The organism is Maritalea mobilis, from assembly GCF_019800885.1.
Lineage (GTDB): Bacteria > Pseudomonadota > Alphaproteobacteria > Rhodobacterales > Rhodobacteraceae > Roseibacterium > Roseibacterium beibuensis.
Genome location: NZ_JAHVKE010000007.1, coordinates 1 through 46,246 on the forward strand (window position 1 = coordinate 1; position 46,246 = coordinate 46,246).

At 59.8% G+C, this 46,246-nt stretch carries 47 protein-coding genes and 1 pseudogene; 27 read left to right on the plus strand and 21 right to left on the minus strand.

Annotated elements, in window-relative coordinates; translation table 11 throughout:
- Positions 1–156 precede the first annotated feature (156 nt).
- The 7 genes from KUV65_RS17575 to KUV65_RS17600 all read left to right on the plus strand — a co-directional run bounded on the left by KUV65_RS17575 (position 157) and on the right by KUV65_RS17600 (position 4,143).
- Positions 157–1,323 (plus strand): AAA family ATPase, encoded by a 1,167-nt coding sequence (locus KUV65_RS17575; protein WP_222192041.1) that lies wholly within the window; start codon positions 157–159, stop codon positions 1,321–1,323.
- Between the two features lie 11 nt (positions 1,324–1,334).
- Entirely contained in the window at positions 1,335–1,469 is a 135-nt protein-coding gene (locus KUV65_RS18150) for a hypothetical protein (RefSeq protein WP_261331877.1), read from the plus strand.
- Between the two features lie 14 nt (positions 1,470–1,483).
- Entirely contained in the window at positions 1,484–1,837 is a 354-nt protein-coding gene (locus KUV65_RS17580) for a DUF6634 family protein (RefSeq protein ID WP_222192042.1), read from the plus strand.
- The gene (locus KUV65_RS17585; protein WP_222192043.1) at positions 1,837–2,394 is read left to right on the plus strand and encodes a metallophosphoesterase; all 558 of its coding nucleotides are present in this window, start codon (positions 1,837–1,839) and stop codon (positions 2,392–2,394) included. The genes KUV65_RS17580 and KUV65_RS17585 overlap by 1 nt, the downstream gene beginning before the upstream one ends.
- Positions 2,391–3,242 carry a metallophosphoesterase gene (locus tag KUV65_RS17590; RefSeq protein WP_222192044.1) on the plus strand — a complete coding sequence of 284 codons (852 nt, stop codon included), beginning with the start codon at positions 2,391–2,393 and terminating at the stop codon, positions 3,240–3,242. The genes KUV65_RS17585 and KUV65_RS17590 overlap by 4 nt, the downstream gene beginning before the upstream one ends.
- A 118-nt stretch (positions 3,243–3,360) precedes the next feature.
- Entirely contained in the window at positions 3,361–3,750 is a 390-nt protein-coding gene (locus KUV65_RS17595) for a hypothetical protein (protein ID WP_222192045.1), read from the plus strand.
- A gap of 201 nt (positions 3,751–3,951) precedes the next feature.
- Positions 3,952–4,143 (plus strand): hypothetical protein, encoded by a 192-nt coding sequence (locus KUV65_RS17600; RefSeq protein ID WP_222192046.1) that lies wholly within the window; start codon positions 3,952–3,954, stop codon positions 4,141–4,143.
- 83 nt (positions 4,144–4,226) lie between these two features.
- Here the strand turns inward: KUV65_RS17600 and KUV65_RS17605 are convergent, their stop codons facing one another.
- From KUV65_RS17605 to KUV65_RS17620, 4 genes are all read right to left on the minus strand, one after another.
- Positions 4,227–4,976, minus strand: a complete 750-nt coding sequence (locus KUV65_RS17605; RefSeq protein ID WP_222192047.1) for a heparan-alpha-glucosaminide N-acetyltransferase — start codon at positions 4,974–4,976, stop codon at positions 4,227–4,229.
- A gap of 105 nt (positions 4,977–5,081) precedes the next feature.
- Positions 5,082–6,053 (minus strand): cation diffusion facilitator family transporter, encoded by a 972-nt coding sequence (locus tag KUV65_RS17610; protein WP_308124730.1) that lies wholly within the window; start codon positions 6,051–6,053, stop codon positions 5,082–5,084.
- Entirely contained in the window at positions 6,043–6,804 is a 762-nt protein-coding gene (locus KUV65_RS17615) for a transglutaminase-like domain-containing protein (protein WP_222192049.1), read from the minus strand. The genes KUV65_RS17610 and KUV65_RS17615 overlap by 11 nt, the downstream gene beginning before the upstream one ends.
- 91 nt (positions 6,805–6,895) lie before the next feature.
- Positions 6,896–7,324 (minus strand): MerR family transcriptional regulator, encoded by a 429-nt coding sequence (locus KUV65_RS17620; protein ID WP_222192050.1) that lies wholly within the window; start codon positions 7,322–7,324, stop codon positions 6,896–6,898.
- 212 nt (positions 7,325–7,536) lie between these two features.
- Here KUV65_RS17620 and KUV65_RS17625 point away from each other — a divergent pair, with 212 nt between their 5' ends.
- From KUV65_RS17625 to KUV65_RS17655, 7 genes are all read left to right on the plus strand, one after another.
- Positions 7,537–8,109: an SCO family protein gene (locus KUV65_RS17625; RefSeq protein ID WP_308124734.1), complete on the plus strand. Its 573-nt coding sequence runs from the start codon at positions 7,537–7,539 to the stop codon at positions 8,107–8,109.
- The gene (locus KUV65_RS17630) at positions 8,106–8,528 is read left to right on the plus strand and encodes a disulfide bond formation protein B (RefSeq protein WP_222192052.1); all 423 of its coding nucleotides are present in this window, start codon (positions 8,106–8,108) and stop codon (positions 8,526–8,528) included. Before KUV65_RS17625 ends, KUV65_RS17630 begins: the two co-directional genes overlap by 4 nt.
- The gene (locus tag KUV65_RS17635; protein WP_222192053.1) at positions 8,525–9,184 is read left to right on the plus strand and encodes a DsbA family protein; all 660 of its coding nucleotides are present in this window, start codon (positions 8,525–8,527) and stop codon (positions 9,182–9,184) included. The genes KUV65_RS17630 and KUV65_RS17635 overlap by 4 nt, the downstream gene beginning before the upstream one ends.
- A 24-nt stretch (positions 9,185–9,208) precedes the next feature.
- Positions 9,209–9,676 carry a copper chaperone PCu(A)C gene (locus KUV65_RS17640; RefSeq protein ID WP_222192054.1) on the plus strand — a complete coding sequence of 156 codons (468 nt, stop codon included), beginning with the start codon at positions 9,209–9,211 and terminating at the stop codon, positions 9,674–9,676.
- Complete coding sequence (locus KUV65_RS17645; protein WP_222192055.1) at positions 9,676–10,302, plus strand: SCO family protein; 627 nt, start codon at positions 9,676–9,678, stop codon at positions 10,300–10,302. The genes KUV65_RS17640 and KUV65_RS17645 overlap by 1 nt, the downstream gene beginning before the upstream one ends.
- Complete coding sequence (locus KUV65_RS17650) at positions 10,299–11,672, plus strand: M23 family metallopeptidase (protein ID WP_222192056.1); 1,374 nt, start codon at positions 10,299–10,301, stop codon at positions 11,670–11,672. The genes KUV65_RS17645 and KUV65_RS17650 overlap by 4 nt, the downstream gene beginning before the upstream one ends.
- A gap of 147 nt (positions 11,673–11,819) precedes the next feature.
- Entirely contained in the window at positions 11,820–12,602 is a 783-nt protein-coding gene (locus tag KUV65_RS17655) for a ZIP family metal transporter (RefSeq protein WP_222192057.1), read from the plus strand.
- A gap of 38 nt (positions 12,603–12,640) precedes the next feature.
- Here KUV65_RS17655 and KUV65_RS17660 read toward each other — a convergent pair whose 3' ends face one another.
- The 5 genes from KUV65_RS17660 to KUV65_RS18155 form a co-directional block, all read right to left on the minus strand.
- On the minus strand, positions 12,641–13,138 hold the full coding sequence (locus tag KUV65_RS17660) for a L,D-transpeptidase family protein (protein WP_222192058.1): 498 nt from the start codon (positions 13,136–13,138) through the stop codon (positions 12,641–12,643).
- 54 nt (positions 13,139–13,192) lie between these two features.
- Positions 13,193–14,560: a TRAP transporter large permease gene (locus KUV65_RS17665; RefSeq protein WP_222192059.1), complete on the minus strand. Its 1,368-nt coding sequence runs from the start codon at positions 14,558–14,560 to the stop codon at positions 13,193–13,195.
- Positions 14,550–15,071 carry a TRAP transporter small permease subunit gene (locus tag KUV65_RS17670; RefSeq protein ID WP_222192060.1) on the minus strand — a complete coding sequence of 174 codons (522 nt, stop codon included), beginning with the start codon at positions 15,069–15,071 and terminating at the stop codon, positions 14,550–14,552. Before KUV65_RS17670 ends, KUV65_RS17665 begins: the two co-directional genes overlap by 11 nt.
- A gap of 35 nt (positions 15,072–15,106) precedes the next feature.
- Complete coding sequence (locus tag KUV65_RS17675) at positions 15,107–17,215, minus strand: heavy metal translocating P-type ATPase (protein WP_222192061.1); 2,109 nt, start codon at positions 17,213–17,215, stop codon at positions 15,107–15,109.
- A gap of 477 nt (positions 17,216–17,692) precedes the next feature.
- Positions 17,693–18,556 (minus strand): L,D-transpeptidase, encoded by an 864-nt coding sequence (locus tag KUV65_RS18155; protein WP_261331878.1) that lies wholly within the window; start codon positions 18,554–18,556, stop codon positions 17,693–17,695.
- Here KUV65_RS18155 and KUV65_RS17685 point away from each other — a divergent pair.
- Positions 18,555–18,914 (plus strand): hypothetical protein, encoded by a 360-nt coding sequence (locus KUV65_RS17685; protein WP_222192062.1) that lies wholly within the window; start codon positions 18,555–18,557, stop codon positions 18,912–18,914. The two genes, KUV65_RS18155 and KUV65_RS17685, sit on opposite strands and share 2 nt — an antisense overlap.
- Positions 18,915–19,059: 145 nt before the next feature.
- Here the strand turns inward: KUV65_RS17685 and KUV65_RS17690 are convergent, their stop codons facing one another.
- The 10 genes and pseudogenes from KUV65_RS17690 to KUV65_RS17730 all read right to left on the minus strand — a co-directional run bounded on the left by KUV65_RS17690 (position 19,060) and on the right by KUV65_RS17730 (position 28,844).
- Positions 19,060–19,383, minus strand: a complete 324-nt coding sequence (locus KUV65_RS17690; RefSeq protein WP_222192063.1) for a hypothetical protein — start codon at positions 19,381–19,383, stop codon at positions 19,060–19,062.
- Between the two features lie 505 nt (positions 19,384–19,888).
- A pseudogene (locus KUV65_RS17695) lies at positions 19,889–21,315 on the minus strand (IS1182 family transposase).
- A 626-nt stretch (positions 21,316–21,941) separates the two neighbouring features.
- The gene (locus KUV65_RS18300; RefSeq protein ID WP_374107089.1) at positions 21,942–22,094 is read right to left on the minus strand and encodes a hypothetical protein; all 153 of its coding nucleotides are present in this window, start codon (positions 22,092–22,094) and stop codon (positions 21,942–21,944) included.
- 369 nt (positions 22,095–22,463) lie between these two features.
- A complete protein-coding gene (locus tag KUV65_RS17705; protein ID WP_222192064.1) occupies positions 22,464–22,658 on the minus strand; it encodes a heavy-metal-associated domain-containing protein in 195 nt (64 codons plus the stop codon).
- 150 nt (positions 22,659–22,808) lie between these two features.
- Entirely contained in the window at positions 22,809–25,142 is a 2,334-nt protein-coding gene (locus tag KUV65_RS17710) for a heavy metal translocating P-type ATPase (protein ID WP_261331879.1), read from the minus strand.
- 49 nt (positions 25,143–25,191) lie between these two features.
- A complete protein-coding gene (locus KUV65_RS17715; RefSeq protein WP_222192066.1) occupies positions 25,192–26,538 on the minus strand; it encodes an APC family permease in 1,347 nt (448 codons plus the stop codon).
- Positions 26,535–27,266: a TVP38/TMEM64 family protein gene (locus KUV65_RS17720; RefSeq protein ID WP_308124732.1), complete on the minus strand. Its 732-nt coding sequence runs from the start codon at positions 27,264–27,266 to the stop codon at positions 26,535–26,537. The genes KUV65_RS17715 and KUV65_RS17720 overlap by 4 nt, the downstream gene beginning before the upstream one ends.
- Before the next feature lies 1 nt (position 27,267).
- Entirely contained in the window at positions 27,268–27,741 is a 474-nt protein-coding gene (locus KUV65_RS18160) for a rhodanese-like domain-containing protein (RefSeq protein ID WP_261331880.1), read from the minus strand.
- 12 nt (positions 27,742–27,753) lie between these two features.
- A complete protein-coding gene (locus KUV65_RS17725; RefSeq protein WP_222192068.1) occupies positions 27,754–28,140 on the minus strand; it encodes a DUF302 domain-containing protein in 387 nt (128 codons plus the stop codon).
- 83 nt (positions 28,141–28,223) lie between these two features.
- Entirely contained in the window at positions 28,224–28,844 is a 621-nt protein-coding gene (locus KUV65_RS17730) for an EF-hand domain-containing protein (RefSeq protein ID WP_308124733.1), read from the minus strand.
- Between the two features lie 143 nt (positions 28,845–28,987).
- On the opposite strand from KUV65_RS17730, the gene KUV65_RS17735 reads away from it, so the two are divergent.
- The 9 genes from KUV65_RS17735 (at position 28,988) to KUV65_RS17775 (ending at position 36,707) form a co-directional block, all read left to right on the plus strand.
- Positions 28,988–29,710, plus strand: a complete 723-nt coding sequence (locus KUV65_RS17735) for a response regulator (protein WP_222192069.1) — start codon at positions 28,988–28,990, stop codon at positions 29,708–29,710.
- Positions 29,707–31,218: an ATP-binding protein gene (locus KUV65_RS17740; protein ID WP_222192070.1), complete on the plus strand. Its 1,512-nt coding sequence runs from the start codon at positions 29,707–29,709 to the stop codon at positions 31,216–31,218. Before KUV65_RS17735 ends, KUV65_RS17740 begins: the two co-directional genes overlap by 4 nt.
- A 4-nt stretch (positions 31,219–31,222) precedes the next feature.
- Positions 31,223–31,447 (plus strand): SHOCT domain-containing protein, encoded by a 225-nt coding sequence (locus tag KUV65_RS17745; protein ID WP_222192071.1) that lies wholly within the window; start codon positions 31,223–31,225, stop codon positions 31,445–31,447.
- Between the two features lie 329 nt (positions 31,448–31,776).
- Positions 31,777–32,115: a c-type cytochrome gene (locus KUV65_RS17750; RefSeq protein WP_445159137.1), complete on the plus strand. Its 339-nt coding sequence runs from the start codon at positions 31,777–31,779 to the stop codon at positions 32,113–32,115.
- 391 nt (positions 32,116–32,506) lie between these two features.
- A complete protein-coding gene (locus KUV65_RS17755; RefSeq protein WP_222192073.1) occupies positions 32,507–33,106 on the plus strand; it encodes a c-type cytochrome in 600 nt (199 codons plus the stop codon).
- A 2-nt stretch (positions 33,107–33,108) separates the two neighbouring features.
- On the plus strand, positions 33,109–34,047 hold the full coding sequence (locus KUV65_RS17760; protein WP_222192074.1) for a c-type cytochrome: 939 nt from the start codon (positions 33,109–33,111) through the stop codon (positions 34,045–34,047).
- Positions 34,048–34,091: 44 nt separating this feature from the next.
- Positions 34,092–35,486: a multicopper oxidase family protein gene (locus tag KUV65_RS17765; protein WP_222192075.1), complete on the plus strand. Its 1,395-nt coding sequence runs from the start codon at positions 34,092–34,094 to the stop codon at positions 35,484–35,486.
- Positions 35,468–35,974, plus strand: coding sequence for a c-type cytochrome (locus tag KUV65_RS17770; RefSeq protein WP_261331881.1), 507 nt, complete (start codon positions 35,468–35,470; stop codon positions 35,972–35,974). Before KUV65_RS17765 ends, KUV65_RS17770 begins: the two co-directional genes overlap by 19 nt.
- A 4-nt stretch (positions 35,975–35,978) precedes the next feature.
- Positions 35,979–36,707, plus strand: a complete 729-nt coding sequence (locus KUV65_RS17775) for a DsbA family protein (RefSeq protein ID WP_222192076.1) — start codon at positions 35,979–35,981, stop codon at positions 36,705–36,707.
- A 460-nt stretch (positions 36,708–37,167) separates the two neighbouring features.
- Here the strand turns inward: KUV65_RS17775 and KUV65_RS17780 are convergent, their stop codons facing one another.
- Both KUV65_RS17780 and KUV65_RS17785 read right to left on the minus strand, forming a co-directional pair.
- Complete coding sequence (locus KUV65_RS17780; protein WP_222192077.1) at positions 37,168–39,021, minus strand: TniQ family protein; 1,854 nt, start codon at positions 39,019–39,021, stop codon at positions 37,168–37,170.
- Between the two features lie 102 nt (positions 39,022–39,123).
- On the minus strand, positions 39,124–40,881 hold the full coding sequence (locus KUV65_RS17785) for a hypothetical protein (RefSeq protein WP_222192078.1): 1,758 nt from the start codon (positions 40,879–40,881) through the stop codon (positions 39,124–39,126).
- 945 nt (positions 40,882–41,826) lie between these two features.
- On the opposite strand from KUV65_RS17785, the gene KUV65_RS17790 reads away from it, so the two are divergent.
- From KUV65_RS17790 to KUV65_RS17800, 3 genes are read left to right on the plus strand one after another with little or no spacing between them, the layout of a single operon-like run.
- Entirely contained in the window at positions 41,827–42,606 is a 780-nt protein-coding gene (locus KUV65_RS17790; RefSeq protein ID WP_222192079.1) for a Tn7 transposase TnsA N-terminal domain-containing protein, read from the plus strand.
- The gene (locus tag KUV65_RS17795) at positions 42,603–44,945 is read left to right on the plus strand and encodes a hypothetical protein (protein WP_222192080.1); all 2,343 of its coding nucleotides are present in this window, start codon (positions 42,603–42,605) and stop codon (positions 44,943–44,945) included. The genes KUV65_RS17790 and KUV65_RS17795 overlap by 4 nt, the downstream gene beginning before the upstream one ends.
- A complete protein-coding gene (locus tag KUV65_RS17800) occupies positions 44,945–45,916 on the plus strand; it encodes an ATP-binding protein (protein WP_222192081.1) in 972 nt (323 codons plus the stop codon). The genes KUV65_RS17795 and KUV65_RS17800 overlap by 1 nt, the downstream gene beginning before the upstream one ends.
- Positions 45,917–46,246: the final 330 nt, after the last annotated feature.

The following is a 46,246-nucleotide window of genomic DNA, read 5'->3' on the forward strand; positions in this document are numbered from 1 at the left end:
GCGTCCCCTCGTCATCTTGCGGCACATGTTCAGGACTTGCGCCCACTTCATAAGTAGCTGACCCGGCCTTTCGCCGGGATCGGCCTTTGCGTGCTTTCCTGATCTTTCCCCACATCGCGGCCGATCCCTGTCTCCCTCCATCCGTGGAGTCAGCGCATGTCGACCAAAGACCTCTATCCCTTCCTGCTCACCGAGCAGGCCACCGAGCCGAAATACGATGAGAAAGAGCTCATCGCGTGGTTCACCCGCCACCTTCAGAAGCTACGCTTTAAGCCTCCAAGCCAAGAGGATCTCCAAAAGGTTCTCGACGCCAGGACGGCTCTCAAGGAAGAATGTGGCGTGTCGGACGAGCAAGCCGCTGTCGGCCAGCCTTTCCCCCCGCTTCAGGCCAGCGAGATCTTGCTACGGATGCGCGACCGGGAGCGGATCGCGCGCCGGGCGAAACGCCTCGCCCATGGCAAGACCGTTCCGGTCAATCCGTTTGCTGATCTGCGCAAGGAAGAGGCCGAAAAGCTCAAACCGATCCAGAACGGGCTGCCGGCCGTCATGCCCGGAGATGAACACTGGGCCGACGAGATCGCCGCAGCACTTCACGATGAGATGCCCTGGATGGGCCCCGCCACTGAACATGCGTGGCACGCCCTGCGCCGGGTGGCGCGCCTTGGCGAGCCGATCACCTTGCGGCCTGTTATCTTGAACGGCCCGTGGGGCATCGGCAAATCCGTCTGGGCCCGCCGCCTGGCCGAGCGGCTGTCCATGCCCTCGATCGAGATCGACGCCTCGAAGAGCGCCGCAGGCTTCGCGCTGACCGGCCTCGAGAGGGGCTGGGGGAGCGCACAGGCTGGGCGACCCCTCGAGGTCATCCTGCAACGCCGGCTGATCAACCCGCTCTGTGTCGTGGACGAGCTCTGCAAGGCCGGGTCAGCGACATCGGGCAAGGGCACCCGCTTCTCGTTCTCCGATGCGCTGCTGTCCCTGCTCGAGCCGGCCACGGCGAAGCATTGGGAATGCCCGATGTATCGGCTGCCCTTCGACATGTCGCGGATCTCCTGGGTGCTGACGTCGAACCAGACCGCGACGATCGCCCCGGCTGTTCTGAACCGCTGCCAGGTGATCGAGTTGCCCGACGTGACGGCGGACGACCTTGTTCGATTTGCGCGGCGGCAGGGCGTGGCGACGGGTTTAGGCGAAGCTGCAATCGACGCCGTGGTGGAAGCCATTCTCAGGGGTCCCAAGATCACGCATCGCCGTTTCAGCTTGCGCGACGTCAATCGGCTGCTCGCGCGCGCCGAAACGCTTCAACACAAGCCGGTGCTGCACTGAAGGAGATCGCCATGGAGCGGAAAGACTATTCCATCACGCCCGCGGCGATGGACATTCTCCGGCGCCATCCAAGCCTCTTTGGCCATGGTCCCTGGGCGGTCGAGAACATCTGCGACAGCTGCGCTGAAAAGGGGAGGCTCAAATGATCTTCCGAAAGGACATGGTCGAGGCGGCCGCCGCTGTGCTGACGGGCCCCACACAAGAGGATCTCGCCGCGGCGCCGACGCTTCATGACTGGGCTTTCGCCATCAGCGGGATCGGCAATCTCTGCCTTGATGCCACTGGGGTCACGGGCCACCCGCATCTGCCTGAAGACGAGGCGGTCTTCACCAGCGCCCTGGTTTTTCTTGATCCGGCGCGGGGCCTCGCGCGGACATCGTCGCGCTGGTATCGGCTGGGCAAGCACAGGGAAAACGAGGGTAGGTTTCGTCCCGAGATGGCGGATGTTCAGGCCTTCCTGAACGCGCAGCTGGTCTTGCTTGATGCCGCGCGTCCAGCCTTCGAGGGCCGGTGATGGCAAACCTGTATACAGCCGACCTGCATATCGGCCACGCCCGGATCATCGAATTCTGCAAGCGTCCCTTCGCCTCTACAAAGGAGATGGACAGCGCTGTTTTGCGCGCCATGCAAGAGGGAATGACACCCGGTGAGGATCTCTGGATCATCGGGGATTTTGCCTTCGTCAGATCGGATGAGGCGGGCCGCGTCGAGACCATGCTAGCCTCTATCCCCGGCCGCAAGCATCTCGTCCGCGGCAACCACGACAAGCCCTGGATGGCGAAGCTCCCGGGGTGGGCAAGTGTGCATGATCTCGTCGAGATCCGGGATGGGGGCTCCCGGTTGACGCTGTGCCACTACCCCATGATCACCTTCCCCGGAGCGCTGCACGGCGCTCTGCAGCTCTTCGGACACGTCCATGAAAACTGGCGTGGATCCCGAAATGCCGTGAACGTCGGTGTCGACGTCTGGAACTTCCGGCCTGTCGGCTTGGCAGAGATCAAGCACCGCGCGGCGACCCTGCCGATCAATCCCCTGTGGAGCGCCGTAGAGCCAAGGAGCGAATTAGAATGACCGATCTCATGCCCCGTATCCTCGTGCTTGGCGACCTTCATGCCGACAGCTGGTGGCGTGTCGGCGCGCGCGTGCTCGACGACATGGGCCTCGGGAGGTGGATCCGCGACAGCGCGCCTGATCTCCTGATCGTCGCGGGTGACATCGTGAACAACCCCCGACAAAACTGGACCGGGGCCCTGCGCGAGATCGCGGAATACATCCTGCCTCGGGATGTCGTCATCATCCCCGGCAACCACGACTATTACCGCTTCCACCTCAATGGGGATGACGAGCTGCGCCGTCTGACGGGATCGGTCGGCATGCGCTTTGCGCAGAAGAACGAGATCCGCATCGGTACGGTCCGGATCTTTTGCTGCACGTTATGGACAGATTTCGCGTTCAATGACGACGCCGAAGGGGGCGCGGCCGCCGCGCGGCTCGGGCTGAACGATTATGTCCAGATCACCACGGGGCAGTCGCTTGATGTCGCCTCGGGTTACCGCCGGCAGATCCTGCCCGAAGATGTGCTGCGCGTGAATGAAGATCACCTCGCATGGCTGACTGAGCGCCTGCACAGCCCGCATTTCGCGGGGCCCGACGGCACGACCCTCGTCGTCACGCATCACGGGCCAAGCCCGGCAACGGCGGTGGGTGAGATCGATCATCTTACCCCCGCCTTCCACTCCAACCTTGATCCGCTGATCCTCGAAACGGCGCCCGACGCCTGGCTCTTCGGGCATTCCCACAGGCGCTGCCAGGCAATGGTCGGCAAGACCGACGTCCGCTGCGTCTCCATCGGCTATCCGTTCGAATGGAACCCTCGGTCACGCGAAGAGATCAAGGCGCTGGCCCGGCTGCTGCGATGACGGAGAGACGTTTTAACACAAGCACGTTTTGCATTGAGAAGGCCACATGCCGATCCGGAGGCATCGACCTGTCCGGCAAATGGAAAACGTCCCATCGGCCGTATGAGGGACCACATCGATGACCAAGACCTATGACGACATCCTCGCAAAACACCCCGCGCTCCTTGGATCGGAGCCGACGGACCTGAAGGCCTACGGTTTTTGCTGCGGTCCGGGATGGTTGCCCATCCTCGAGAGCCTTTTCGATGATCTCGAGAAAATCCGGCAAGAAGACGGCCTGACCATCACCGTGTTCCAGGTGAAGGAGAAATTCGGCGAGTTGCGGGTCTATGTCCGGGGCGGCAACGACCGTGTGCAGCGTCGTCTTCGCGACGCCGAATGGGACGCCATGTTCACGTGCGAAGACTGCGGCGGGCGAAGCCCTGGTGTCCAATCCCTTGGCGGCGGCCTGAACAACCTCTGCGGAGCATGCCGCAAGAAGCTGAGGCAGTCATGGAAGGATAGGTAGCCGATCAGATCTTGAGGTCGTCCTCGGTTATGCCTTTCCGGAGCGCTGGAGGTGCGCTTCCAGTTCCTTGGCGACGGCCTGAAAAAGTGCAGCATGCGTTGGCCAAACACTCAAGGGCGGAAAGCAGACGTTCGCTGCAACGCCGCGATCATCTGCTAAAATCCCTCAAACCGGACGTTTGGCGTGCACTCGACATAGAGAATGCGGTTGCAACTGCAGCGAAGGTCAGCACTGAGCCCGACCTATGAATTCAATTTCGCGCTGCAAGCGCAAGCAGAAGAGATTTTCTGCGGGCGCATCATCTTTAGTACTGCAGTGCGGCGTAAAGTGCGGCCATTCCTGCTGAGCGCAGCAAAGTTTCGTCAGGCAATGAGCGAGACGTGTGCGAACTGACTGGCAGTTAGTGAACCGCGGTCCAGCGCACTCGGTTACAAGAAATAGGCGCAAGTGTTGAGCCATTTCGCGTCTAACCGACCCTATCGAATGATCTGTGTGGCCACCCAGATGAAAGATATCAAAACGGGTTGGTGGGTCAAATAGACCACGATCGTGTGCCGTCCGAAGAAGCCGAATACACGCATCGTGCGCGACGTCTTGGTGGTGGAGAGTTTCTCCCAATAGCCTAAGTACGATGCCAATTTCGCCGCCGCGAGGCCTGCCAAGAAGGCCGCAAACCAGGGGAAAATCGGCTCATAATCCACGGTGCTCAGTGGGATCGTCTGCAAGCCCGTCCACCAAAGCCACGGTGCGTTGAAAGCCGGGGATGCCGCGAAGTCCGGTGCGAAGAATACCGCGACAGCGAGGAGTACGATGATGACAATCGGAAGGCGCAGAGCGGCCAATCCCAAGACGCTGCACAAGGCAATCGAGTGCAGGATGCCGAAGAACACAAAGGCGTCAGGAAACGCAATGTAGGTCGCGACGGAAACCAGCGCTGCCGCCGCCAAAATGATGGCCAAACGCCTGCTAAAGGCGGCCCATCTGATGGCATTTGAATGGGACAGCCATAGGCCAACGCCAGCCAAAAACACGAAGGAACCAGCAGAGGCTATGGCAAGGCCACGCCAAAAGCCGGCGCTGGTCGTGCCGGGATCGACATAGCCAAAGATCTCCAAATCGAACACAAAGTGAAACACCGCCATCGCCAAAAGAGCCGCGACCCGTGCGATGTCGAGAACGAAAATGCGGGGACGCGGTGCGGAAACGTCGCCAGTTGTCGTGGTCATGGGCATTCGCCTCTGGGTGGGTTCTTCGTTGGTGCCCGAGAGACAATCATTACGACGTAGACCGACGCTTGAACGCAACCGCAATTCACTACGAGTTCAGCGGGGTTATGCATTGTCAGCCTGTCCGTGACTATGGGCATCATCGCCACTGGCATCGTCGTGACCGAACAGTGGCGCCGCAGCGTCACAGGCGCCATTCCGCTCGAACTCCAGAGTTGAGTGATTGATCCCGAACTCTGCGCCAATGCGGGCCTTCAGCTCTGCCTTGATCTGTTCCAATCGGTCCCATGCTGTGTCTTCAATGACGGCATGCGCGTCTAGGGCTGGCGCATTTTCTTCCATTTGCCACAGGTGCACGTGGTGGACGTCACGTACTCCGTCTGTTTGGCGCAGGAGGGCCACCACATCCCGTCCATCGATGTCTGGCGGGCTTCCAAGCATGAGCGTTCGGATCGGACCACCGATCTCAGCAAATGCCAGGTACAGAATGTAAAGCGCGATCCCGATTGTGATCGCCGGATCCACCCAACGCATGTCATAAAGGATGATCAGCGTGCCGCCGATGATCACCGCTACGGAGGCCAGAGCATCAGAAAGGTTGTGCAGGAATAGCGCGCGGATGTTCTGGCTGCCCTTCTGCATCGAATAGGTCAGTGCCGCCGTCAGGGCGTCGACTACCAGTGCCAGTCCCGCAATGATGACGACGGTCCACCCTTGAACCTCTGGCGGTTCAAACAGGCGCATGGCACCTTCATAGATCAGATAAAGACCGATCACGATCAGCGTCGTGTAGTTGATCAAGGCTGCCACGGTCTCGATCCGACCATAGCCGAAGGTCATGCGTTCATCTGCGGGCCGTCGCGCGATCTTGCGAGCAGCAAAGGCAATGACGAGCGCGGCCATGTCCGAGAAGTTATGCAGCGCATCCGCGATCAGGGCGAGTGACCCTGCGAAGATGCCGCCGAGGATCTGGGCGACGGTCAGGAGGCCGTTGGCCCAAATCGCAATCGCCACGCGGCGGTCTCCGCTGGATGGGTCCAGATGGACATGGCTGTGGCCGTGGTGATCATGCGGCACGGGTCTCTCCCTCATGCTGGTGCGCAATTGAGGCGTCGGGTTTCAGACGGCCCGCGCGGAAGGCCCGCACCCGCGCGTTCATCCAGTGCCGGATGATGTTGCGATAGAGCCATCCACGGAAACGACCGAACGTCTGTTCATGCTCTGCATAAAAGGCGTCAGGCGTGTCGAACGTTCCGAAATCCTGCACGATCCCGGTGTCCTGGATGTAGGTATCCTGGCCGATCCATTCGACAGGCGGCGCGCCGAGGCAATCCGTCCCGGCACCGTAACCGCACAGACTCTCGCGGTCGGCAAACGAAGATTGCAGAACCTTCAGAAACGCATTGTCGAGGATGAAGCCTTCGAGATTGATCCACTTGCCGTCCAGTGCGACCTCGATCCACGAATGCAGGATCTCTTCCGGCGCAATCGGGTAGACCAGTTCCGGGACAACGCCGCGCTGAAGGCTCTTGTGGATCGTGAACCCGTGGATCCTGCATTTGATGCCGACACCCCGAAGGAGTGCCATGAGAAGCGTGCCCTTGGTATTGCACTGGCCATAGCCATCTGACAGCACCTCGGAAGCCGAAATATCATCGGCGCGGTTGTAACCGAACGCGATTTCATTGTGCACGAAATCATACACAGCTCCGATCTTGTCGGTGTCAGACAAATCATGCCAACCTCTTCCATCGATGAGGCGCGCGATGGAAGCCGCCCCAAAATCCAGGATCGGAGTTGTCGTCAGCAATGGGTCTTTATGTGCCACAAATGATCTCCTCGAATCTTTCGAGGATATAGATAATTGCTACAGTCACTGCAGCTTCAAGTGGAAACTTGGAAGCTTTTTTTGCGCTTACTCAAGTGCCAATTTGATCATGCTCGGTCAGACACTCCGAATGGTCTCTGAGCACCTCCAAAACACGGCATTGCGATGCTTTGCCGCCGCTGCATTCCTTGACCATGCGCTTCAATTCCGCGCGCAACGCTTTCAAGCGTCTCATCCTTTGCTCGACAAGTTTCAATTGGCGGCGTGCAATCTCATCGGCTTCGTGACAGGGCCGGTCCGGCGCGTCGGACAAATCAAGCAACTCCCGGATCGCGTCGAGCGGAAATCCCAACTGTCTGCTGTGCCGAATGAATGCGAGACGATCAAGCTCGGCGTTACCATAGCGACGTTGCCCGCCTTCGGTCCGACCAGGTTCGGGCATCAGGCCGATTTGCTCATAGTACCGGATCGTCTGCACCTTGGTGCCGGTTCTCTTCGCCAAGGTTCCAATCGTGAGCATGCTCAATCCCCCAACATACGTAAAGTCTGTGTAGATTTCGGCATTACAGGTGGCAAGGGCTGGGGTCACGTCCTCGTGATGTTGCGTCGCGCAGCGAATTTCCGTCTTGAACCTAAAGTTGCTAGAGGATGTAGCGCACGGATCCAACAGAAACCAAACGAAGGCAAACCTAGTTGTCCCGCCATTTCGTCCGAAGAATTCTATGGCTGTTGGTGGCTGTCGCGGCGCTTGCTGCGTCATGGCTATTGCTCTGGCCAAATCTTAGTGATGATCGCGCACAGACTAGGTCTGGTCCTGCTTTCTACGCAGATTTTGAGCTTACCGATCACCGCGGAATGGTGCAACAAGATGAGTACTTCGATGGGCGCTGGATGCTGCTCTTCTTTGGCTTCATCAACTGTCCAGATATTTGTCCTACCACGCTGTCCGAAGTCGCCTACGTGATGGACGGCCTGGGTGAAGACGCCGCGGAAGTGCAGCCTCTGTTCATCACGATCGATCCTGCACGGGATACGACGACCGCACTCGCCGAATACGTCCCGCTGTTCGACGCGAACATTATCGGCCTTACCGGAACGCCGGAACAGATCGCACGCACATCTGAGACCTTCCCGATCTTCTTTGAGCGGATCGAAGAAGCGGCCGCACCTGTCGGCTACACCATGGGACACACATCGCATCTGTTCCTGTTCGACCCCGAGGCTGGCTTTGCGACCTCCTGGCCCTACGGCACACCCGCGGAAGAAATCCTCACCGATTTGCAGAACATGATGGAGGCCAGATGAACCGTTTGACCGGAGAAACCGCCCTTGGGCTGGCTTGGATCATCGCAGTCGTAGCCTCACTTGCCGTGCTTTTCATCGGTGAAGTCTTGGGACAGACACCCTGCGTCCTGTGCTGGTTCCAGCGCGCTTTCATGTTCCCGCTGGCCATCATCCTTGGTCTTGGTCTCTGGTGGCAGGACACGCGGGTCGGCCGATACGGCATCGCACTGGCCCTCGGCGGCGGTGCAATCGCACTTTGGCATATGGGGCTCTATGCGGGCCTGATCCCCGAGCGCATCCAACCCTGCACAGCCACTGGCCCCTCTTGCACTGACGACAACCAATTGGTTTTCGGCATTCCCATCCCGCTGATGGCCCTCGCGGCCTTCGCCCTGGTCGGAATGCTGTCAGCCCATTCACTGAAGGACACACGAACATGAACCGACGTAGCCTAATCCTGTCCGTTCTCGCCTTGGGCGTTGCCGGTTTCGGCGGTGCGACCTGGTTGGCAACAAGGCCAGGTCCGATTGTCGAGGCGGAGCCTTTGGCACCGGAACTGGCACAGGCCATGATCCGCCCCTACTCACCCGTCCTTGGGCCCGAAGAGGCGCCTGTCACGATCGTGGAATTCTTCGATCCTGCCTGCGAGGCATGCCGCGCCTTTCATCCAATCGTGAAAGACATCATGGCCGAACATGGTGACGCCGTCCGTGTCGTAATTCGGTACACACCGTTCCATGGAGAAGCGTCCGAGGAAGCGATCCGCGTGCTGGAAGCGGCCCGTATGCAGGGTGTCTTTGAACCAGTTCTCGAAGCTGTCTTGCGCGAACAACCAAATTGGGCGTCCCACGGAGCGCCTGCACCTGGCCGTCTTCTGCAAATCGCCGCGACAGCAGGTCTCGATGTCGACGCTGCGCGCACGCAAATTCTGTCGCCCGGTGTCGTGGCAATCCTGAACCAAGATCGTGCCGACGTTGAAACCGTCGGTATTCGTCAGACGCCGACCTTCTTCGTGAACGGCATTTCGCCTGATCCATTCGGTGAGGCGGAATTGCGACGGTTGGTTGCTGCGCAAGTCGCTGCAGCGCAGAGCTGAACTAATTGACTGGGAATTAGACACATGAAAAAGATCGTATCCACGGGCGCGCTGTTGGTGCTGTTCTCTTTCGCGGGTGCTTCCATGCCTGCGCTAGCCGACGCGGACGATATCGTCATCGACGGCGCTTGGGCACGAGCGTCCATTGGAATGAACCGTCCCGGTGCCGCCTTTATGACGATCCGCAACACCAGCACAGAGCCTGTGACACTGATTGGACTCTCGACCCCACTGGCCATGATGCCCGCCATACATGAAACAAGAACCAGCGCCGACGGCGTCAGTAGCATGACGCCCACCGACGAAATTGCCATCGCACCGGGAGAGAGCGTGGCTCTGGAACCCGGTGGCTTGCACGCCATGTTGATGCAACTACAAGAGCCAATGACCGAAGGGGAGACGTTTCCATTAACACTGGTCTTCGAAGATGGTGGTGAAGCGACGGTCGAAGTGCCGATCCTTGGCTTCGCGGCGCGTGGGCCCGAAGACTGATGAAGCGAATGCGTGTTTGGGGCATTGGCGCAACCGCCGTCGCGGCCATTGGCATGATGCTTTTCGTGGGGTGGTGGCAAGTCGACGGCCCCGGCTCACCGGAGCCGATGGGGCAACGCCCCATGCCTTTGACCGAGATGGCGTTCAGCTTGACCGATCATGAAGGCAACGCTGTCGGGCCGGAGGCCCTTCTCGGCAATCCCACAATGGCCTTTTTCGGCTTCACCTATTGCCCAGATGTCTGCCCGACCACGCTTTCCGATATCTCGAGTTGGCTTGACGCGTTGGGCGATGAGGCAGCGCTACTGAACGTGATCTTCATTACGGTCGACCCCGAGCGGGATACCGTCGCCGCGATGGCGGAGTACGTCAGCTATTTCCACCCGGCAATCCGCGGCTGGACAGGTCCGGAAGAGCAGATCGCTCGCGCGGCGGAGGGCTTTCGTGACGTCTTTGAAAGAGTGCCGACCGACGGCGGAGACTACACGATGAACCATACCGCCAGCGTCTTTCTATTCGACGCCGAGGGGCAATTCGTCACCACGATCGATTACCATGAGGCAAGAGACTTCGCGCTGCCAAAAATCCGCCGCGCACTGCAACAAGAAATGGAAGAAACGACATGATGCTGAGGACGACAGCAACGGGTTGGGCAATTGTGGCTGGTGTCTCAGGGGCAGCGATTTTCGCTGCTGGGACCTGGTTGAGAGACCCGGTACCGAGCGGATTGGACGAGGCATCCCTGTGGCTGCCCGAGCCACCGACGCTTCCCGACACCATTGAGCACGCAGCAGTTCGTTTCGCAACGATGCAATCCGAGAGTGCGCGCGATCAACGCCCCCTGCCCCCTTTTCTGCCCCCTGCCATCGACGCACAGCCGCCAGCGATCCAACCTCCTCTGTCGACTTGGTCCCGTGATATCGCACCCGGCGAAACGCTTGATGAAGTACTGGCCGACGCCGGGATGGCGGCGTCCGACCGGGCATCAGTCGCCTTGGCAATCGGCGCTGAATACGATCTGCGACGGCTTCGGCCGGGCCATTCGCTCACGGTCGTCTCAACCATGGACGGCGGCCCGCAGACGGTAACCCTGGCCATTGAGGACGGTGTGAGGATCGAAGCAGTTTTTGGAACTGAGATGATCACGCAAGTTATGGCCCCGGAGACGGAAGTTGTGACGGTAGCCGGTGAAGCGATCATTTCGACCTCAGTGTTCGCCGCGCTCGATGAAGCCGGGATTCCTGCCCGTTTTGCCGTCGACCTCGCTCAGATGCTGGGCGGCACCGTGGATTTCCGCCGAGAGATGGCCGGTGGAGAAAGGCTCCGCCTGCTGTGGCGCGAGGCGCGTCTTGGCGAAGATCGGATCGGCCAGCCGGATCTTACCTTCGCTGCGTTGGAGATCGCGGGGAGCCTCTATGAGGTTGTATGGCCAGATGATGCCAGCGGACAGGCGACGATCTATGTAGATGGCGATGTGCTGCGCGTTTTCGCGCAACCCGTGGTGGGCGCACGCATGAGCTCTGTCTTCGGGCGTCGCACGCATCCGGTCTTTGGTAACGTAAGAATGCATACGGGCGTGGACTTTGCCGCGGCGCATGGAACGCCTGTGCAATCGACAGCGCCGGGCCGCGTGAGCTTCATCGGATGGCGAAACGGCTATGGCCGTGTTGTCGAAATAGCCCACGGTCCCGATATCATGACGCGCTATGCGCATCTTAGTACTGTGCCTGAAAGTCTCGCCGAAGGTCAGCGCGTCAACGCCGGAGATATGATCGGGCGCGTCGGAGAAACCGGCACTACCACGGCCCCGAACCTTCATTACGAAGTGCTCGTGAACGGCCGTCCAACAGACCCTCTCGCCGACGACCGTCTGGCTAACGCGGTTGATCCCGAAGCGGATGATGCAGCCGCGCTGTCGCGCCTCACTGAGGCCCGCGCACGTATGGAACAAATTTTGGCTCCCAATAGTGCCACTTCGGCTTCTGAGAGGCTTTGATGTGTTCCGCGAATACAATCATGTCACCCGTTCCGACCGTCACCAGTCCTGACTACGAAACGCAAAGCCAAAGAGGCCTTCCCATATTGATCCGGAAGGCATACTGAGAACGAGTCGCATTATCGCTGACATACGGGTTGGACTGCCATGGAAACTCTCTCCCCCGTAGTGCTTGGCTCCCTTGGAAGCCTCGCTGCTGGATCACTCACCTCGGTTGGCGCCCTGCCTGTGTTGTTTGGCCGTGTCCCATCGCGTGCTACCCGTGATCTTTCGCTCGGATTCGCGGCAGGCGTGATGCTTGCGGCATCGTTCTTCTCACTCATTATTCCAGCATTGGACGCAGCTGATATTCGGTTTGAGAATGAGGCAGCGCCTGCGGCCATCGTTTGCCTCGCAATCCTGCTCGGGATGGGTGCAGTTGCGCTGATGAACGAAAAGCTCCCGCACGAGCATTTCAACACTGGGCGCGAAGGACCCGAGGGGGCTTCGCTTCGGCGGGTTTGGCTTTTCATCATCGCGATCACGATCCACAACTTCCCCGAGGGCCTTGCTGTTGGTGTTGGCTTCGGTTCCGGCGGCATGGAAGGCGGTATGCCCCTTGCCATTGGGATCGGCCTGCAGAACGCACCCGAAGGTCTTGCCGTCGCTGTGGCTTTGCTTGGAGAGGGTTATTCCAAATGGCGGGCGTGGGGCATCGCGGCGCTCACAGGCATGGTCGAACCCATCGGCGGATTGCTTGGGGCGGGAATCATCACGCTGTCAGAGCCGCTGTTGCCATGGAGCCTGGCCTTTGCCGCGGGCGCGATGCTCTATGTCATCAGCCACGAGATCATCCCCGAAACCCACCGTAGCGGCCATCAGAACAGGGCAACTCTCGGCCTAGCGATCGGCCTCGTGATTATGCTTTTCCTGGATGTCTACCTGGGGTGATGGCGCGGGACGCTGCCCACACAAAGGTGGTGCGTCCGTCAGGGATAAATATCAATCGGCGTGCCAAGCTGCACCATCGAATAAATGATCTCAATATGGCGATCTGAAACAGAAGGACAGCCTGCCGTCCAATCCCGTACATTCATTGGGTCAATTCCGCGCCGCGGACCACCATGGATGAAGATATCTCCACCGGGCGAACGACCGTGCGACTCCGCAAACGCGATGTCGGCCTCATTCGGGTAGGAGATACCGATGGACAGATGGAATTCGCTGTTCGGATTGCGGCGGTCGATAATGTACGCCCCTTCGGGCGTGCGGCCATCGCCTTCGAACTGTTTGTGACCCACGGGCGCGAAGCCAAGTCCGATCGGGAACCTCCGCAATTCACCCTCAGCGCCATCAAGGATTAGCAAACGCTCATCCTTGTACATCCTGAGCCGCGTGACCTGCGGTCCATCGTAGTCCCGGAACCTGCTGGCGCAGCCAGACAGAAGTGCGGTGGTCGTACCCAAAAGAAAGATGCGGCGTTTCATGGAGAAAGCTCGGTTTTATGACTATGCCTCGTGAAGATAGTTAGCATTCCAAATCTAGTTGATCAAAGCCGAGTTTGATCGCGAAAGAACAAGTTGAGGCAGCCATGTGATCAATTCAGGTCGCCATGCCAGCAAAGCAATCAGTGCGACTTCGATGACTACGAGCGGTCCCGCACCACGATAGATATCAGCCAGATCGACGCTTGGTGGTGCCGCCATCTTGGCGAAGAACAGCGCATATCCGAACGGCGGCGTGAGAAATGAGGTCTGAAGCGCCAATGCGATCAAACCGGCCAACCAGACCTGCGAGAAATAGACCGACCCGACATGATCGGAGAAATCCAGCTGAGCGAACACAGGAAGGAAGATCGGTAGGAACACGAGCAGAATCTCGATCCAGTCGAATACGAACCCGAGCACAAGAATAACGCCCAACAACATGCCAAGGGTCGCCCAACGCCCAAGGGCAAATCCATCAATCCATGCAAGTAGCAGCTGGCCACCCTCTAGCAGATTGAAGCTGAGCGAGAAGATCGATGCACCCAAGACGATGAAGAACACCATCGATGTCATGGACGCCGTCTGCACAATCGTCTCGTTTAGCCGCTCAAATGTCATGCGACCGCGAACCGACATAACAAATAGCGCGCCAAGGACCCCGACGCCCGCAGCTTCCGACAGGGTCGCGACCCCGCCCATGATACTGAGGGGAATGGCGGCGATCACCGCGATCGCTAGGATCGAGGACACCAAATCCCGCAGGGTCGGCCTTGCGTCGTACGAAAGTGAGATATCGATACGCCCTCTCAGCGTTACGGCAAAATAGACGGAAAAGAAGAAAACCAGAATGAGCACTGGAACGACCAAGGCCGAATACATCAGGGAAATACGAAGCTGAAAGACATTGGCCACGAAGAACAGAAGGACCGCCGGGGGGAAGACGACGCCCAGCGCGCCGGATGCCGCCACGGCCGATCCCGCCCCTGACGCGGAATACCCTGAGCGCAACATCGGGGCGTAGGCCACCAGTGCCACGGTCACGACGGAAGCTCCAATCACTCCAGCGGCAGGGGCCAGGATCAGGCCAATCAGCAACGTGGCAACGGCATATTGGCCGGGGAGCCACCTGAGTGCCTGCCCCAGTGTTCGAAACAGGGTTGATGAAATGCCGCTGGCGTTCAGCACCAGCCCCAGAAAGATCAGAAGAGGCACGGTGGTGAACTGCACCCCTTCGTTCGTCAGGATGCCACGTACGCGAAGATAGATCAGACCCAAGTGGCCGAAATCCGTGACCTCAAACCAGACCGCGCCCACAAAGGCAAGAAATCCAGTCGCCGTCAGAACCAAAGCCACGGGAAAGCCGCTGAACACGCCTAGCGCCAGAATACCTAGCATGGCGATGGCCAGGAATTCAGTCTCCACGGGGAAGGTCTTCCTCAGAGAGTGGGGAGAGGTTGTTACGATTGCCGCGCAGGAACACGACGTTCCGCGCGATGACGATAAGCCCGGCCAATCCCAGAACCACCGGGCCGATCACAGCGGCAATGCGCCGTGCCCAAATGTCGGTGTCCGCGAATTGCGTCGTCCGCATCAGCCCATCCCAGCCGTAGTAGGTGAGGATGGTCGCGAGGGGCAGAACGACGAGGAGGCAACCACCAAGCTCGATCCAAGCCAGGCGGCGTGGCGGCCAATTCCTTCGAAATAAGTCCACGCGCACATGACCGTCTCGCAGATAGGTGAACCCAAACGTCACGTATATCAGTATGAACAGCAAGGACGTCGAAAAATCCGGAAGATACGACGACACCCCAAGGTGTAGTTTGCGATCAAGCATTTGTAGGCCGGTAAGAATCGCGATGGGGACCACTGTCAGCCAAGCGGTCCCCACACTTAGCGCGCCAATGATCTTTTCCAACCCGTCAAATATGCGCATTGCGTCACCCTGCCCCTTGGCTCTCCCGTGCCGCCTTATTGTCCTGGCACTAAAGCCCCGTTGGCCATCTGTTCGCCGACCCGCTTTCCACCGGCAGGTGGTAGCTTAGACTCTTCAGCTTTCAGAAGCCGCAGGGCGTTGGCAACGACGACCAGCGACACGCCGACATCTGCAGCGATAGCGCCCCACATGGACGCCATCCCGAAGGCCGTCAGGCCTACAAACAGCGCTTTGGTCGCGAGCGAAATCGCAATGTTCTGGCGGATGATCGACATGGCCCGGCGCGAATGGCCGATAAGCCAAGGCACCTTGCCGATATCGTCGGTCATGAGTGCGATATCCGCCGTCTCAATCGCTGCATCCGAGCCGACGGCACCCATGGCAATCGCGTAATGCGCCCGCGCCATGGCGGGTGCGTCGTTCACGCCGTCGCCGATCATGGCCACCATGTCGTGGGTGTCGACGAGCTCTTCGATGGCTTTCACTTTGTCTTCGGGCAGAAGCTCAGCGCGGACTTCGTTAATGCCCACAGCGGCGGCAACGGCGCGCGCGGTGCGCTCGTTGTCGCCCGTCAGCATGACGATGGTCTTCACGCCCTGCGCGTGAAGCTGTGCCACGATGCCTTTAGCGTCTGGACGGATCCTGTCACGCAACTCCAGAAGTCCCATGACGCCAGTGTCGTCGCCCACGGCGACAAGCGTGCTTCCAGCACCTTCAATCCGGTCGCGGATGTCTTTCGGAATGGCGCTGCCAAATCCCTTCTCTTCCGCGAAACGGTCAGAGCCAAGCCAGATTGAACGGCCAGCAGCGCGCCCTTCAAGCCCGCGACCCGGCACAGTGCGAGTATCTTCAGCGGCAGACACCGTGACGCCGTCGACCTCAGCCCGCGCAATAATAGCACGCGCCAATGGGTGCGAGGATCGCGCCTCAAGACCGGCAGCCATCTCGATTAGGTCCTCGGCCGTCGCGGTTCCCAACGGATGCACGGACGCCACCTCAGGCTCGCCCATGGTGATCGTTCCGGTCTTGTCCATCGCCAGCGCCGTCGTGCGACCGGGCGCTTCGACATAGGCCCCACCCTTGATCAGCACCCCAGCCCGAGCCGATGCTGCAAGTGCCGCAACGATGGACACAGGCGTCGAGATGACCAGTGCGCAAGGGCAGGCAATGACCAGAAGGACAAGCGCGTTGTAGAACCAGTAGTCCCACGCTCCGCCTGCGCTGAGCGGCGGCAGAACTGCAATCGCGATCGCTAACACCATCACGATGGGCGTGTAGATACGTGCGAATTTCGTGACCCATTGTTCTACCGGCGCGCGGCGTGCATGGGCGTCGCCAACCATGCGCGTGATCTTAGCCAGCACCGTGTCCGAGGCCAACTTGGTAGCGCGCACCGTCAGTGTGCCTTCACCATTGATTGTGCCCGCGTAGACGTCGTCCCCGATTTCTTTAGGCACCAGCGCGCTTTCACCGGTGATCGGCGCCTGATCGACGGCTCCCATCCCGGATGTGACCTCTCCATCAAGCGGAATACGGTCGCCGCCGCGCACTATGAAGCGGTCGCCTACGACCACTTCTGCGGCAGGCACGTCCATTTCAGTGCCGTTATCGCGGATCACCCGCGCCGTTGGCGGTGCGAGATCGAGAAGTGCTGAGACCGCATTCCTTGCACGTCCGATGCTCCAACTTTCCAGGAAGAGAGACAGCGAGAAGAAGAACGCAACCGTTGCCGCCTCAAAGAACTCGCCCAGGCCGATCGCACCGGCAACCGCCACAACCATCAGCAGGTTCATGTCGGGCGAAAGCCGCCACGCGGAAGACCATGCTTTTGGCGCTACGAGCCAGACGCCGCACAAAACGGCGATTGCAAAAAATGCAAGCTCGATCAACGGCATCGGCGCTTCCCCGTGGCCGGAAAAGAGCCCGACCGCCCCGCCCAAGCCGGTCTCAACCACGTGCCAGACGAAACCTGCGGCCCAAAAGCCCCCACTGAGGAACGTGAACACCCTTTGGCGGGCAAGGTGTGCAGCCTGATCGACTGATGCGCTTTCGGCATCCCACGGCTTGGCTGTCATGCCGGTGCTTGCGACCAACTCTGCAACATGTGCGTCCGAAATCGCTTTGGCGCTATCCAGAACGATCATTCGCCCATTGATCACATCGAAGGCCAAATGCTCAGCCCCGCCCACTTTAGGACCAACCACCCTGTTGAGGATCGAGACTTCCTCAGCGCAGTCTAGGCCAGACACCTGAAAGCTGCGCCCCGATGATGGGGCAACTGCGGAAGGCGCAATATCCCCACAAGAATTGGCGCTGCCGCAGCAGGCATCGCCATCCGTCTGCGTTTTCTCGGAATGATCGTGACGGTGTGTGTCGGACGGCATGGAGACACCTCGGGATTCGGTATTATGCAACCGAGATAGCACCTATAGCCACTATAGCTTCAAGAGGTTAGATTTCGCCAACCCGCAGGTTGTTGAGAGGCGTTCTCGGCGCAGATTGGGCAGTCGCAAAGAAGAAACCACGCCCGGCAGTCGGGCATAGTTCCATCTTAACAAGTCTGGCGGTTGGCGAGAGCAAAGGCACGTTTGTGAGAACCCGGATTATTGGCCTCGAGTTTTCTAGGCCGGATAAAGGCGTGCCATGGATCCGATTTCGACATTGGGGAAGAGAGCGTTGATATGTGGCATTACCATCCGCACACATCCGGAACTCGCGCGACTTCCGATTGACCAAGGCTGTGGTGTGCCATGGATCCTAAGGTAAGTATCTCGCTGGCCGACATACAAGTACAGCGCACGTGAGCCGAGCGCATTGTTGGGCCCAGGTTCCTGCCCGTTGGCATACTGCGAATATACCTCCGGCTCCCGCGCGATCATGTTTGCAGTGGGGGTCCAGTGTGGCCATTCGACCTTTCGCCGGATGGTGTAAGTCCCCGGTTGGTACAACCCGTCACGGCCAATGGCGACGCCATATCGCATCGCGGTTCCGCCAGATTCAATGTGGTACAAGTAGCGCGCGGTCGCATCGACGTGAATGTCACCTGGAACAAGCCCATCGTTCGCTGCCACCCTTTGAGGCAGCAGACGGGGGTGTAGGCCCCACGGATTGGTGGTGGCCAGATCAAAACCGGGCGGCGTAACCTGCGCATCCCAAGCCGCCATTTCCGACTCTGTTGGCCAAGTATTTGCCAACGACGATTCAGCCAATGCAGCCGAAAACAACGCCGTGGTCGTTTGGATGAAATGTCGTCTCGTCAGCACCTGTTTTCCCCGCATCAAAATTTGTTTTTCAGTGGCATGATCTAAGGTCGCCTGTGATATGGTTATACCTCCAGTAGCTAGAGGTTCAAGAAAAAAGTTGGACGCGGAATACTGTGTTTGCGACTTAGCGGGAAAGTGGACGCACAGGTCGTCTTTAGGAAGGTAAATAATGCCAAAAATCCAACTTCCCGCACTTACCCCAAAACGCAGAGCCTGGAACATGGGGCGGGTCATCGGTCAGAAACGATCTTTGCTGCAACAACAGGTCTGTGCGATCCGGGCGCGGCTCGAGCTTGCGGGTTACCTAAGCGATCTGGCTCTATTCAACGTCGCCATCGGCAGCAAGCTACGTGGTTGTGAGCTGGTCAAACTGACTGTGTCCGACCTCGTCAAACATGACCGCGTCCGAGAAGGCGTTTCGATCATCCAGAGCAAGACCAAGCCACCGGTCCAGTTTGAACTATCGGAAAACACGCGTGAATCTGTCTTCGTCTGGGTCAAGTCACCTGAGATGTTTGCATGTCGGTTTTTGTTTCCCAGCCGCGTCCATGATCGCCCACACGTCTCGACCCGCCAGTAAGGACGGCTTGTTCGTGATCGGGTCGCGGCGTTGGTCGTTGCTGATCCCATAATTACAGGCATGCTGTTCCGCAGCTAATGCCTGCTTTGGTTGGGCAGTATGGAGAACGGCGGCCCCATCTTCGGGGCCGCCCGAACCTTGTTTGCTAAGCTGGGTTGAACAGCCGCTGTGCGAACAAACCGTTTTGTTTGCTTTCGCGGAGCAGCTTTGCACCCGCCAGAACCGCCGGATCAGCAATAGGCTCGACCAGCACCACAAGCAGATAAGCTGCGCCGAAGCTAGCTACGGCTGACATATTCTCGGCTCCAAAGCCCTGACCATAGAATGCCCAGAAGGCGACCCAAGCGATCACGCCGCCTTGGTAATCGAAAGACAGCTTCAGGACTTCACTGTAGTTACAGTCAACGAAAGCCTTCTGTTCGGGAATGATGCGCTTGGCCAAAGCGTCGATGGCAAAGAGCGCCCGCATCTTCCGGGGCAGCGTGTGATGCAGCTGTGAACGCCCAGATCTTCCGGCGTTTCGGGCGCTCCGTGTTCCGCGACGCAGCCGGGCTCGCGACCACCAGTGAGCTGAATTCACCGAGCTCAAGCGCCTTGAACAACAGCATCTCGGACACGCCGATACGAATGGCCAATTCGATGCCATCGACCTCGGATCGGTGTCCATGCGGTCCTTCGTGTGTCACCCGCGCAAACTCGTTAGTTTTTGCTGCGAATCCTCGAGTGCTGAGTTCATGACGACCACCTGAATCAATGTAAGAATCCCACATCGCAATACAGAGTGGATATGGCGGCTCCATTATCGTTACCTTGAAGCGAGCGACTTGGCTCAAGTGGTGGACGTCCGCTTTGGGGAAGCTGAGTCGCAGCATATGGCTTCAACTTCAATGGCAGGTTTGGGCCGATTCTGTGGAAAACAACGCGTTGCTGGCGCAAAAAATGGTGATCTGCACAGCGAGCGAGCGCCTTTCTGGTCAGGCTTTTCGCATTTTCTGCGGTGCAGGAAAGATTTTGGCCAGTTTTCGGAGGTTTTGGGCGGTGGCGGCGAGCAGGAATTCGTCATTCGCACCGCATGGACCACGTAATCGGAGCCGCCCCAGTCCAAGGATGCGCTTGAGGTGCGCGAAGAGCATCTCGACCTTTTTTCGGAGCTTCATCGAGATTTCGTATTGCTTGGTGTTGGCGATATCGCGGGCGACCTGGCGGGCGTCTTCGCGCTCTTCAAGGGTGATCTAGCGCGCGTCGGCGTTTGGGCAGCACTTTAATTTGGAGGGGCAGGCCTGACAGACTACCTTCAAGGCGCGATACCGCGCCGTGCCTTTGCCCGATGGTCCCCGGTTCGGGTCTGAGTAGTTGCGCCGGAACTGCTTCAGTTCGTGGCCTTCGGGGCAGATGTATTGATCGTTCTCGGCATCCCACTCGAAGTCGGCACGGGTCCAGGTTCCATCGTTCCTTCCGGATTTATCGAAGACCGGGATGTGTGGTGCGATCTTTTGGCCGACAAGCCAGCCCAACATCGGGCCAGTGCCGTAGGCCGTGTCTGCGATCAGACGCTCGGGATGCAGATCGAAATTTGCCTTCACGCGGTTCAGCATTGTCTTGGTCGACCCAACCTCGGCCTGCCGGATCGACCTCGTTGCTTCGACATCAACGATGACGCCGTGGTCCATATCGATCAGGTAGTTGTCGGAATAACTAGAGAATGCAGGCCCTTTGCGTGCTGCTGTCCATTGGCTTGCAGGGTCGGAATGCGAGGTGAACTTGGGCTGAACCTCGCTGGCCCCGCCAAGTGCGGCCTCATCCAGCGTGTCGAGATACTCGCGGACCGCGCGTGGCGCATCTGCCGGATCTATCCGCGCTGTATCCCAGCCATCCTTCGATGTGGAGTGCTGTTTGTTCGCATCCGCCTCGCCTCTCGGGACATTGCTGTGCAATGCCCTGTTGGCCAGTGGATCAGGCTCGCGTTGATGGCCATGCGCTGGCCGCTCACCAGACCTTCCTCGATGCAACGCGCCACCGTCGTCTCGAACAGATGGCGTAGCAGTTCACTCTCGCGGAAACGACCATGACGGTTCTTGGAAAAGGTCGAATGGTTAGGAACACGGTCGTTCAAATCCAGACGACAAAACCAGCGATATGCCAGGTTCAGATGCACCTCCTCGCAAAGCCGCCGCTCCGACCGAATGCCGAAGCAATAGCCGACCAGAAGCATCCTGATCAGCAGCTCTGGATCGACCGAGGGGCGGCCCGTGTGGCTGTAGAAATCCGAAAGATGGGCGCGAATACTGCTCAGATCGACGAACCGAAAAATCGACCGTAGCAGGTGATCCTGGGGAACGTGATCCTCCAGCGAGAACTCATAAAACAGCGCTGCTTGTGCTTCCTGCCTCGGTCCCATCATCGCCAATCCCTCCCTTCAGGAAGAATTGAATCAGCGAGTTACACGGCAATCAAGGAAGAGTTTTTCAACGAAATAGACCGTTCGTTAAACTCTATAAGGTCGGGTGAAGGTCGGCGCATAGATCTCCTGTCCAAAACAACGTCGACAAATGCCGATCCCGACAGCTGCGATCGCGCTCAAAGCGATTTTTATTCTGGTCGTCGAGCGCAAACAGCAATGATGGTCCCAGTTGTGGTGTGGTATGTTTCTGCGTGAACCCAGCTGCGCGTTGCTTGCTTAACCATCGTCGGCGCTTCGATCACTGTAAGACGGCATTGGCGTGTAGCGGTCTGCCGGCTTAACTGGGCTCGTGTTTGATCTAAGCAACTTGACGTGTCGGCTCAACATACTTTCGGGAGCCTAGCATATTGCTTTTGCGTGACCTATTGAAATCGCGAGCTGTAGCTTCTCGGCTCCGTCTTGGCGCTGTGCGCCAAGGTATCGACAGCACAAAGAGATTTTAAAGACATAACCGAAGGGGTCAGATGTAACGCCTACGATCGAGCTGCTGAAGGGCGCGATTTTCGTGGACAAGTTTCCGGAGAATGCGTTTTGCGAGAAAAGAAGGTAACGCGTGAAGCGAACTGCTACGTCTGTCGCCGGAAAACTTCTGTTGATCCATGACCCATCACGAAAAGTGTATAGAACACATCACGCTGATTGCCCATCTCCATGACGGGTGAGCCGATCGGCATGCCAAGGACCGACAAGCCCATGGCTTCCAGTCGTTCGGCGAGCAAACGCGCGACATCCTCGGCCGACCATGGCGCTCATCAAAGTAGCCGTCGACGAGCGCCGTGTGGCATGAGGCTAATTCGGACCTGCTATCTGACCGTTCCTTGAACGCATAGAGCACGTCCTGATTGATATCGTGTGTTTCCCCGACGAAACCCACGCGCTCCAAGTGCTCGCCCCACGCCGAGCAGTATCCGCAGGTCGGTGATTTCTACACCTCGACGCGCGGCGACGGCGACTGCGCGTGGACCATACCAGACAGCCCGGCGGCATTGACGCCTGCAACAATTAATTCTCGTCTGTTCATGCGTATTTCCAGTTCCAATCCTGTTCGGTTTAGGCGGCCATTCACTCGAGATGTCATATAAAGTTCATCAAGCCGGAGTGACCGGGTAGCCGGCTCCCTCCAAGGCGGCCTGAAGCGCAGCGGCATCCTTGCCGGAAGAAATCATGACGGTCTTCGATGTCAGGTCTGTATCGACCTTGGCTGCTGGATCGATCGCCTTGAGCGCCTTGTCGATGGCGGCCGTGCAGTGGGCGCAGCTCATATCCGGGACGTGAAACTTCATTTCGAGTTCTCCTTGTCATGTTGAGTCTCAGAGGCTGGGTTTCGGGAGGCAAGCGGAGGACCGGATTGCCTCCCTGAACAGAACGTGCGTCGGCCCCGGTCTTTGGCTCCGATCATTTGCACGCGAGGTCGGGCGAGCATGTCGTGTCTGTCAGAGTTCAAGGCGCCGCAGCCGCAGCGCGTTCGAGATGACCGAGACGGACGACAGGCTCATCGCCGCGGCCGCGATCATCGGCGACAGCAGCAGGCCGACGAACGGATAGAGGATTCCGGCCGCGATCGGCACACCTGCTGCGTTGTAGGCGAAGGCGAAGAACAGGTTCTGCTTGATGTTGCGCAGGGTGTCTGTCGCGAGTTTGCGCGCGCGCACGAGCCCCACGAGATCGCCGCGCATCAGGGTGATCCCGGCGCTTTCAACGGCGACATCCGCGCCCGTGCTCATGGCGATGCCGACATCAGCCGCCGCAAGCGCTGGGGCGTCGTTCACCCCGTCACCCGCCATGGCGATCCGGGCGCCCTTGGCGCGAAGCTCCTCCACGAGCGTCTTCTTGTCTTCGGGGAGAACCCCGGCGCGCACCTCGTCAATCCCGAGCTTGCGTGCCACCGCCTCGGCCGTGCGTTGGTTGTCCCCGGTGGCCATGATTACGGTCAGCCCCAGCGCGTGCAACTCGCGGATCGCGCTTTCCGTGGTCTCCTTGATCGGGTCGGCCACGGCGACGATCCCCGCCAGTTCGCCACCGACCGCAACGAACATCGCTGTCTTGCCTTCGGTCCGCAGTCCATCGGCGGCCTCTTCTGCGACTTCCGTCGCGATGTCCAACTCGGCCATCATGGCAGCGTTGCCAAGCGCCACCTGTCGCCCGCCGACTTTGCCGCGTACGCCTTTGCCTGTCACCGCGTCGAAGTCGTCTGAACGACCGATCTCCGCACCACGGTCCCGAGCGCCCTCGACGATAGCTTCGGCGAGCGGATGCTCGGACCCACGCTCGAGCGCCGCGGCGAGCGACAGCACCTCGGTCTCGTCGTGCCCCTCGAGGGCCACGACATCCGTGAGCTTCGGTTTGCCTTCGGTCAGCGTACCGGTCTTGTCCACGATCACCGTGTCCACACGCGCCATCCGTTCAAGCGCCTCCGCGTCCTTGATCAGCACGCCCGCCTGTGCTCCGCGCCCCGCAGCTGTCGTGATGGAGATCGGTGTTGCGAGCCCGAGGGCGCAAGGACAGGCGATGATCAGGACGGAGACGGCAGAGGCGATGGCGAAGGCCAGCGCAGGCTCTGGGCCGAAGGTGAGCCACGCGAAGAACGCCGCGATGGCTATCGCCACGACCGTTGGCACGAAAATCGACGAGACCCGGTCCGCCAGCCCCTGGATCGGGGCGCGGGAGCGCCGGGCACCGGCAACCATCTCGACGATCTGGGCAAGCACGGTGTCGGCGCCGACCTGCGTTGCCCGGATCGCGAGCGTTCCGTTCTTGTTGATAGTCCCGCCGGTCACCCGGTCGCCTTCCGTCTTCTCGACAGGAACCGGCTCGCCCGTGATCATGCTTTCGTCGATCGAGGATCGGCCCTCGACCACTTCGCCGTCCACTGGGACGCTGTCGCCCGGCCGTACGCGCAGGAGGTCGTCCTCGACGATGTTCTCGAGTGGCGCGTCGTACTCCGTCCCGTCCTCGAGGATACGCCGGGCGGTCTTGGGTGCGAGGTCCAGAAGCGCACGGATCGCGTCACCGGTGCGTTCCCGGGCTCGAAGCTCCAGAACCTGACCCACGAAGACGAGTGCGACGATGACGACGGCCGCCTCGTAGTACGTACCGACGCCGTGCCCCATCCGGTATTCCTCGGGAAAGATACCGGGTGTGAAGGTGGCGGCGAGCGAATAGGCGTAGGCTGCGCCGACACCGAGCGAGATCAGGGTCCACATGTTTGGCGAAAGGTTCCGGAATGAGTCGAGACCCCGCTGGAAGAAGGGCAGTGCCGCCCACAATATGACTGGGGTCGCAAGCACGAACTCGGCGTAGATGGACAACTGGTGGCCCATCCAGCCCCGCACGTCGAGGCCTACAAGCTCGCCCATGGTGATCACGACCAGCGGCACCGCTGCAGCAGCACTGATCCACATACGTCGGGTGAAGTCGGTGAGTTCTTCGCTGGGTTCGTCCGAGGGCACCATCGGTTCGAGTGCCATGCCGCAGATCGGGCAACTCCCCGGTTCGTCGCGGACGATCTCGGGATGCATCGGGCAGGTCCATTGAGTGCCTGGCGTGGCTTTCTGCTCGGTTTTCTGCGCATTCCCTGATGCATAGAAATAGGGATCGGCATCAAATTTCGTCTGGCAGCCTTCGGAACAGAACCAGAAGGTCTCGCCGCTATACTCGCGCGATCGCGCGTCCTCGCGCATTTCGACCTGCATGCCGCAGACGGGATCCGTCGCGGTCTTCGCGCCAGACGGTGGAGCGTCGTGATGATGATGGGCGTGTTCAGACATTGGGATTCCCCTTTCGGGACTCAATGTGGGGCTTCCAACGGTTGGAAGGTCAAGGGGATGATTTCTCTGTTTCAATAGTGCCTGCCGGCCCGTGGTCATGATCGTCGTCCGTGGGCGGGTTGAGCTTCAGGAAGACATGCTCGAACGCGAAGACGGCTGCCATGGCGGCCAACGCGATCAGAACGATCGTCGGGTCGCTTTGCCATTTCATCACGGTGAAGGCTCCAAGCACGACGGCGTCGAGACCGATTGCGGTGAGGAGGATCCACCCTCGCGCGCCGATCTCTTCCCTAAGGTGACGCCAGACGCCCCAATGGATCAGAATGTCCATCACGAGGTAGAAGAAAGCTCCGAGCGACGCGATGCGACTGAGGTCGAAGAAGATGGTGAGAACGCCTGCGATCACGACTGTGTAGACAAGTGTGTGATCCCGGATCGTGCCCGGCATCCCGAAATGGCTGTGCGGGATCATCTTCATGTCGGTCAGCATGGCGAGCATGCGGGACACCGCGAAAATGCTTGCGATCACGCCCGAGGCCGTCGCGACAAGCGCCAGCGCCACCGTCAGGTAGAAACCGATCCGGCCGAGCGCGGGTTCGGCCGCTTCGGCGAGCGCGTAGTCTTTCGCGGCGATGATCCGGTCGAGCGGCAGGCTCGAGCCCACGGCGAAGGCCACCAGCAGGTAGACCACCACGCAGATCGCGATCGAGATGACGATGGCGCGGCCGACATTGCGGTGCGGGTCCGTGATCTCGGCGCCGGAATTCGTGATCGTCGTGAAGCCCTTGAACGCGAGGATCGCGAGGGCGAGCGATGCGACGAAACCGGCGGCGCCCGTTTCCCCGTCGCCCGTCGCCTCGAAGGAGATGCCACCCGCCCACAGCGCCGCGATGCCGAAGAGCGCGATCCCTCCAACCTTGAGGACCGCCATGACCTGCGACAGGAGCCCCACCGATCTGTTGCCGGAGGCATTCACGAGGTAGGCGAAGACGATGAGGCCGACACCGATCGCCGGGACGAGCCAGCCGCCCGGCTCCATCCCCAGACCGCGCAACAGGTAGGTGGCGAAGGTCCGTGCAACCAGGCTTTCGTTGATGACCATCGAAAGGGCCATCAGGAGTGCCGCGCCAGCGGCGACCGTTGTCGGTCCGTAGGCCTTCTTCAGGATCATGCCGATGCCGCCCGCGGACGGCCAGGTATTCGACATCTTGATGTAGGTGTAGGCGCTGAATGCCGTCACGACGGCGCCCGCGACGAACGCCAATGGGAACAACGGGCCTGCCAGTTCGGCAATCTGCCCGGTCAGGGCAAGGATGCCGGCGCCGATCATCACGCCCGTTCCCATCGCCACGGCGTCAGGCAGGCTGAGGCTGTTCTGCTGGTAGTCGGAACTCATGATCGACCGGCCTCCGTAATGTCCTTCTCGTTTCGGTCCTTTCTCGAAGCGGCACCACGCCGAAGCGCAACCAGCAGGAGGGGAAGGCCCGTCATGAGGCCCAGTCCAAGGGCGATCCATTCAGCGCTGCCGAAGGTGCCCTCCATCGCAGCGCTGCCGAAATGCGCGAGCACGAAGCTCGCCGGCAGGATGCCGGCCATCGTGGCAAGGGCGAAGCGCCAGAAGTGCAACCGACTGAGCCCCGCAGCATAACTCATCGCGTCGAAAGAGACAAAGGGCAGTAGTCGGCTCACGAAAACCGTGAGCGTCAACGCGTTCTGCGACCCCAGCAGACCGTAGTCGGCCCTTTCGCCTAGAAGACGCTCGACCGGGCCACGCCCCAAACCTCGAGCGATGAGGAAAGCCACAAGCGCACCGATCTCGGATCCAAGGGCGACATATAGAGTACCGGCGTAGTGGCCATAAGCGGCCCCCGAGGCCAGCGCGACCGGCGCGCTTGGAATGGGGCTGGCAACGATCGCGACCGTCATGAGGAAGACTACTGCGAGCGGCCCCAAGGGCCCGGCGCGCGCGACCCACGTCTCGACTTTCACCCGGTCCAGGTCGAACGACCACCATCCTGCAGCCCAGCCAACGAGGCCCAGCCCTAGGACGGCGCCGACGACAAGGGCGGCACCCTTGCCGAGGGACAGATAATTTTTTCTCTTGGAGGCGCTCTCTTCGGGCACGTCAGGCAAGTTCCTCCGGCATCGAGGCAACCGCTGCGTCCAGCGGAACCACGGGCAGACCGGCAGCAAGCCAGCCGGGACCCCAGCGAGACCCCAGCATTCCCTCGGAGATGTCCACGTAGCCATCGTAGCGAGCCTGCCGGAGCGCACGGAGCAGGGACGCCGAACGCCCCCCGGTCGCGCAGATCAGGCCGACGTCTCGGGATCCGGCCAGCGCCTTCGCCGCAAAGAGGCGATCCGGAAAACGGTCCTCGTGCATGCTGATCGGCCAGACCCCGGCCCCGACGCCGGTTTCCAGCCATTCTTCGCGCGACCTCACATCGATCACGCGCGCGCTGTCCGCCAAAAGGGCGTCGTAGGCCTCGGCCGCCGACCAGATTGTCCGGGCCTGCGCGGTCAGGGGAGACGTGATGAGGGTAACAGGCGCCGCCGCCAGCCCAAGAACAAAGACGCGCCGCGCGTGTGCCATTGTCATCGGTTGTCTCCTTCAGGCCGCATCCACAGCGCGCACGAGCATGTCGCGGACCTGACCGGCCACCGCGTGCAGGTCGGGGTTTTTCACGGCCGACATGGAGGCGACGGGGTCGATAGCGCTCACCTCGGTCCCGCCATCGACGCTGCGAAGGATGACGTTGCACGGCAACATCGCGCCGATCCGCGGCTCGAGACCGATGGTCTCCCAGGCCATTTTCGGGTTGCAGGCGCCGAGGATCAGGTACCCATCCATGTCGGCATCGATCTTCTTCTTCATAGTGGCCTTCACGTCGATCTCGGTCAGGACGCCGAAGCCTTCGGCCGTCAGCGCCTCGCGCACGCGCCGGTCCGCTTCCTCGATGCTGGTGTCGGCGAGCAGGCGATCATGTGTGTAGGGCATCTCGGAATACCTCCTTCTTCTTCAATGGGTATGGGCCGGAGGTTCGCTCCGGCCCTCATTCTCGACAACGCGTGAAGAGACCGTCAGTTGCCCTGCATGCGCAGGCCGCCTTCGTCCATCATGCGTCCCTGTCCGGGCATCATCTGGCCCGGAGCATATCCACCTTCGTTCATCATCCGCTCACGCAGGCCGTGCATGCGTTGCATCTGCGCGGCAGGTGCCTGCATCTCTTCCGCGGCGATCCGGCCGTTGCCGTCCGCGTCGAGATGCTGGAACCGGTCGACCATCGTCTCGCGGATGAGCGCGCTGTGCAGCGTCTCGAACTCTGCGATGGAGAGTGTGCCATCGCCGTCTGCATCGTACTCCGACAGAAGACTGCCGAGCCCGGACTGCGCCTCTTCGGGCGCCACCAAACCGTCGCCATCCGCATCGAGATCCACCATCATGCCCATGCCGCCAGGCATGCCCATCTGACCACCCATCATTCCCATGCCCGGAATCGCGTCATCAGCGCCCATCATGCCGTGCATGCGTATCATCATCTCCATCATGCCGTGCTCGACGCCCATGCCTGCGCCGCGAGCATCCCCATGATGCGGCCCGCTGTCCGCCATTGCCGCTCCTGCCGCCAACAGGACTGCCACCACGGAAGCTGCCATCTTTCCACGCAACGTCATTCGAATATCCTCCGTTTTGCCTTGCACGCCTCATGTCGGTAGTCACTGTGCAAATCGGAACGGGCGTCATTCAGGGATTTGTATCCGCGTGTCGCAGGCAGCCGATTTGATACACATGGAGACAAAACAGCCTCTGACCGTAGAAAGCCAGTTCTGTAAAACAAGAAAAAATGACCACCAGCCCTCATATCCTCGTCGTGGATGACCACAGGCAGATCCGGGAGTCAGTCACCCGGTTCCTGGAAAAGAACGGCATGCGCGCAACCGCGGCCAAGGACGCGGTCGAAATGGACGCCCAGTTGGCCTCTGGCCATTACGATCTGCTGGTGCTGGATGTGATGATGCCAGGGGAAGACGGTCTTTCCGTCTGCCGAAGGCTTGCGAGGCAATCGAGCCTCCCAATCATAATGTTGACCGCGCTCGGCAAGGAGACGGACCGGATTGTAGGCCTGGAACTCGGTGCGGACGACTACCTACCGAAGCCCTTCAACCCCCGTGAGCTGCTGGCGCGCATCAAGGCCGTGTTGCGCAGGAGTTCATCCGCCGAGAACCACGCCGGGGAACTCGCAGGAAAACGCGTTCGCTTCGCCGGTATGACGCTCGACACGGATGGACAGGCGATCGAGACGCCCAGCGGGGAACGTCTGCTGCTGACGACCGCGGACTTTCGCCTGCTGACGGTCCTCCTTGAGCGCCCCCGGAAGGTCCTGAGCCGGGATCAACTGCTCGACCTGACCTCGGGCCGGGCTGCGGGCCCCATGGACCGGACCATCGACAACCAGATCAGCAGGCTCAGGCGCAAGATTGAGCCCGATCCCCTGCGGCCGAGGATCATCACGACGGTTCGAAACGGGGGCTACTGCCTCGCAACGGATGTCGAGGTCGTCGAATGAGACAGCCGTTTCGAAGCCTGCGCGCACAACTCGTCACTCTGATCGTCGCTGCACTCGTCGTCGCGCAGGCCATCAGCCTGTGGCTCTTCGTTGACGAGCGCAGCCTGGCCATCCGCGCGGCGCTTGGCTTCGAGGCCGCTGGCCGTGCCGCCAACGTCGCCCGACTCTTGGAAGAAGCGCCGCCCGACCTTCAGGCATCGATCCTACGAGCCGCGAACTCGCCGCTCGTCCGTTTCGAATTATCCGACGCACCGAGCGTGGCCGAGCCGGACCACCACCATGCGGCACCCGTGGAAGCCCGCGTGCGAGCACTTCTTGGCGACAGCTACAGCCGCGACATCCGTGTCCAACTCGATGACATCGAGACGCCGGTCCTGCCGCTGCCGAACCTCTCGCCGGAGATGGCGGAAATGCACCGCTCGATGATGCGGGGCGAGATCGCAGCGGTTGAAATGAATCTGTCCATCGCGCTCCTCGGAGGGCAATGGATGAACGTCGGGACTCGGTTCGAGCGGCCACCGCTGCAATGGCCCCTGTTTTCCACCTTCACCTTCGCGACGACGGCGGCACTCATCCTCGTTACGGTGTGCTGGTTTCTGGTCACGCGCCTGACCGGGCCATTGCGCAAGCTGGCAGGCGCGGCTGAGCGCCTCGGGCGAGGTGAAGACGCGGTGCCATTGCTCCTCGCAGGTCCCGCAGAGGTCGAGGACCTGACGCGGGCGTTCAATCTGATGCAGGAACGCCTGACCAGATACGTCGCCGACAGAACGCGTGTTCTTGCCGCCGTGGGTCATGATCTGCGATCGCCGCTCACAGCGCTTAGGGTGCGTGTCGAGATGGTGGACGACAATGAGACCCGAGAAAGCCTGATCGAGTCGATTGAGGAAATGCAGACCATGGCGGAGGCGACGTTGAGCTTCGCCGAGGACCTGACCGGCACCGAAGAGCCGCGAGAGTTCGACATCGGTACGTTTTTTCACGATCTGGCATCCGACATGCCGGACCCGCCCAAGATCCTCGGTGGTCCTGGCGTTCATGCGCGCCTGCGACCGGTCTCGTTTCGCCGTGCCGTGCGAAACGTCGTGGAGAATGCCCTTCGCTACGGAGGAAACGCCGAAATCGCCTGGCGGGCCGAAGGCGATACTCTCGTCGTCGAGATAAGCGACGAGGGCCCTGGCATCCCGTCCGACAAGCTCGAGCAGGTGTTCGACCCGTTTTACCGGCTCGAAGGCTCGCGCTCACTCGAGACCGGCGGGCATGGTCTGGGACTTTCAATTGCCCGATCCATCGTCCGTGCGCATGGAGGCGAGATCCACCTGGCGAACCGGAGGGACGGCGGACTCGTGGCGACCATGGCCGTCCCGCTTGCGGACAGGCGATCTCGCAAGACGCCATCGGCGAAAGAGGAGTGGGAGAATGCTGAGACCGAAAGCTATAATGGCGACCTTCGCCATGCTTCCGACGGCGGTGGCCGCCGATACTCCGGCGGATTGGCAGAGGAGGTATGATCACATGATGTGGGGCAGCGGCTACGGAATTGTGGGTGGCTTGATGATGCTTCTTTTCTGGGGCGTCGTCATCGTCGCGGTCGTCCTGGCCGTGAAATGGTTCACCGATAAACAGGTCGGCGGTAATCGGAAAAGGCGCGACGCGATCGAAATCCTGCGCGAGCGCTTTGCCGACGCCGAGATAGACGAAGAGGAATTTGAACGCCGAAAGAAGGCGCTGGAACGGTGAGGCGTCACCCCGTCGGACCGGTCACTCGGTCCGGCCGAATTCGCGGGTGCCGGCCCGATCGAAGGCGTCCATGACTGCGTCGGCCGTCAGCAGTCCCGGCCGAGCGATACATTCCGATACAAAAATCTCCGCCTTGTCAGATTGATGGAGCGCACGAAGCAGATAGAAACTTCGACCAGCAAACTGAGGGTGTGACGAGGCGTGAGAGCAAAATGAATACCAAGTCTGTCGCTATTGCGATCGCATTCGTTGTTGGTGCCATCGGAGTCGGCTGGTGGTTGTTCGCGCCAGTCGGAAGCGAGCAGAGTCCAGCGGCCGCCTCGGACGCCGTGGCGGTCGCACAAGGCTCGCCCATGGTCGAGGTGCAGGTGCCTGAAACACTCTCGGGGCAGGCGCAGATCGGGCAACGCGGGTTCGAGGGTCTGTGCGCCCAGTGTCATGGCGAGAACGCGGCCGGACGTCAGGGGATCGGGCCGCCGCTCGTTCACCGTATCTATGAACCCAGCCACCACGCAGATGCTGCGTTTCTTCTGGCTGCCCAGAACGGCGTGAGAGCGCATCATTGGGATTTCGGGAACATGCCGCCGGTTGAAGGCGTCACGCGCGCCGATGTCATGGCCATCACGGCGTATGTCCGTGAACTGCAGCGTGCGAACGGGATCAATTGATGCGAACCGGGCATCGCACCTTGGCCAGAGCCATTCTCGTCGTCTGCGTCATGCTGTCGATGGCCCTCTCGTCTTTGCCCGATACCGCTGCCGCAATGGGCGGAGTGTTCGAGCAAGTACACTTGCACGACCATGCGGACGCTCATCGAGGCCATGCCGAGGATGAAAACGCAGCGGTGGACCGGCATTGTCATCCGGGGCTCGATTGCAAAACCGTATCCGTGTTTCTGAATAGTCCCCGGTTCGAAATCCAAGTTGCGGAATTCGTCCATCGCTTTGCTTCGACTAGAAGCGATGGCCAAAGCTTGACGATACCTTTTGATCTACCGCCTCCCCGAAATGGGTCGTGAGTCTTTCAAGAATTTCGCCCCCCGAGACGAGGAGAAACCCCATGAACATCAGACTGACGAGCATTGCTCTTGCCAGTGTCATCGCCGGTGCGGCGGCGCTGGCGCACACGGGCGCCACCGGCGTCGTCCTGGAGCGCATGGAAGGCATGAAGGCTATGGGCGATGCGGTGCAGGCCGTCGCCCCCATGATGCGCGGCGAACGCGAATACGATGCAGACGCCTTGAGGCGCGCGGCGGAAACCATCGAGGCGCATTCCGGCAGCGCAATGACGGACCTGTTCCCCGAAGGCAGCAACGGCGATCCCTCCGAGGCCCGCGATCTGATCTGGGAGGAGTGGGACAGGTTCGCCGCCCTCGCTGAGCAGATGCAGGTGGCCGCACGCGGTCTCGCCCTAGCCGCAGACAACGGCCTCGCTCATGAGCAAGGTGGGATGTCTACCGGCACCATGATGGGCGGCGGCAGCATGATGGGTGACAACGGCAGCGCCATGATGGGCGGTGCCAGCGGCATGATGGGTGGCGGCATGATGAGTGGCATGACGGCTGAGGACATCGGCGTCATGCCCGCCGATGCAGCCTTCGCGATGGCAAGCCAGGTCTGCTCGGCCTGCCACACCCGGTTCCGCGCCGAGGACGAGTGACGATGCCACCCGTCCTGAGATTCGGCGCAGCGGCAGCGGTGCTTGGTGCAGCCATCGTTGCCGCGCTTGCCGCATGGCCGGTTGGCGTGGAGCCGGAACCGATCGAACTGGTCGGAGATATCGAGCGCGGGGCCTATCTGGCTCGCGCCAGCGGCTGTATTGCCTGTCACACCAACTTCGAGGACGGAGGCGCGCCGCTTGCCGGCGGCGCGCCGCTTCCAACTGATTTCGGCACGTTCTATCCGCCGAATATTACCACTGACCCCGACTTTGGCATCGGAGCGTGGACTGTCGAGGACTTTGCGCGCGCGGTGCGGCAAGGCATCGGGCCGGATGACGCGCCCTACTATCCGACATTCACCTATCCGTTCTACGCTGACTTTTCCGACCAGGACATTGCCGACCTCTGGGCCGCATTCCAGACTGTTCCTCCGGTGGCCGAAAATGCGCCCTCACATGACGTGGTGTTCCCTTTCGATCAGCGCTGGGGTCTGAAGCTCTGGCGGGCGGCCTATCTCGATGATCCTGAGACGGAGCCGGTCGATGGGCAGAGTGAGATGTGGAACCGCGGGCGGGAACTGGTTCGGGGCGCGACGCATTGCGGCGCCTGCCATACGGAGCGGAACCTTGCGGGTGGGCGCGTGCTCGACGCCGTGTTCGCCGGCAACGATGCGCTTCCCGGCGGCAACGACGCTCCGTCGATCAGATCCCCCGACCTGATTGCGGGCGGCTGGACCGTCTCCAACCTCGCCTACGCTCTCAGAACGGGCATCACGCCCTCCGGCGACGCTTTCGGAGGCTCGATGGGAGAGGTCGTCATGTACGGGACGAGCTTCCTGACACCCGCGGATCTCGAAGCGATGGCTACATACCTGCTCGACAGCGATGTCGCCGAGATCGAGATGGCAGGTGTGAATACGACGGAAGGCGAGGCCGACTGAGATGGCGCGATCCGATCCTGGCGTGCGCCCCCGAGGAAGATGACATGATCTACTCAAGACGCGATATCCTGAAGATCGGTGCGGCCGCGGGGTTCGCCTCGACCTCACCGTCCAATCTGTTCGCGCAGAGCAACTCGGCCGTGCCGCTGACGGCCCGCGAAGCCAGCCTGCAACTGGCGCCGCCGGACTATCCGCAGACCGCCATCTGGGGCTTTGACGGCTCCATGCCGGGACCGGTGATCCGGGTTCGGCAGGGCGGTCGTGTCACGCGCCGGCTGGTCAATGAACTGCCTCAGGCCACGTCGCTCCACTGGCACGGCGTCCGGATCGACAATGCGATGGACGGTGTCGCGGGCCTGACGCAGGAGGCCGTCGCCCCAGGCGCGTCCTTCGACATCGATTTCGTCGCGCCCGATGCCGGCACCTACTGGTACCACGCCCACAATCGCTCCGTTGAACAGGTCGCGCGCGGTCTTTACGGAGCGCTCGTGGTCGAAGAGCCGGAGGGGCCCGACGTGTATCGCGACGAGGTCCTGATCCTCGACGACTGGCTCCTGAACCCTGACACTGCCCAGATCGATCCCGACTTCACCTCGCGCCATGATCGCAGTCACGCGGGCCGGGTCGGGAACTTCATCGCGACGAACGGACAATACGGGCACAGCCTCGATGTGCGCCGCCATGAGCGGCTGCGGCTTCGCCTCGTGAACGCGGCAAATGCCAGGATCTTCGAACTGGCGCTGGCCGGCCTCGAAGGCTGGGTGATGGCGCTCGACGGCATGCCGCTGGAGGCGCCGCAGCCCGTGTCCGATACGGTTTTGCTCGGGCCGGGGCAGCGGGCCGACCTCCTTGTGGACGTCGTGGCGGAGCAAGGTGAGACGGCCTATCTGGTTCGTGTCGACAACGGTGAGGGGTTCGTTCAGTCGGCCTTCCCGGTGATCGCGGCATCGTCCGGCGCGCGCAGGGATGCCCCGCAGGCCTTGCCCCCGAACGCCAACATGGTTCCTCCGGATCTCTCACAAGCCCGGCATGTGCGCCTTCACATGGGTGGAGGCGCGATGGGCCGCCTGCAGTCGGCCCAATTCAACGGTGAGCGGAGAACCTTTCGCCAACTGGTCGATGCCAACCAGTTCTGGGCCTTCAATGACGTCATCGGCATGACAGATGACCCACTGGCCGTTCTGGCACGTGATGAGCCGGTCCGTCTTGAAATAGTCAATGACACCTCCTTTCCGCATGCCATGCACCTTCACGGAATGCACTTCCGCGAGATCGCGGCAGACGGCACGCTGGGACCGCTCCGGGATACCGTCCTGACATTCGGGGGCGAGGCGCGCGAGATCGCGTTTTCGGCGCATAATCCCGGCGACTGGCTGTTTCACTGCCACATGCTTTCCCATGCCGCGTCAGGGATGACGACTTGGGTCAGGGTGACCTGATGCGGAGGAGTGTCGTCGCGGTAGCTGCTGCCGCCATCGTCTCCGTCGCGCTGGTTGCTTTCTGGTGGACGGGCGGGGGCTCGGAGTCTGAGGCTGCAATGGTCATTCCAGAAGGTCTCGACCTGGCACAAGGTGAGGTGCTCTACGGCGAGTACTGCGCGTCCTGTCATGGCGCAAACCTGGAAGGGCAGCCTGACTGGCAAAGCCCGGGGCCCGACGGCCGGTTGCCGGCGCCCCCTCACGACGAGACCGGGCATACATGGCACCACCCCGACAGTGTCCTGTTCCAATACACGAAGCTTGGCGGCCGTGAGACGCTGGCCATGCAGGGCATCGAGTTCGACAGCGGCATGCCCGGCTTCTCCGGGCAGCTGAGCGATCAGGAAATCTGGACCATTCTCGCCTACATCCGATCGACGTGGCCGGAGCGCGCGCGTGCCGCGCAGGCCGCCCGTACGGAGGTGAGCCTCGCCAACGAAGGGAGTTGACCCAATGAAGAAATCCATTTTCTCCGCCGCGGTTTTGGCTGTCTTTCTGCCAGTCGCAGCGTTCGCTGACGACCTTTCGGAGGATCGGGTACGTGAACTGGTCCTCGAGACCATTCGCGAGAACCCGGAAATCGTGATGGAGGCCGTCGCCATCCTGGAACGCAGGAACGCGGATGCGCAGGCCCAGGCGCAAGCGCAGGTCCTGGAAGAGCAACGCGACCTGCTTGAGCAGGATCCGAACGCGCCCGTACTCGGAAATCCGGATGGCGACGTCACCATCGTCGAGTTCTTCGACTATAACTGCCCCTACTGCAGGCGGGTGAAACCCGAGATCGAGGCTTTGCTGGCCGCTGATCCAAACGTTCGACTCGTCTACCGCGAGTGGCCCATCCTGGGCGAGGGGTCCGTTTTCGCCGCGCGGGCGGCACTCGCCGCACGCGAGCAGGACCTCTACGAGGAGTTCCACTGGGCTCTGATGGGGATGAACGGCCGGGCAGAGGAAGCATCCGTCATGCGGGTGGCCGAAGAAGTCGGGCTCGATCTCGCGCAACTCCGTCGGGACATGGCAGCGCCCGAAATCGAAGAGCATATCGAAACTTCGATGCGTCTTAGCGAGGCTCTGGGGTTCAACGGTACTCCGTCCTTCATTGTCGGGGAGGCGCTCATCCCGGGCCTCGTTGAACAGGAGCATTTGCAGGCCCTAGTCGCGCAGGTGCGTGATGGGTCTGAATGATCGCAAGCTTGCGATCGACTGACCGGAGTTGCGCGCGATGCTGACCCGCCGCCATTTCATCGCTTCTACAGCCGCCCTTTTCTCGCCGCCGATCACCGGTTCGCTGTTTGCCAGCACCTTGCCGAGTGAGACACAGAACGCGGAATGGGAATAATGTCCCTGCCTCGAACTTCGAAGTCCGTGCCGTACACCCGAACCAGCCAGACAACACCGTGCGCGCCATCGGCGTCGTTCTCTAGATAGACGTCATAGCCCCGATACTCCCGGTGTAGCCTATTGTGCTTCCTCAATCGCTGCGCTGGTGGATGAAAGTGCGGCCTCCGAGCCAACGTCAGCTGTGGCGGGATGAACCGCAAATTCCGGTAGCCACAAGAATGGCATGTCATGGCTCGGCAAGACTCGAGCGATGGTCAAAGCGTGTGGTCCTCCGACCCATACCCTCAAGGCGAAGCAGCCTTCTTCACTCCTGCAAACTTTCGAAATGTTCCCGCAAATACACGGGCCCATAGTCCTGACCATCCGGGGCAAAGGGCTTGATTCCTTCGGATTTGAACAGTCCCTTCAGCGTATTTCGGTGTTTCCCGGTTTCCGCCGACAAGGTCGTCAGGGTCACAAAGCGACGGTGGAACGCTTCAATGTGCTCCGGGTTCATCCTGTATTGTGGCCGCCCGGTACGTGGGTGTTCGATCGCCTGCGCCGGTACGTGACCGGCCTCGATAAGGGCCAAAAACGCACCGCCATCCCGCAAGCCGACTGACCTGCCAAATTCGGCGGCAGACACAGTTCCTGGTGCCTCGTCCAGAACGACATCGAGTGTCGTTTTTTGGGGAGGGACCACACGGTCGACCTCGACCTTCGCGACGACAATACCGTGAAACCCTTCGACCCCAACTCTTTGCCCGACCTGCAACCGTTTTTCCCGAACCGCGCCAATCAACTCGATAAGTGAGACATTGCGCCTGTTCCGGGCGAGAAGCAGAGTTTCCCAGTCCTTGTCCGTCTCGCCTACCGGGACGGCATTGGCAGACAGGTCCTCAACCAGGGCAACTCCATCCGAGATGCGCCAAGGGTTCTTCACCTTTTTGACGCGCGTTCGAGGAACCAAGAGGCCATCCTCAGCGAGCGCCGACAGCTCCTGACGCGTCGCTCCCATCGCATTCCGCATGGCGATTGGCCCAACCAAGGTCGGTATCTCCGACAAAAGGGCCGCATAGGCCTGCGCATCGAATAGCCTGCGGTTTGCAGGTTTGGGGTCGTTGGGTATGAGAGCGCCCGCTTCGGTCAGGAAGTGTTCTAGCACTAGGACCCCCATACCGGTCTCAGCGGCTGCCGTCGTGAGCGAATGTAGACGGCGCTCCTCCAAGCACTCTCCCAAAACCACCTCGCCGGGCCCGATTGGCCAATGTGCAAGAATACAATCCCGCAGGATTTGGCGGAACGGCGCGAAAGCCTCTTCATCCAGATAATCCCGAGCAAGATTTGAGTAGAGGCGCCTAAAAACACCTGACGGTTCATCCAAATAGCCGGTCGTTGTAGCTGCGATCTGATCAAGTACCCGTCGAGCCGCCTCTGGGCCGTAGACCGCCGCATCGAAGCCCAGAGCGTGAGGATTGTCGGGTGACGAATGCTGGCCTGCTGTCCCCCGTCGGGCCATCGCTTCGCCAAGCCCCTTCAGGAATGTCGTCACAGCGAATACTGAGTGTTCCCGGAACCACGTACCGTCCGTGCCTTTTTCCAGACGTTGGTCAAGCCAGAGGTCATAGGCCGATGGCGTGACGCAGGCCTGATCCAGTGCGCCCGACATGATGTCGTGCTCCAACTCGCGAAGCCGGGCCCCGATGTCGAAACGATCTTTCACTGCCGTCGCGGTCCACAACGGGACAAGGGGGTGGCCATGTTCGATGCAAAGCGTCACTTCACGGAATAGCCAATCGCCGCGCATGACCATCGCCGTGGTTCCACTACCGTTGGCACGAAGCGCGTCCTCACGCAGACAAATCGGGCACCCCCGCATCACCGGATTTCTCAGCGCACGAGAAACGAAAACCTCCCCCCGAAATTCCATGCGAACTTCGCCAGTCCGGACCCCGGTCCATGACAGAAGCTCTTCCAGAAGGTCCGGTTCGAGCTGAGCCCAATCGGCCAAGATTTCGAGGGCGTCCTCATCCTGATCCAACAGCCGTTTGAAGGAGGCTCCCATATCATATGCCAAATCGGGAGCTTCCGTCTGCCAAGTCGCGGCAAGGCGTGCGAGGTAGGAGAATAAAGTTTCACGAGGCGCGGGTCTCGGGCTGGAGATGGGCAGGAAGGACATACTGGCTACCGGCAAAGCAAAATGCGACGTGTGAGCGAGTTGAGGACAGTTTGGTAGGAGACGGTTGCGGCAACTAGTTATGAAATGGCAGCTTACTCATAATTATTTTTCATCTTCGCTTTTCGGCCGGCTCCAGACTGCACCCCATACGCGATCCAGTCCGTCATTCATGCGCGCTTCGATTTCTCTTATCTTGGCGCGATTTTGCCGCAAGCGCTGATACTCCGACAGAAAAAGATTGGAAGCGCTTTCCGCTTCCGGAGAATGGGATGGTTTCTTGGCATTTTTTCGAAGGACCAAGCTCTCTGGCACTCCAAAGCGTTCGACTTCACCGATTGGGATTGCCGGGCTTCGCCTGTCTGTGGCCTTTCCTTGCCATGACTCCTGCACCTTGGCGGTCAGTAGGTACATGAACAAGGCTCTCGGGTCGCAGGACGGCATATCTGACGATTGGACGTACTTCCTCCGCGGCCGAATGATCAGCAGCGTCTGACCCGCCCATAGGCTCATGTTGTCAAGGTCTTCCTCTGAAACATATGCGACGCACCCTACTGGCCCGCGGTGGGCAAACAGGATGTCACGAGGCCTTATGCGTTGCTCATCCAGTCGGCGTTCTACCGTTGCGCGTAAATTGACGCTGCGAAAAGGCCCCGACAATTCACCATAGGTCGCAAGGTTCCCCGCGCTGACCTCATGAATGGTCAGCGTTCCGACAGGATCATTCTTCGTTGTCTTCGGCCTGATGATATCGAACAAGTCCGAGAGCGGGTATTGCGTGGCGGTCATCAAATTTCGGAAATGCGCCGCTATGCTTGGACCGCCCACGGGGCCCGTCGTGAGGTATCGGGTTGGTGACAGAAAGTCACCTGAGGTTCGCACCTCTTGCGTGGGTACCGTCCGTGACTTTCCACGGATATCCCGACTGTACGGATCCGAGCCGACGAAGCGCTGAACCGTGTTGGTGGATACCATCTGGATGGTTTCGCTAGGGCCCTCACCCCAGGCAAGCTCCACCAAGTGCCGCTTGTCTTGCGGCTCCGAGAAGGCCGCTACCCGCCTGACCCGCCCCATATCCATGAGGTGCTGGCGTGCCATGAGGCGCGACTGTTTCGTTGAGGTCAGAAAGCGCTCAGACACGAAAACCAAAGCCTGTGAAGTCGTGCCGCAAAGGTACTCCAGCATAACGCTTTCAAGATCGTACTTTCCCCGGTCAACGGCGCGGGGCAGCCGATACTTTCGCACGCTGGTTTCAAGATCAGGTGCGTCATTCATGCTGAACTCGCTTGGCGGGAACGAAATCTCGAGTCCCGGGGACTCTGTGATTGGTTCCCCATCATCGAAGAGCTGGTCTGGCTCCCAAGGTGGATTTGACTCTGTGTAGACAGGCAGATCGAGAAACAGAGATGCAAATGCCATGAGCTGCCGGTCTGGTCCGATACCAGCGTACCTGATGTCATAGCCCGGATAGCGATTTCTGCGAGCCGGCCGGGTCAATCGCGCGCGGTGAAGACAAAGCAGAAGGCTGGTTTCAAATGAAAACCGGACAGTCTCCTCGGAGCAGCTGGCTTTCAGCAGTGCTTCAAAAAGCTCATCATTCAGGCTTGCATCGTCAGGAAGCGCTCGAGCAATCAACTTGCAGACTTCAATGAAGCGTTCGTCTTCGCCAAAGCCGTCGAGATGCCGAGCGAAGTCCTCCAAGGCGCCGCGGAACTGCGGCTCATACGTCGATAGGTCGAAACGGCCCTCGAGACGTTTGAGTTCGCTTAGGTCCGCGTCACGACCCCGCAATTGGATGGCAAAACGCAAGAGCCGCGTCAGGCCTTCGATCGTGTCAGTTTCCAACTCCGACGGCCCGTCCATCTACTCGTTACTCCTGACTAAACACACTCACGACCGAACGATGGATCAAACTGCTACGCCAGGAAAGCACACGCCCCCAGAAGCGGGCGAGAAACATCTATCAGCATCCGATAGGTGCCGGCATGAACGCGCTCTTTTCCTCGCCGCCCCTCCCGTCATTCGCTACCGTTTGGGCATGAGCGTCGCAGCTGAACAAGATGAAGACAGCGAAACGCGAAGGTTCATGACTACGAAGATTCCGGTCCGAGGCTTCCGACTCCCCCATGAGCAGCCAAGGACCGGGCGTCAGAAGGAAAGGAAGGCTGCACAAGAGGGTAGGACAGCGATCAAAACGGGTGAGAATCACGCGCCGAATCTTCGTGATGAAGGCGGCTACAACGGCAGGTTTTCAACGGACGCGCGAGGCGCTCTCGGTAGAAAACCGTGTTCGCTGATCGTTTTCACAAAGACGAAAGCAAAGTTCGGAATGACACCGGCACGAAATCTAGTGCCAAGGCGGGACAGAGAACCAAGCCCTCGCCCGCATGCATCGCGAAAAAGCCCCATCGGTTTCATTTTCGCAAGACCCTGAAAATATTGTATTTTATTTCCCACAGCCGGGGCTGGTGATATAGAACTGCCCGTCATGAAGAACACGGTATCAACAACGAAAAGGAGCGCCACAATGTAGTTTGATCAAACGAAAACGACTGATCCGTTGGCGCGGATCAGTCGTTTCAGGACGGCGTAAACCACCCTTGTTTCCACCTTCGTCGGTATCACATCGACGCTCCTGCCTCAAGGTTTCCCGTCTAATCCTGCTGACCCTGCACCCCGCGCTTCGCGGGAACGGTGACGGCTTGCGTGAAGCTCCGTTGCCGCACCTTCGATGCAGGTGAAGCGTCAAACGATGACGCGGACCGACTTTTCGGTCGCGGTGGTATTTCACGAGACCAAGCTAAAACCATGCCCAAGACCCAAAAGAACTACGTCGAATACTTCGATTTCGTCAAAGACAATGATACGTGGTGGTACGCACCCCAGAAACTGCCGCGAAAGAGCCCCATCGAGTTGGATGAAATCCACGGCGTTCTGGGTTTTGACGGCGTGCGCAATCCAAGCTCGCGCAGCAACACCAGCCACAAGGTGTTCATTCCATACCGCACGCCGGCCAATGATTGGGTGCCCAAGGTCGGCATTGCGGAAAGCGCTGCTGAGGCTGCTGTGTCGGTGCAGGTGCTCCTATCACGAGACACCTTCGATCTGCACTTCCAGCCGCTCACCGTCGAATTCCAAGATGAAGACGGTCGCACTCGCGCCTACACCCATGACCTCCTCATCACGTTATGCTCGGGGCACCGTCGCCTCGTCTTCGTCCGCAATGAAAGCAGCCTGGAAAAGCCGAGAACCATGCGGGACATCGCGGCCATCAGTGCCGCGACACCCAAGAGCGCGGCGGATGATTTGATCGTTGTGAATGCAAACGACTACACGCGGCAGCGCCGCGAAAACCTTTTCAGGATGTATGCGATGATGGCTGATCCTGATCCGGAAGCGGATGAGATCGTCTGGCAGACTGCGCGAAATCTGCGGACGCTTTATCACATGAAGGATCTGTTCCCGCATGTGCCCATTTCTCAGCGTCGCGCCTTTCGAGCTTGCTACCGTTTGGTCGCGCAGGGCGCTCTTTCCGCGAACCTCGATCATGTTCTCTGGGAGCACTCGCGCCTGGAGGTCGCCGCATGAGCATCACCCCGCGTTACAATCTTCTTCCGGGAACCGAGATCACTCTGCTCAACCGGCCAATGGCAGTCACTGGAAGCAATGACGTTGGATACACGGCAGTCGGCCTCGAGGACGGTGTCGCGACTGTCGTTCCCTATGAAAAGTTCGTCGAGTACCTCAAGCTTCCCGGGGCAAGGATCAACAGCGCGCAACCCGCGAACGGTGATCACATCCGGAAGCGGCTTGGTGGCCACGAGTCGATCATGTCCCTGAAAAACAAAGATCAGCAGGCTCTGGGACGATTTCACGTGGCCATGTGTCAGGTCGTGGATATTTATGTTGCTTTGCGACAAGAAGACGATCCGCGTTTTCGCCCGACCGTCCGGAACCTGAGCACATTGAGCGCCCGCCGGTTTATCGCTGAACAAACGACACTGCTGTTGGAAGAGCCTGTTCGAATCGCGCCGCGTCGTGGAGGAGAGAAAACCAAAGCGCGCATTCTCTACAAAGGCCGCACAATCCTGAAATACTACAATAGGTATAAGAAGCTCGGCAATGGTGAGGGCGTGGCCGAGGCCCTCGTTCCATTGACGCACCTACGTGGTAACAGGTCGCCGCGTATTTCCGTACCACTCCGCGATTTGATGACCAAAGCCTGGGGCGAATTTGGCTTCGACCTAAGAGGATATTCGATCGCGAATGTTCACCAATACCTTGAGACGCTCGTTCATGAGGAGAACAAGCGCCGCATCTTGAACGAGTTGCCAGAACTCGCTGTGCCATCAAAGAAGACGCTTCGAGAGCACCGTGACCGCCTCGTCACACCAACTGAGTATGCGATTGTAGTAGACGGGCTTCGAGAAACCCGCCGAAAGCATGGGCGGGGCAGCACTGACTTCCGGGCGCTCATGCCTGGTGAGCTCTGCGGCATGGACGAGCAGAAAATGTCGCTCGTGACGTCTGCAAAAGAGAAAGGCTTCTGGCACACCCTCTCGGACGAAACGAAACGGGCCTATGAAAAGGCGGATGAGTATATTCGAAAACGGCTTCACATCATCGTCCTTTTTGATGTTGCCAGCCGCATGCCTTTGGCATGGATCATTACTGAACACCCGAATGCAGAGGCTACTCTTGCCCTTCTGCGCATGGCGACCCGTGACAAGACCCGCGAAAAGATCCGCTACGGGTGCAAAAATGATCCCGCCGGGGAGTGCGGTATTCACCTTTTGCGAAACGATAATGGGTCAGGGCTACGAAATTCACCTGTCATCGCATCATCGATGGGAATTGGAACGATCAACGAAATCACCCGAACGTACTCTCCTACGGACCGTGCTCATGATGAACGTTTTTTTGGAACAGTGGAGTCGTGTTTTTTCAAGGTGATGCCGGGATACACGGGGCGCCGGCCGGGGGACATCCCCGGTTACGACGCAATCAAGAATGGGGTTGTCGATGTGGAACTCTTGTATGCCATGCTGACCCGCTACCTCGTGGACGAATACCCTTTTCAAAAGCACTATGGCGTTGGCATTTTCGGCCGCCGTCCTTGGGATGTCTATAATGAGCTCAACGACACCCGCGGGAAGGCTGGTGTGATCGATCCCCACACCCGCCGCATTCATCTCGGCTGGCAGGTCTGCACCACCCCTTCCGATGAAGGCGTGCGCGTCTTCGAGGGTATTTGGTTCAACTCGGGCGAACTGCAGCTGGCCCGCGAAGAGCAGTTCTTCAAAGGGAAAGTCGAGGTCTTTGTCGACCCCGACAATTTGAACATTGCCACGGTCCTCATGCCGGGCGTGCCGGATCCGATCGAAGTCACCCTTCAGACGACCGCATTCGCAGACATGACCCTGGGCGAAGTCCTGCAGTTGGTCGCCGAGTATCGTCGCGAGGATCCGCACGTCACTGAACTCTATCATGACCGCCTGATGGAAGCGCGGACACGCCGTTACGCGGACATCTCGTCCATCGGTGTCGAACACGACCTGCCCCGCAGCTATTCGACCATCGAGGAGTGCAAGGCACTTGCGAAGGCGGTCTTCGCAGGCGCCCGTGTTCCACGCACAAGGCAGCTAGACGGCACAACCTCTCCAGACGATGTCACCAACTTGGCGCAAAGCGACGGGGTTTTCGCCATCGGTGAAGAACCCTCCGTCATTGATGGGACGGCTGAAGAAGTGCCCGCTACCTCCGAGCCGTCGTCGGACGACCAGTCCACTGACCATCGGACACAGGAGCAACAATCGCCGGGCGCTTCGGCGAGCAACCCATCTCCCCCCAAGGGAAAGGCGCCTCGCACACGCAAGTCGCAGTCCATGAAATCCGCGCGTCCTTCCAACCTCAAGGAGTTGAAGTAATGTCATTCGTCAAAAAGTCGGTGGTCGACGTTCGAAAGCCCCTGATGAAGGCCCGCTTTCCGTTCAACCGAGCGCAGGGCCTCGCCGAGGCCATGACCATGTGCGCCACGGATTACTATATCAAAGCCTCTATCGGCGGCCGTTTTGAGGCTTCCGGGATTTTGGTGATCGGTGACTCCCGGCAAGGGAAGTCGACCGAAATCGATGTCATGTTGGAGCGCCTCAACGATGGATCAACCATCATGCCCGATGGGCGTCCAGCTCGGATTATTTCATGTCTTCTGTCCGGCAGGGTCACCTGGAAAGATCTCGGCGTCGAAATTCTGGACGTCCTCGAGTACCCGCTTCGAGGGAGGCACTCGCAAAGCGAGATTTGGTCCAAGGTCAGAAAGTATGCGGAGCTTCAGGGTGTGGTTGGCATTCACTTTGATGAGTGCCAGCACGTGTTCACGGAAAACGACAGCCTGACCAACCAGAAACTTCTGGATAGCTTCAAATCCCTTCTGAAGGATCATAAGTGGCCGCTGATGCTGATCTTCTCCGGGGTGCCCAGCCTCGCCGCCCAAATTCAGAAGGAAGAGCAGCTCTACAGGCTCCTGCGCACCGTGAGCTTTTCCGGCATCGATCTCGCGAACAAAACCGACAAGGACGAGCTCCTTCATCTTATCTTTAGCTACTGTGACAAGGCGCAGCTTGAGTTCGATGACTTCGAGCTGGATGACTTCATGGAACGCTTGGTTTTCGCGACATGCCAACGATGGGGGCTGGTGATCGAGCTCTTGATCGAAACTCTGACGGTCACGCTTCGTGCAAATGAAAAAGTCTGCACTATTGACCATTTCTCCGAAGGGTTTTCGCGTCGGACTGGTTTGCCTTTGGGTTATTCGCCCTTCACGATGCCCAACTATCAAAACAGCTTTGACCAAGACAAATTGTTCGACGCCTACGAGGAAATGCGCAAGAAAAAGTGATGCCTGCGCTACTTCGAAAATCGACGGCCCGCCTCGCGCGGGCCTTTTTTTGTCTTCAGCAATGTGAGGTGTGCATGGTTATGGTTCGAGCGTGCATCCTTATGCCATCGGATTTCGATGACGTGCAATTTTATTGTTTAATATCAATATATTGAGGGGGTGAGTTTTGATTGCGAATCACCTGAGCGTGCATACATATGCCCCATCCACAGTAGATGGGGCATATGTATGCACAAAACGGCTGTTTTTGATGCAAACCCTGTCAAGGATTTTTCGCCCCTCCTGGCCAGAAGTCAATTAAGGCTTTGCTAACATGGGGAAAATAATGGG

Coding starts and splice junctions, on each gene's coding strand:
- KUV65_RS17605 (WP_222192047.1), bottom strand. CDS start 4,976: ATGACCACGACAACTGGCGACGTTTCCGCACCGCGTCCCCGCATTTTC.
- KUV65_RS18160 (WP_261331880.1), bottom strand. CDS start 27,741: ATGACAATGGCACACGCGCGGCGCGTCTTTGTTCTTGGGCTGGCGGCG.
- KUV65_RS17725 (WP_222192068.1), bottom strand. CDS start 28,140: ATGCCCTACACACATGATCGCCTGCTCGCCGACACCAGCATCGAGGAA.
- KUV65_RS17590 (WP_222192044.1), top strand. CDS start 2,391: ATGACCGATCTCATGCCCCGTATCCTCGTGCTTGGCGACCTTCATGCC.
- KUV65_RS17705 (WP_222192064.1), bottom strand. CDS start 22,658: ATGAAGTTTCACGTCCCGGATATGAGCTGCGCCCACTGCACGGCCGCC.
- KUV65_RS17595 (WP_222192045.1), top strand. CDS start 3,361: ATGACCAAGACCTATGACGACATCCTCGCAAAACACCCCGCGCTCCTT.
- KUV65_RS17660 (WP_222192058.1), bottom strand. CDS start 13,138: ATGAAACGCCGCATCTTTCTTTTGGGTACGACCACCGCACTTCTGTCT.
- KUV65_RS17645 (WP_222192055.1), top strand. CDS start 9,676: ATGAAGCGAATGCGTGTTTGGGGCATTGGCGCAACCGCCGTCGCGGCC.
- KUV65_RS17670 (WP_222192060.1), bottom strand. CDS start 15,071: ATGCGCATATTTGACGGGTTGGAAAAGATCATTGGCGCGCTAAGTGTG.
- KUV65_RS17785 (WP_222192078.1), bottom strand. CDS start 40,881: ATGGACGGGCCGTCGGAGTTGGAAACTGACACGATCGAAGGCCTGACG.
- KUV65_RS17655 (WP_222192057.1), top strand. CDS start 11,820: ATGGAAACTCTCTCCCCCGTAGTGCTTGGCTCCCTTGGAAGCCTCGCT.
- KUV65_RS17580 (WP_222192042.1), top strand. CDS start 1,484: ATGGTCGAGGCGGCCGCCGCTGTGCTGACGGGCCCCACACAAGAGGAT.
- KUV65_RS17690 (WP_222192063.1), bottom strand. CDS start 19,383: ATGCGGGCGCTCTTTGCCATCGACGCTTTGGCCAAGCGCATCATTCCC.
- KUV65_RS17735 (WP_222192069.1), top strand. CDS start 28,988: ATGACCACCAGCCCTCATATCCTCGTCGTGGATGACCACAGGCAGATC.
- KUV65_RS17710 (WP_261331879.1), bottom strand. CDS start 25,142: ATGTCTGAACACGCCCATCATCATCACGACGCTCCACCGTCTGGCGCG.
- KUV65_RS18155 (WP_261331878.1), bottom strand. CDS start 18,556: ATGTTCCAGGCTCTGCGTTTTGGGGTAAGTGCGGGAAGTTGGATTTTT.
- KUV65_RS17745 (WP_222192071.1), top strand. CDS start 31,223: ATGATGTGGGGCAGCGGCTACGGAATTGTGGGTGGCTTGATGATGCTT.
- KUV65_RS17620 (WP_222192050.1), bottom strand. CDS start 7,324: ATGCTCACGATTGGAACCTTGGCGAAGAGAACCGGCACCAAGGTGCAG.
- KUV65_RS17675 (WP_222192061.1), bottom strand. CDS start 17,215: ATGATCGTTCTGGATAGCGCCAAAGCGATTTCGGACGCACATGTTGCA.
- KUV65_RS17755 (WP_222192073.1), top strand. CDS start 32,507: ATGAACATCAGACTGACGAGCATTGCTCTTGCCAGTGTCATCGCCGGT.
- KUV65_RS17600 (WP_222192046.1), top strand. CDS start 3,952: ATGCGGTTGCAACTGCAGCGAAGGTCAGCACTGAGCCCGACCTATGAA.
- KUV65_RS17795 (WP_222192080.1), top strand. CDS start 42,603: ATGAGCATCACCCCGCGTTACAATCTTCTTCCGGGAACCGAGATCACT.
- KUV65_RS17650 (WP_222192056.1), top strand. CDS start 10,299: ATGATGCTGAGGACGACAGCAACGGGTTGGGCAATTGTGGCTGGTGTC.
- KUV65_RS17790 (WP_222192079.1), top strand. CDS start 41,827: ATGCCCAAGACCCAAAAGAACTACGTCGAATACTTCGATTTCGTCAAA.
- KUV65_RS17800 (WP_222192081.1), top strand. CDS start 44,945: ATGTCATTCGTCAAAAAGTCGGTGGTCGACGTTCGAAAGCCCCTGATG.
- KUV65_RS17630 (WP_222192052.1), top strand. CDS start 8,106: ATGAACCGTTTGACCGGAGAAACCGCCCTTGGGCTGGCTTGGATCATC.
- KUV65_RS17760 (WP_222192074.1), top strand. CDS start 33,109: ATGCCACCCGTCCTGAGATTCGGCGCAGCGGCAGCGGTGCTTGGTGCA.
- KUV65_RS17575 (WP_222192041.1), top strand. CDS start 157: ATGTCGACCAAAGACCTCTATCCCTTCCTGCTCACCGAGCAGGCCACC.
- KUV65_RS17635 (WP_222192053.1), top strand. CDS start 8,525: ATGAACCGACGTAGCCTAATCCTGTCCGTTCTCGCCTTGGGCGTTGCC.
- KUV65_RS17740 (WP_222192070.1), top strand. CDS start 29,707: ATGAGACAGCCGTTTCGAAGCCTGCGCGCACAACTCGTCACTCTGATC.
- KUV65_RS17780 (WP_222192077.1), bottom strand. CDS start 39,021: ATGTCCTTCCTGCCCATCTCCAGCCCGAGACCCGCGCCTCGTGAAACT.
- KUV65_RS18150 (WP_261331877.1), top strand. CDS start 1,335: ATGGAGCGGAAAGACTATTCCATCACGCCCGCGGCGATGGACATTCTC.
- KUV65_RS17640 (WP_222192054.1), top strand. CDS start 9,209: ATGAAAAAGATCGTATCCACGGGCGCGCTGTTGGTGCTGTTCTCTTTC.
- KUV65_RS17715 (WP_222192066.1), bottom strand. CDS start 26,538: ATGAGTTCCGACTACCAGCAGAACAGCCTCAGCCTGCCTGACGCCGTG.
- KUV65_RS17775 (WP_222192076.1), top strand. CDS start 35,979: ATGAAGAAATCCATTTTCTCCGCCGCGGTTTTGGCTGTCTTTCTGCCA.
- KUV65_RS17685 (WP_222192062.1), top strand. CDS start 18,555: ATGGGGCGGGTCATCGGTCAGAAACGATCTTTGCTGCAACAACAGGTC.
- KUV65_RS17765 (WP_222192075.1), top strand. CDS start 34,092: ATGATCTACTCAAGACGCGATATCCTGAAGATCGGTGCGGCCGCGGGG.
- KUV65_RS17585 (WP_222192043.1), top strand. CDS start 1,837: ATGGCAAACCTGTATACAGCCGACCTGCATATCGGCCACGCCCGGATC.